The organism is Escherichia sp. KTE31 (assembly GCF_000407925.1).
GTDB classification, from domain to species: Bacteria; Pseudomonadota; Gammaproteobacteria; order Enterobacterales; family Enterobacteriaceae; genus Escherichia; species Escherichia ruysiae.
On record NZ_KE136722.1, the window covers coordinates 740,446 to 798,116 of the forward strand.

Annotated in this window: 50 protein-coding genes (2 of these 50 only partly in view); 20 read left to right on the forward strand and 30 right to left on the reverse strand. The window is 50.9% G+C overall.

All coding sequences use genetic code 11. The features are described 5' to 3' along the window. A protein-coding gene (gene secA, locus WES_RS17350) for a preprotein translocase subunit SecA (RefSeq protein WP_000905811.1) crosses the window boundary here: on the forward strand, positions 1 to 2,579 show its 3' portion. 127 nt of this gene lie to the left of the window's left edge; the window shows 2,579 of its 2,706 coding nt (coding positions 128-2,706); its start codon lies off the left edge, out of view; its stop codon occupies positions 2,577 to 2,579. A 59-nt stretch (positions 2,580 to 2,638) separates the two neighbouring features. Then, positions 2,639 to 3,028, forward strand: coding sequence for an 8-oxo-dGTP diphosphatase MutT (mutT, locus tag WES_RS17345; protein WP_000736052.1), 390 nt, complete (start codon positions 2,639 to 2,641; stop codon positions 3,026 to 3,028). Positions 3,029 to 3,126: 98 nt separating this feature from the next. Here mutT and yacG read toward each other — a convergent pair whose 3' ends face one another. The 3 genes from yacG to coaE are packed head-to-tail and all read right to left on the reverse strand — an operon-like array spanning position 3,127 to position 4,697. Continuing rightward, positions 3,127 to 3,324, reverse strand: a complete 198-nt coding sequence (gene yacG, locus WES_RS17340; protein ID WP_000005033.1) for a DNA gyrase inhibitor YacG — start codon at positions 3,322 to 3,324, stop codon at positions 3,127 to 3,129. Between the two features lie 9 nt (positions 3,325 to 3,333). Beyond that, positions 3,334 to 4,077 (reverse strand): cell division protein ZapD, encoded by a 744-nt coding sequence (gene zapD, locus WES_RS17335; RefSeq protein ID WP_001194741.1) that lies wholly within the window; start codon positions 4,075 to 4,077, stop codon positions 3,334 to 3,336. Next, a complete protein-coding gene (gene coaE / locus WES_RS17330) occupies positions 4,077 to 4,697 on the reverse strand; it encodes a dephospho-CoA kinase (RefSeq protein ID WP_016159380.1) in 621 nt (206 codons plus the stop codon). The genes zapD and coaE overlap by 1 nt, the downstream gene beginning before the upstream one ends. A 224-nt stretch (positions 4,698 to 4,921) precedes the next feature. Between coaE and guaC the strand changes: the two genes are divergently transcribed. Beyond that, complete coding sequence (gene guaC / locus WES_RS17325; protein ID WP_001217350.1) at positions 4,922 to 5,965, forward strand: GMP reductase; 1,044 nt, start codon at positions 4,922 to 4,924, stop codon at positions 5,963 to 5,965. A 34-nt stretch (positions 5,966 to 5,999) separates the two neighbouring features. Here the strand turns inward: guaC and hofC are convergent, their stop codons facing one another. The 4 genes from hofC to nadC all read right to left on the reverse strand — a co-directional run bounded on the left by hofC (position 6,000) and on the right by nadC (position 10,123). Next, positions 6,000 to 7,202 (reverse strand): protein transport protein HofC, encoded by a 1,203-nt coding sequence (gene hofC / locus WES_RS17320; protein ID WP_016159379.1) that lies wholly within the window; start codon positions 7,200 to 7,202, stop codon positions 6,000 to 6,002. Continuing rightward, the gene (gene gspE, locus WES_RS17315; protein ID WP_001027404.1) at positions 7,192 to 8,577 is read right to left on the reverse strand and encodes a type II secretion system protein GspE; all 1,386 of its coding nucleotides are present in this window, start codon (positions 8,575 to 8,577) and stop codon (positions 7,192 to 7,194) included. The genes hofC and gspE overlap by 11 nt, the downstream gene beginning before the upstream one ends. Positions 8,578 to 8,586: 9 nt before the next feature. Continuing rightward, a complete protein-coding gene (ppdD, locus tag WES_RS17310; protein WP_000360898.1) occupies positions 8,587 to 9,027 on the reverse strand; it encodes a prepilin peptidase-dependent pilin in 441 nt (146 codons plus the stop codon). A gap of 202 nt (positions 9,028 to 9,229) precedes the next feature. Continuing rightward, entirely contained in the window at positions 9,230 to 10,123 is an 894-nt protein-coding gene (nadC, locus tag WES_RS17305) for a carboxylating nicotinate-nucleotide diphosphorylase (RefSeq protein WP_001135151.1), read from the reverse strand. Positions 10,124 to 10,210: 87 nt separating this feature from the next. Here nadC and ampD point away from each other — a divergent pair, with 87 nt between their 5' ends. Together ampD and ampE are read left to right on the forward strand one after the other, a co-directional pair. After that, positions 10,211 to 10,762 (forward strand): 1,6-anhydro-N-acetylmuramyl-L-alanine amidase AmpD, encoded by a 552-nt coding sequence (gene ampD, locus WES_RS17300; RefSeq protein WP_016159378.1) that lies wholly within the window; start codon positions 10,211 to 10,213, stop codon positions 10,760 to 10,762. Continuing rightward, positions 10,759 to 11,613, forward strand: coding sequence for a beta-lactamase regulator AmpE (gene ampE, locus WES_RS17295; RefSeq protein WP_000171989.1), 855 nt, complete (start codon positions 10,759 to 10,761; stop codon positions 11,611 to 11,613). The genes ampD and ampE overlap by 4 nt, the downstream gene beginning before the upstream one ends. Positions 11,614 to 11,655: 42 nt before the next feature. Here ampE and aroP read toward each other — a convergent pair whose 3' ends face one another. Further along, entirely contained in the window at positions 11,656 to 13,029 is a 1,374-nt protein-coding gene (aroP, locus tag WES_RS17290) for an aromatic amino acid transporter AroP (protein ID WP_077630333.1), read from the reverse strand. A 540-nt stretch (positions 13,030 to 13,569) separates the two neighbouring features. Between aroP and pdhR the strand changes: the two genes are divergently transcribed. The 4 genes from pdhR (at position 13,570) to lpdA (ending at position 20,704) form a co-directional block, all read left to right on the forward strand. Further along, positions 13,570 to 14,334, forward strand: coding sequence for a pyruvate dehydrogenase complex transcriptional repressor PdhR (gene pdhR, locus WES_RS17285; RefSeq protein ID WP_000331776.1), 765 nt, complete (start codon positions 13,570 to 13,572; stop codon positions 14,332 to 14,334). Positions 14,335 to 14,494: 160 nt separating this feature from the next. After that, positions 14,495 to 17,158 carry a pyruvate dehydrogenase (acetyl-transferring), homodimeric type gene (aceE, locus tag WES_RS17280; protein ID WP_000003836.1) on the forward strand — a complete coding sequence of 888 codons (2,664 nt, stop codon included), beginning with the start codon at positions 14,495 to 14,497 and terminating at the stop codon, positions 17,156 to 17,158. A gap of 14 nt (positions 17,159 to 17,172) precedes the next feature. Continuing rightward, a complete protein-coding gene (gene aceF, locus WES_RS17275; RefSeq protein ID WP_016159377.1) occupies positions 17,173 to 19,071 on the forward strand; it encodes a pyruvate dehydrogenase complex dihydrolipoyllysine-residue acetyltransferase in 1,899 nt (632 codons plus the stop codon). A 208-nt stretch (positions 19,072 to 19,279) separates the two neighbouring features. Beyond that, positions 19,280 to 20,704: a dihydrolipoyl dehydrogenase gene (gene lpdA, locus WES_RS17270; protein ID WP_000102484.1), complete on the forward strand. Its 1,425-nt coding sequence runs from the start codon at positions 19,280 to 19,282 to the stop codon at positions 20,702 to 20,704. A 242-nt stretch (positions 20,705 to 20,946) separates the two neighbouring features. Here lpdA and WES_RS17265 read toward each other — a convergent pair whose 3' ends face one another. Further along, positions 20,947 to 22,755, reverse strand: coding sequence for a DUF3300 domain-containing protein (locus WES_RS17265; protein WP_016235148.1), 1,809 nt, complete (start codon positions 22,753 to 22,755; stop codon positions 20,947 to 20,949). A gap of 354 nt (positions 22,756 to 23,109) precedes the next feature. Here WES_RS17265 and acnB point away from each other — a divergent pair, with 354 nt between their 5' ends. After that, positions 23,110 to 25,707, forward strand: coding sequence for a bifunctional aconitate hydratase 2/2-methylisocitrate dehydratase (gene acnB, locus WES_RS17260; protein ID WP_010350028.1), 2,598 nt, complete (start codon positions 23,110 to 23,112; stop codon positions 25,705 to 25,707). Between the two features lie 175 nt (positions 25,708 to 25,882). Next, positions 25,883 to 26,245 (forward strand): protein YacL, encoded by a 363-nt coding sequence (yacL, locus tag WES_RS17255; RefSeq protein WP_010350025.1) that lies wholly within the window; start codon positions 25,883 to 25,885, stop codon positions 26,243 to 26,245. Positions 26,246 to 26,282: 37 nt separating this feature from the next. Here yacL and speD read toward each other — a convergent pair whose 3' ends face one another. The 3 genes from speD to WES_RS17240 all read right to left on the reverse strand — a co-directional run bounded on the left by speD (position 26,283) and on the right by WES_RS17240 (position 28,412). Further along, positions 26,283 to 27,077 carry an adenosylmethionine decarboxylase gene (speD, locus tag WES_RS17250; RefSeq protein WP_000734283.1) on the reverse strand — a complete coding sequence of 265 codons (795 nt, stop codon included), beginning with the start codon at positions 27,075 to 27,077 and terminating at the stop codon, positions 26,283 to 26,285. Positions 27,078 to 27,092: 15 nt separating this feature from the next. After that, positions 27,093 to 27,959, reverse strand: a complete 867-nt coding sequence (gene speE, locus WES_RS17245) for a polyamine aminopropyltransferase (protein ID WP_016159375.1) — start codon at positions 27,957 to 27,959, stop codon at positions 27,093 to 27,095. A 105-nt stretch (positions 27,960 to 28,064) separates the two neighbouring features. Continuing rightward, complete coding sequence (locus WES_RS17240; protein WP_000846617.1) at positions 28,065 to 28,412, reverse strand: YacC family pilotin-like protein; 348 nt, start codon at positions 28,410 to 28,412, stop codon at positions 28,065 to 28,067. A 164-nt stretch (positions 28,413 to 28,576) separates the two neighbouring features. Here WES_RS17240 and cueO point away from each other — a divergent pair, with 164 nt between their 5' ends. Beyond that, complete coding sequence (cueO, locus tag WES_RS17235; protein WP_016159374.1) at positions 28,577 to 30,127, forward strand: multicopper oxidase CueO; 1,551 nt, start codon at positions 28,577 to 28,579, stop codon at positions 30,125 to 30,127. Between the two features lie 181 nt (positions 30,128 to 30,308). Here the strand turns inward: cueO and gcd are convergent, their stop codons facing one another. Further along, the gene (gene gcd, locus WES_RS17230) at positions 30,309 to 32,699 is read right to left on the reverse strand and encodes a quinoprotein glucose dehydrogenase (RefSeq protein WP_016159373.1); all 2,391 of its coding nucleotides are present in this window, start codon (positions 32,697 to 32,699) and stop codon (positions 30,309 to 30,311) included. Between the two features lie 205 nt (positions 32,700 to 32,904). On the opposite strand from gcd, the gene hpt reads away from it, so the two are divergent. Continuing rightward, positions 32,905 to 33,441, forward strand: a complete 537-nt coding sequence (gene hpt / locus WES_RS17225; RefSeq protein WP_000683335.1) for a hypoxanthine phosphoribosyltransferase — start codon at positions 32,905 to 32,907, stop codon at positions 33,439 to 33,441. A 40-nt stretch (positions 33,442 to 33,481) separates the two neighbouring features. On the opposite strand, the gene can is transcribed toward hpt, so the two are convergent. After that, positions 33,482 to 34,144 (reverse strand): carbonate dehydratase, encoded by a 663-nt coding sequence (gene can, locus WES_RS17220; protein WP_000651596.1) that lies wholly within the window; start codon positions 34,142 to 34,144, stop codon positions 33,482 to 33,484. A gap of 108 nt (positions 34,145 to 34,252) precedes the next feature. Between can and WES_RS17215 the strand changes: the two genes are divergently transcribed. The 4 genes from WES_RS17215 (at position 34,253) to WES_RS17200 (ending at position 37,774) form a co-directional block, all read left to right on the forward strand. Then, positions 34,253 to 35,179: an ABC transporter ATP-binding protein gene (locus WES_RS17215; protein WP_000150637.1), complete on the forward strand. Its 927-nt coding sequence runs from the start codon at positions 34,253 to 34,255 to the stop codon at positions 35,177 to 35,179. Continuing rightward, positions 35,176 to 35,946 (forward strand): ABC transporter permease, encoded by a 771-nt coding sequence (locus tag WES_RS17210; protein WP_000972201.1) that lies wholly within the window; start codon positions 35,176 to 35,178, stop codon positions 35,944 to 35,946. Before WES_RS17215 ends, WES_RS17210 begins: the two co-directional genes overlap by 4 nt. 104 nt (positions 35,947 to 36,050) lie before the next feature. Then, positions 36,051 to 36,491, forward strand: a complete 441-nt coding sequence (locus tag WES_RS17205) for a PTS sugar transporter subunit IIA (protein ID WP_000901973.1) — start codon at positions 36,051 to 36,053, stop codon at positions 36,489 to 36,491. A gap of 56 nt (positions 36,492 to 36,547) precedes the next feature. After that, positions 36,548 to 37,774 carry a polysaccharide deacetylase family protein gene (locus tag WES_RS17200; protein ID WP_016159372.1) on the forward strand — a complete coding sequence of 409 codons (1,227 nt, stop codon included), beginning with the start codon at positions 36,548 to 36,550 and terminating at the stop codon, positions 37,772 to 37,774. Positions 37,775 to 37,777: 3 nt separating this feature from the next. Here WES_RS17200 and panD read toward each other — a convergent pair whose 3' ends face one another. Then, positions 37,778 to 38,158: an aspartate 1-decarboxylase gene (gene panD / locus WES_RS17195; RefSeq protein WP_000621515.1), complete on the reverse strand. Its 381-nt coding sequence runs from the start codon at positions 38,156 to 38,158 to the stop codon at positions 37,778 to 37,780. A 273-nt stretch (positions 38,159 to 38,431) separates the two neighbouring features. Between panD and WES_RS17190 the strand changes: the two genes are divergently transcribed. Then, entirely contained in the window at positions 38,432 to 39,364 is a 933-nt protein-coding gene (locus WES_RS17190; RefSeq protein ID WP_016159371.1) for an Rpn family recombination-promoting nuclease/putative transposase, read from the forward strand. A gap of 94 nt (positions 39,365 to 39,458) precedes the next feature. Here the strand turns inward: WES_RS17190 and panC are convergent, their stop codons facing one another. From panC to thpR, 15 genes are all read right to left on the reverse strand, one after another. Next, positions 39,459 to 40,310 carry a pantoate--beta-alanine ligase gene (gene panC, locus WES_RS17185; protein WP_000905367.1) on the reverse strand — a complete coding sequence of 284 codons (852 nt, stop codon included), beginning with the start codon at positions 40,308 to 40,310 and terminating at the stop codon, positions 39,459 to 39,461. Positions 40,311 to 40,321: 11 nt separating this feature from the next. After that, positions 40,322 to 41,113 carry a 3-methyl-2-oxobutanoate hydroxymethyltransferase gene (gene panB / locus WES_RS17180; protein ID WP_000805483.1) on the reverse strand — a complete coding sequence of 264 codons (792 nt, stop codon included), beginning with the start codon at positions 41,111 to 41,113 and terminating at the stop codon, positions 40,322 to 40,324. Positions 41,114 to 41,227: 114 nt separating this feature from the next. Continuing rightward, positions 41,228 to 42,466, reverse strand: a complete 1,239-nt coding sequence (locus tag WES_RS17175) for a fimbrial-like adhesin (RefSeq protein WP_016159370.1) — start codon at positions 42,464 to 42,466, stop codon at positions 41,228 to 41,230. Between the two features lie 46 nt (positions 42,467 to 42,512). Continuing rightward, the gene (locus WES_RS17170; RefSeq protein WP_000553774.1) at positions 42,513 to 43,109 is read right to left on the reverse strand and encodes a fimbrial-like protein; all 597 of its coding nucleotides are present in this window, start codon (positions 43,107 to 43,109) and stop codon (positions 42,513 to 42,515) included. Positions 43,110 to 43,135: 26 nt separating this feature from the next. Further along, complete coding sequence (gene yadL / locus WES_RS17165; protein WP_105285311.1) at positions 43,136 to 43,744, reverse strand: fimbrial-like protein YadL; 609 nt, start codon at positions 43,742 to 43,744, stop codon at positions 43,136 to 43,138. Between the two features lie 11 nt (positions 43,745 to 43,755). Beyond that, positions 43,756 to 44,331: a fimbrial protein gene (locus WES_RS17160; protein ID WP_016159368.1), complete on the reverse strand. Its 576-nt coding sequence runs from the start codon at positions 44,329 to 44,331 to the stop codon at positions 43,756 to 43,758. A 15-nt stretch (positions 44,332 to 44,346) separates the two neighbouring features. After that, positions 44,347 to 46,944 carry an outer membrane usher protein gene (locus WES_RS17155; RefSeq protein ID WP_016159367.1) on the reverse strand — a complete coding sequence of 866 codons (2,598 nt, stop codon included), beginning with the start codon at positions 46,942 to 46,944 and terminating at the stop codon, positions 44,347 to 44,349. 34 nt (positions 46,945 to 46,978) lie between these two features. After that, on the reverse strand, positions 46,979 to 47,719 hold the full coding sequence (locus WES_RS17150; protein WP_000479610.1) for a fimbrial chaperone: 741 nt from the start codon (positions 47,717 to 47,719) through the stop codon (positions 46,979 to 46,981). A gap of 109 nt (positions 47,720 to 47,828) precedes the next feature. Further along, on the reverse strand, positions 47,829 to 48,413 hold the full coding sequence (locus tag WES_RS17145; RefSeq protein ID WP_010358095.1) for a fimbrial protein: 585 nt from the start codon (positions 48,411 to 48,413) through the stop codon (positions 47,829 to 47,831). Positions 48,414 to 48,766: 353 nt separating this feature from the next. Then, a complete protein-coding gene (folK, locus tag WES_RS17140; RefSeq protein ID WP_016159366.1) occupies positions 48,767 to 49,246 on the reverse strand; it encodes a 2-amino-4-hydroxy-6-hydroxymethyldihydropteridine diphosphokinase in 480 nt (159 codons plus the stop codon). Then, complete coding sequence (gene pcnB / locus WES_RS17135) at positions 49,243 to 50,640, reverse strand: polynucleotide adenylyltransferase PcnB (protein ID WP_206748363.1); 1,398 nt, start codon at positions 50,638 to 50,640, stop codon at positions 49,243 to 49,245. The genes folK and pcnB overlap by 4 nt, the downstream gene beginning before the upstream one ends. Before the next feature lie 59 nt (positions 50,641 to 50,699). Then, positions 50,700 to 51,596: a tRNA glutamyl-Q(34) synthetase GluQRS gene (gluQRS, locus tag WES_RS17130; protein WP_032147816.1), complete on the reverse strand. Its 897-nt coding sequence runs from the start codon at positions 51,594 to 51,596 to the stop codon at positions 50,700 to 50,702. A gap of 66 nt (positions 51,597 to 51,662) precedes the next feature. Next, the gene (gene dksA, locus WES_RS17125) at positions 51,663 to 52,118 is read right to left on the reverse strand and encodes an RNA polymerase-binding protein DksA (RefSeq protein WP_001155227.1); all 456 of its coding nucleotides are present in this window, start codon (positions 52,116 to 52,118) and stop codon (positions 51,663 to 51,665) included. 177 nt (positions 52,119 to 52,295) lie between these two features. Continuing rightward, on the reverse strand, positions 52,296 to 53,000 hold the full coding sequence (sfsA, locus tag WES_RS17120; RefSeq protein WP_000672746.1) for a DNA/RNA nuclease SfsA: 705 nt from the start codon (positions 52,998 to 53,000) through the stop codon (positions 52,296 to 52,298). A gap of 14 nt (positions 53,001 to 53,014) precedes the next feature. After that, positions 53,015 to 53,545 (reverse strand): RNA 2',3'-cyclic phosphodiesterase, encoded by a 531-nt coding sequence (thpR, locus tag WES_RS17115; protein WP_001294671.1) that lies wholly within the window; start codon positions 53,543 to 53,545, stop codon positions 53,015 to 53,017. Positions 53,546 to 53,618: 73 nt separating this feature from the next. Here thpR and hrpB point away from each other — a divergent pair, with 73 nt between their 5' ends. Together hrpB and mrcB are read left to right on the forward strand one after the other, a co-directional pair. Beyond that, positions 53,619 to 56,048: an ATP-dependent helicase HrpB gene (hrpB, locus tag WES_RS17110; protein WP_016159365.1), complete on the forward strand. Its 2,430-nt coding sequence runs from the start codon at positions 53,619 to 53,621 to the stop codon at positions 56,046 to 56,048. Positions 56,049 to 56,180: 132 nt separating this feature from the next. Next, positions 56,181 to 57,671, forward strand: the 5' portion of a protein-coding gene (mrcB, locus tag WES_RS17105; protein ID WP_000918199.1) for a bifunctional glycosyl transferase/transpeptidase. It continues 1,014 nt past the right edge of the window; the window shows 1,491 of its 2,505 coding nt (coding positions 1-1,491); the start codon lies at positions 56,181 to 56,183; its stop codon lies beyond the right edge, outside the window.

Consider the following 57,671-nt stretch of genomic DNA (forward strand, 5'->3'; position numbering starts at 1 on the left):
TGAAGGGAAAAACCGCAGAGTTTCGCGCGCGCCTGGAAAAAGGCGAAGTGCTGGAAAATCTGATCCCGGAAGCCTTCGCAGTCGTGCGTGAAGCAAGTAAGCGCGTCTTTGGTATGCGTCACTTCGATGTACAGTTGCTCGGCGGTATGGTTCTTAATGAACGTTGCATCGCGGAAATGCGTACTGGTGAAGGTAAAACCCTGACCGCAACGCTGCCTGCTTACCTGAACGCATTAACCGGTAAAGGTGTGCACGTTGTTACCGTCAACGACTATCTGGCGCAACGTGACGCTGAAAACAACCGTCCGCTGTTTGAATTCCTCGGCCTGACTGTCGGCGTCAACCTGCCGGGAATGCCTGCGCCGGCAAAGCGTGAAGCCTATGCGGCTGACATCACTTACGGTACGAACAACGAATACGGCTTCGACTACCTGCGCGACAACATGGCATTCAGCCCTGAAGAACGTGTACAGCGTAAACTGCACTATGCGCTGGTGGACGAAGTGGACTCCATCCTGATCGATGAAGCACGTACGCCGCTGATCATTTCCGGCCCGGCTGAAGACAGCTCGGAAATGTATAAGCGAGTGAACAAAATCATTCCGCACCTGATCCGTCAGGAAAAAGAAGACTCCGAAACCTTCCAGGGCGAAGGCCACTTCTCGGTTGATGAAAAATCTCGCCAGGTGAACCTGACCGAACGTGGTCTGGTGCTGATTGAAGAACTGCTGGTGAAAGAAGGCATCATGGCGGAAGGTGAGTCACTGTACTCTCCGGCCAACATCATGCTGATGCACCACGTAACGGCGGCGCTGCGCGCTCATGCACTGTTTACCCGTGACGTCGATTACATCGTTAAAGATGGCGAAGTTATCATCGTTGACGAACACACCGGTCGTACCATGCAGGGACGTCGCTGGTCCGATGGCCTGCACCAGGCCGTTGAAGCCAAAGAAGGTGTGCAGATCCAGAACGAAAACCAGACGCTGGCTTCTATCACCTTCCAGAACTACTTCCGTCTGTATGAAAAACTGGCGGGGATGACCGGTACTGCTGATACCGAAGCATTCGAATTCAGCTCCATCTACAAGCTGGATACCGTCGTTGTTCCGACCAACCGTCCAATGATTCGTAAAGATCTGCCGGACCTGGTCTACATGACTGAAGCGGAAAAAATTCAGGCGATCATTGAAGATATCAAAGAACGTACCGCGAAAGGCCAGCCGGTGCTGGTGGGTACTATTTCCATTGAAAAATCGGAGCTGGTGTCAAACGAGCTGACTAAAGCCGGTATCAAACATAACGTCCTGAACGCCAAATTCCACGCCAACGAGGCGGCGATTGTTGCTCAGGCAGGTTATCCGGCAGCGGTGACTATCGCGACCAACATGGCGGGTCGTGGTACTGACATTGTGCTCGGTGGTAGCTGGCAGGCAGAAGTTGCCGCGCTGGAAAACCCGACCGCAGAGCAAATTGAAAAAATCAAAGCCGACTGGCAGGTGCGTCACGACGCAGTACTGGCGGCAGGTGGTCTGCATATCATCGGCACCGAACGTCACGAATCTCGTCGTATCGATAACCAGCTGCGCGGTCGTTCTGGTCGTCAGGGGGATGCCGGTTCTTCCCGTTTCTACCTGTCGATGGAAGATGCGCTGATGCGTATTTTCGCCTCTGATCGCGTTTCCGGCATGATGCGTAAACTCGGGATGAAACCAGGCGAAGCCATTGAGCACCCGTGGGTGACCAAAGCGATTGCTAACGCCCAGCGTAAAGTTGAAAGCCGTAACTTCGATATTCGTAAGCAACTGCTGGAATATGATGACGTGGCTAACGACCAGCGTCGCGCCATTTACTCCCAGCGTAACGAACTGCTGGATGTCAGCGATGTGAGCGAAACCATCAACAGCATTCGTGAAGATGTGTTCAAAGCGACCATCGATGCCTACATTCCGCCACAGTCACTGGAAGAAATGTGGGATATTCCGGGTCTGCAGGAACGTCTGAAAAACGATTTCGACCTCGATTTGCCGATTGCCGAGTGGCTGGACAAAGAGCCTGAACTGCATGAAGAGACGCTGCGTGAACGTATTCTGACGCAATCCATTGAAGTGTATCAGCGTAAAGAAGAAGTGGTTGGCGCTGAGATGATGCGTCACTTCGAGAAAGGCGTGATGTTGCAAACGCTCGACTCCCTGTGGAAAGAGCACCTGGCGGCGATGGATTATCTGCGTCAGGGTATCCACCTGCGTGGCTATGCGCAGAAAGATCCGAAGCAGGAATACAAACGTGAATCGTTCTCCATGTTTGCAGCGATGCTGGAATCGCTGAAATATGAAGTTATCAGCACGCTGAGCAAAGTCCAGGTGCGTATGCCGGAAGAAGTTGAAGAGCTGGAACAACAGCGTCGTATGGAAGCCGAGCGTTTAGCGCAAATGCAGCAGCTGAGCCATCAGGATGACGACTCTGCAGCCGCAGCTGCGCTGGCGGCGCAAACTGGCGAGCGCAAAGTAGGACGTAACGATCCTTGCCCGTGCGGTTCTGGTAAAAAATATAAGCAGTGCCATGGTCGCCTGCAATAAAAGCTAACAGTTGACATAAAAGGCGCAGGATTCTGCGCCTTTTTTATAGGTTTAAGACAATGAAAAAGCTGCAAATTGCGGTGGGTATCATTCGCAATAAAAACAACGAAATTTTTATTACTCGTCGTGCCGCAGATGCGCACATGGCGAATAAGCTGGAGTTTCCTGGCGGTAAAATTGAAATGGGCGAAACACCGGAACAAGCGGTGGTGCGTGAACTTCAGGAAGAAGTCGGGATTACCCCACAACATTTTTCGCTATTTGAAAAACTGGAATATGAATTCCCGGACAGGCATATCACTCTGTGGTTCTGGCTGGTCGAAGGTTGGGAAGGGGAGCCGTGGGGTAAAGAAGGGCAACCCGGTGAGTGGATGTCGCTAGTCGGTCTTAATGCCGATGATTTTCCTCCAGCCAATGAACCGGTAATTGCGAAGCTTAAGCGTCTGTAGGTCGGATAAGGCGTCACGCCGCATCCGACATTTGCACAAGATGCCTGATGCGACGCTGGCGCGTCTTATCAGGCCTACGTGCGGCATCAGACAAAATGTTACTGCTTTGGCTCTTCGCTCCAGTCATCACTCTCAGAAAGATCGCCGCTGCTGGGGATTCGTTTTTCTTCAGCAGCCCATTCTCCGAGGTCGATCAACTGACAACGTTTGCAACAAAATGGCCGAAACGGGCTGATTTCACCCCACACCACAGTTTTCCCGCAGGTTGGGCAATTCACCGTAATAGTTTCTGACATCGTAACTCCTTAGCAGCAAGCCAGTTCAAAATCCAGGCGCTCTGGCACCAGACCATTTTCACTGTCCAGCGGCATAAAACGAATCGCAAAACGGCTTTTATGACCGGAAATTTGCGGATAAAGCTGTGAATCAAGCGCCAGATTCAGCCGCAGCAGATCAGCGTCTTCGCCATTATCCTGATAAAAACCGTTCAGGCTGGTTTGTTTACGAAAAGGAGCCGACTGGCGAATCAGATCCAGCACCATGGTAAGTGCCTGGGTGAGCGGGTCCAGGCTGGCAATCCAGGTTTCTACCTGGCTGTCACGCTGTGACTGTGGTAAATGTAGCCAAATATGCAAAGTGGGCAAATCAAAGCTACAACAGCCGCCAGGTATGCTCAGACGCTGACGCACTAAGGCAATCAGCCTGTCTTCACGCAGAAATTGCCCGATACGCGGCGCAGAAATCAACACGCTACCCGCTGCTTTTAACTGCTGAATTAATGCTTCAATACGGCTCTGATCAACGCCTGGCACGCCAATCCAGGTCTGGAGTTTACGTTGCTGGCGGTCAAGCTCTTTCAATAGCTCAGTGCGCACTTCTCCGCGCTCGAAAACATCCAGCAATTCACTGACATTACGGAAGAAATGCAGAGCGCCAGCGTAGTCAACGATGGGTAAATTTACGGTGAGTTGTTGAATTAAAAACTCAATGCGCAGCCATGTACGCATTTTTTCATTTAGTGGATGTTCAAAAAGGACCTGGGTCTGCATTACGGTTTTTCCTGTGAGACAAACTGCGACGCAAGCTGCAAATAGTGTGCGTGCAGGCGGGCAACATCCGATGCAATAGCATCCGGTGCGCCGTTATTATCAATGACGTCATCTGCCACGGCAAGACGGGCTTCGCGCGTTGCCTGGGCAGCAAGAATTTGTTCGACATGCTCGCGAGTAACATCATCGCGCTGCATGGTACGCTTAAGTTGCGTTTCTGGGCTGACATCCACCACCAGCACACGATTCGCTTTTTTATACAGTGAGTTTTCTACCAGCAATGGCACAACCCACAGTATATAGGGGGAAGTTGCCTGCTGGATCTGACGTTGCGTCTCCTGCTGAATCAGCGGATGCATCAGGGCGTTAAGCCAGTTTTTCTCTTCCGGGTTGGCGAAGATCCGCTCGCGCAAGACCCGGCGCTGCAATGAGCCATCAGCAGCAATCATGTCAGCGCCAAAGTGTTCAGCAATGGCACGTAGCGCAGGTGCACCTGGTTCAACCACCTGACGCGCAATAATATCGGCATCAATGACGTTAATTCCGAGGTCTGCAAACGCATTTGCAACGGTACTCTTGCCACTGCCAATGCCTCCCGTTAAGGCAACTATATACCTCATAATTTATATTCCCGGGAATTCATCATGATTATCAAAATGTTAAAAATGAGCGTACAAAAGCGAAATTGATGGAACATTCGCTCATTATTTACCAGGTAAATTTATGGGATTGTAGCGTAAAAAAAGACAATTTCGCAGTCTTGCGCCACATCGATTAGTGCGTATGATAGCGTCACTGGAGTTGCGCTCTTATCCTTATAGCCATTAACCCCAGGAATCCGCACATGCGTATTGAAGAAGATCTGAAGTTAGGTTTTAAAGACGTCCTCATCCGTCCTAAACGTTCTACTCTTAAAAGTCGTTCCGATGTTGAACTGGAGCGTCAATTCACCTTCAAACATTCAGGTCAGAGCTGGTCCGGCGTGCCGATTATCGCCGCGAATATGGACACCGTAGGCACTTTTTCCATGGCCTCTGCGCTGGCTTCTTTTGATATTCTTACCGCTGTGCATAAACACTATTCTGTCGAAGAGTGGCAAGCGTTTATCAACAATTCTTCCGGTGATGTGCTGAAACATGTGATGGTTTCTACCGGCACGTCTGATGCGGATTTCGAAAAAACCAAACAAATTCTCGACCTGAACCCGGCATTAAACTTCGTTTGTATTGACGTGGCGAATGGTTATTCCGAACACTTCGTGCAGTTCGTTGCGAAAGCGCGTGAAGCGTGGCCGACCAAAACCATTTGTGCTGGCAACGTAGTGACTGGTGAAATGTGTGAGGAGCTTATCCTCTCCGGTGCCGATATCGTTAAAGTTGGCATTGGCCCAGGTTCTGTCTGTACAACTCGCGTCAAAACAGGCGTCGGTTATCCGCAACTTTCTGCGGTAATCGAATGTGCCGATGCCGCGCACGGTCTGGGCGGGATGATCGTCAGCGATGGTGGCTGCACCACACCGGGCGATGTCGCGAAAGCCTTTGGCGGCGGTGCTGATTTCGTGATGCTCGGCGGTATGCTGGCAGGCCACGAAGAGAGTGGTGGTCGCATTGTAGAAGAGAACGGCGAGAAATTTATGCTGTTCTACGGCATGAGCTCCGAGTCTGCGATGAAACGCCACGTTGGCGGCGTTGCAGAATATCGCGCTGCAGAAGGTAAAACCGTTAAGCTGCCGCTGCGTGGTCCGGTTGAAAATACCGCGCGTGATATTTTAGGCGGTCTGCGTTCAGCTTGTACATACGTTGGGGCTTCACGCCTGAAAGAGCTGACCAAGCGCACCACGTTTATCCGTGTGCAGGAACAAGAAAACCGTATCTTCAATAACCTGTAATCTCCCAATGCTGGCGTGGATCACCACGCCAGCGTTATCCCATCCCACTCATCGCATCGCCTAAATGGAAAATTGGCAGGTACATTGCCACCACTAGCGTACCGATAATTCCTCCTGTAATGACCAGCAACGCCGGTTCCAGTAAGGCTGCAAGATTATCTGCCAGCGCCAGCGTGTTATCCCGATGATGGTGGGCGAGATTCTCCAGCATGAGATCCAGCGAGCCGGATGCCTCTCCTGTTCTCACTAATTGCAAACAGAGTGGGCTAAACTCACCGGCATTTTTTAGCGCCAGCCAGATGGGCTGACCGTTACTGATATCGTGCTGGATTTGTGTCAGAAGTTGCGCCCAGTACGGGCAGCGCATTGTTTCTCTGACGCTCTCAACCCCTTGTAAAAAAGTAATTCCTGCACTTTGTGTCAGCGCCAGAATCGTAAAAATCTGCGTGAGTTTTTGTCCCCGCATCAGGGAACCCATAATCGGGATGCGTAACAGCAATTTCTGCCGCGCGATAAGCCAGGTAGGGCGGCGCATCAGCAACTTATTGGCTATCGCCAGCAGAAAGCCGAACAACACCAGCAACCAGCCCCATTCACTACTAAAGTCTGCCAGCGTCATGATCCCCTGTGTTAGCGCCGGTAGTGGGGTGTTAAAGGTCTTATAGATAGCGGCAAACTCCGGCAGAACAAAATGCAGCATTGCCATAACCACCATGATTGCCATCGCTAAAATGATGATGGGATAACGCAACGCTGATTTCACTTTGTCGGTCAACTGACGTTGGGCTTTTTGCTGGCGCGCCAGTTCAAAGCAGCATTCATCCAGCCTACCGGTCAGTTCACCCGTGCGGATCATCGCCTGATAGAGCGGTGGGAAAACCTCTGACCAGGGTAATAAGGCATTGGAAAAGGCAACGCCCTGTTCGAGATCGTGCGCCAGCGATTGCAGCAATACTTGCCATTGCTTACTGGGATGCTGTTCCGCCAGCAGCGCCAGCCCTTCAGAAAGGGTTAAGCCGGCTTTGAGTAGCGTCGCCAGTTGATGAATGACTTCCGCGCTTTTATCTCCTCGCCACTGTGCAGGATTGATGGCGATTCGCTTCAGACGCAGTGGGGTAACCGTCTGTTGCTGTAGCGCAAAAATCAACAAAGTACGGCTTTCTGCCCATAGCATCCCATCTTGCATATTGCCGTCGCCAGTTATGCCATGCCAGCGCCAGAGTTGCTTACTCGCCATGCGGCATCCCCAATACGCGGATTAACTCTTCAAAGGTGGTTAAGCCTTGCTCCACGGCCAGGCAGCCGTTTTCAAAAAGCGTGCGCATTCCCGCCTGTCGGGCGTGCGTTTCCAGCGATTCAACGTCGGTATTAGCGGAAATAAGCTGACGTATGACCGGTGTTATAGGCAGAACTTCAAACAAGGCCGTGCGACCATAAAAACCGTGGTAGCAGTGTCTACAACCGGGTGCTTGCCAGCGGGGCAGCGGCGATGTCCATACATTGTCGGGAATATGGATGGGTTCCCCTTGCTGCAGGCGACAATGCGGGCAAAGTTTGCGTACCAGCCGCTGGGCTATCACCAGCGTGAGCGCCGATGAAAGCATCCAGCGAGCAACGCCCATTTGCTGTAAACGCACCAGCGTTTCGCAGGTGGAATTAGTGTGTAGCGTGGACAATACCAGATGACCCGTTTGCGCGGCTTTAATGGCGATTTCTGCCGTTTCGCCATCGCGGATCTCTCCGATCATGATGACATCGGGGTCCTGGCGTAATAACGCGCGCAAAACGCCCTGAAAGGTAAGACCGGCACGTGGATGGATTTGCGTCTGGTTTAGCCCGGCGATGGGGATCTCAACCGGATCTTCGACGCTACAAATATTAATATCAGCGGTATTCAGCGTTTGCAGGGCGCTATAAAGCGTGACGGTTTTTCCGCTTCCGGTTGGCCCTGTTACCAGCACCAGTCCTTGTGGTTGCTGTAGGGCATGAGCAAAGTCCGCCAGTTGTAACGGCTGCATTCCCAGCGTGTTGACATCCAGCGCCTGGTTTACCTGCTGTAACAACCGTAATACCACCTTTTCACCGCCCCGACATGGCAAGGTTGCAATACGAAATGAGACGGCGTTCCCTGCCAGTTCGACAGTGAATTGCCCGTCCTGCGGCAGGCGATGTTCCGCAATATCCAGGCTTCCCAGCACTTTTAATCTGGCGGTTAATGCGGCTCCGGCATCCCGTGGAACATCTGGTAAAGGATGCAGCACGCCGTCGATACGCAAGCGGATACGGTAGGCGCTGTTCGCTGGTTCGATATGAATATCAGACGCGCGTTGTTCCAGCGCAGATTGTAACGTTTGGGTCAGCAACTCTGCCTTGAGCTGATGTTTCTCCTGAACGGTTACGGGCAACGTTTGTTGTGAGCGGCTGGCATGGCCTTCCATTTGCTGGCGCGTCCAGCAGGTGATCTCAATGCGTTTAGTGGTGGCAAAATGTAAGGCATCGAGGAATTCATGCGAAGGCGCATCGACTACCGCAACATGAACCACCTCTTCACTGGCATCCAGCAAGACTCCCTGATAACGCAGACACAGGGCGGTGAGCTGTGAAATATTCATTGCCGCTCCTTAGTTTGCGTCATCAAAGCGGAAGACATCTTCGCAGGCTTGCTGCAATGCGCTGTCACTTTGAATATTGCAGTTGCGCGTCCAGCCGGTGACGCCGTTTGCGTTATCCCAACCCGGTGTCATGATGACGTTTAAACCATTAAGACTTTCTTGCCCGGTCAGAGACACCACGCCCTTCGCCACGCTCATGGCAGAGACATAGCGAGTGGTGGTGGGCGAGGGGATACCATTGCTACCGCCGTCACAGGTGTCTAATCCACCATGTTCCAGCGCGCACAATTCTACGGCAGTACGGTAAGGCACAAAGGTTTGTAGCATGTCGGTGAGTGCTGCTTTGCGCAGGTAGTTCTGATAAGCGGGAATGCCGATGGCGCTTAAAATGGCAATGATGCCAATAACCACCATCAGTTCGATAAGTGTAAAACCGCGTTGCTTGTCCATCTGTTTCGCTCCTTGATTTCGTTGGCGCTACTTTGGCAAACGCCATCGGTACAGGCGAGGGGCAAAAAACGAAACGGGAAGGTGGCTTCCGGGGTTTTTTATTACGTTGCAGCGAAAGACAAGAAATTTGCGAGGCGTTACGAAGAAAGTTGGGGAAGGGAAGATTATCCGCCCGCTACGGAGCGGATAAATCTGTCAGGAATTAGCGAAAACGCATTGAGAGATCGAGTGCCTGTACGTGTTTAGTTAGTGCACCGACGGAGATAAAGTCCACGCCCGTTTCGGCAAATTCGCGCAGTGTTTTGTCGGTGACGTTGCCAGACACTTCCAGTAGCGCCTTGCCGTTGGTGCGTTTGACGGCTTCGCGCATCTGCTCTGTTTCGAAGTTATCCAGCATGATGATATCGGCACCTGCTTTCAGGGCTTCATCAAGTTCTTCCAGATTTTCTACTTCGACTTCTACTGGCGCATCAGGGTGCAGCCAGGACGCTTTTTCGACCGCCTGACGCACTGAGCCGGAGGCAATAATATGGTTTTCTTTGATCAGGAAGGCGTCAGAAAGCCCCAGACGGTGATTCGCTCCGCCGCCGCAAAGTACCGCGTATTTCAGAGCCGAACGCAGACCCGGCAAGGTTTTGCGCGTATCCAACAACTGCGTGTTGGTGCCTTCCAGTAATTCGACATAGTGGCGAACCTTACTGGCAACCCCGGAAAGAGTTTGCACAAAATTGAGCGCCGTGCGTTCGCCCGTTAACAGCACGCGGGATGGGCCTTCAAGTTCGAACAAGGGTTGATTGGCGTGGATGATATCGCCATCATCCACATGCCAGATAATGGTGACATCGTCGCCTGCCAGTTGAATAAACACCTCTTCAACCCAGCGTTTGCCGCAAAATACGCCATTTTCGCGGGTGATCACCGTGGCATGAGAGCGAGAATTTTCCGGTAAAAGTTTTGCCGTAATGTCGTTGTTGGCATCAACTGTTCCGCCTAAATCTTCTCGCAGCGCCTGAGCCACCGCGCCGGGGATATCGAGATTAATGCGTTCCAGCAGCTCGTCACGTCGGGTGTCAGGGTTATAGCGGCGAGGCGGCATGTTAAAACTCCAGATAGCTAACGAATCATAAGGTAGAAACATGCTACTCTGAACCGGGTATTAGCACCACATATAAGGAGATCCTGCATGTTGTTAGAACAGGGGTGGCTGGTCGGCGCGCGCCGCGTTCCCTCACCACATTACGATTGCCGCCCGGATGACGAAACCCCCACCCTGCTGGTGGTGCACAATATTAGCCTGCCGCCAGGTGAGTTTGGCGGTCCGTGGATTGATGCATTATTCACCGGAACTATTGATCCGCAGGCACATCCCTTCTTTGCTGAGATCGCCCATTTGCGCGTTTCCGCCCACTGTTTGATTCGCCGTGATGGTGAAATTGTCCAGTATGTTCCTTTCGATAAACGCGCCTGGCACGCGGGGATATCTCAGTATCAAGGTCGCGAACGCTGTAATGATTATTCTATTGGGATTGAGCTGGAAGGCACCGACACGCTGGCTTATACCGATGCTCAGTATCAGCAACTGGCGGCGGTTACGCGGGCGCTGATTCATCGCTATCCAGATATCGCTAATAATATGACGGGGCATTGCGATATTGCGCCGGATCGTAAAACCGATCCTGGTCCTGCATTTGATTGGGCACGGTTTCGTGCGCTGGTCAGCAAGGAGACAACATGACGCTATTCACAACCTTACTGGTGTTAATTTTTGAGCGCCTGTTTAAGTTGGGCGAGCACTGGCAGCTTGATCACCGTCTTGAAGCGTTCTTTCGGCGGGTGAAACATTTTTCGCTGGGGCGCACGTTAGGTATGACCATTATTGCGATGGGGGTGACTTTTTTGCTGTTGCGCGCGTTGCATGGGTTATTGTTCAACGTCCCGACGCTGCTGGTATGGCTGTTGCTTGGTTTACTGTGTATTGGCGCGGGTAAAGTGCGTCTCCACTATCATGCATATCTGGCAGCTGCTTCACGTAACGATAGCCATGCCCGTTCCACAATGGCTGGCGAACTCACTATGATTCACGGCGTCCCAGCAGGCTGCGATGAACGTGAGTTCTTGCGCGAGCTGCAAAATGCACTGCTGTGGATCAATTTCCGTTTTTACCTGGCGCCGCTGTTCTGGTTGATTGTAGGGGGAACCTGGGGGCCAGTTACGCTGATGGGTTATGCGTTTTTGCGTGCATGGCAATACTGGCTGGCGCGTTACCAGACGCCGCATCATCGTTTACAGTCCGGCATTGATGCCGTGCTTCATGTGCTGGATTGGGTGCCGGTTCGCCTTGCGGGCGTGGTATATGCCTTGATCGGTCACGGTGAAAAAGCATTACCTGCCTGGTTTGCTTCGCTGGGTGATTTCCATACTTCGCAATATCAGGTGTTAACGCGTCTGGCGCAGTTCTCTCTGGCGCGTGAACCGCATATCGATAAGGTGGAGACGCCGAAAGCAGCGGTTTCAATGGCGAAGAAAACTTCGTTCGTGGTTGTGGTGGTGATTGCGCTACTGACGATTTACGGAGCGTTGGTGTAAAGATTGTAGCCCTCACCCAGCGCGGGTGAGGGCGTAGAGAGATTAATGCGCTTTTACGGCTTTTGCGGTTTTCTCTTTAAACAGATAGCCGATGCCTAACACGAGCAGCCATACCGGGATCAGGTAAACCGAAATCGCCATTCCCGGCGTCATCAGCATAATCACCAGAACCGCCGCCATAAACAGCAGGCAGATCCAGTTACCCAGCGGATAGAGCAGAGCAGGGAAACGGGTAGCCACACCTTGTGCTTGTTTGGCGCGACGGAATTTCATATGCGCAAGGCTAATCATCGCCCAGTTGATCACTAGTGCAGATACCACCAGCGCCATTAACAGTCCGAATGCGGACTCTGGGGCAAGGTAGTTAATCAGTACGCACAATGCCGTAACCAGCGCAGAGACCAGAATGGTGTTTACCGGTACGCCGCGTTTATCGACGGAAGCGAGCATTTTCGGTGCGTTCCCCTGTTGTGCCAGACCGAACAGCATACGGCTGTTGCAGTAGACGCAACTGTTGTAAACCGAAAGCGCCGCCGTCAACACCACGATATTCAGGGCGTTAGCGACAAAAGTATCGCCCAACTCGTGGAAGATCAGCACAAACGGACTGGTATCGGCGGTAACGCGCGTCCACGGCATCAGGGAGAGCAGAACGGCTAAGGAACCAATGTAGAAAATCAGGATGCGGTAGATAACCTGGTTAGTCGCTTTGGGAATACTTTGCTCCGGGTTATCTGCTTCTGCTGCGGTGATGCCCACCAGTTCCAGACCGCCGAACGAGAACATGATAATCGCCATCATCATCACCAGCCCGGTGAAGCCGTGCGGCAGGAAGCCACCTTGATCCCACAGGTTGCTAACGCTCGCCTGCGGGCCACCGTTGCCGCTGAACAGCAGCCAGCCACCGAAGATGATCATCGCCACCACCGCGATAACTTTGATAATGGCAAACCAGAACTCCATCTCGCCAAACACTTTAACGTTGGTCAGGTTGATGGCATTGATCACCACAAAGAATACGGCGGCCGAAGCCCAGGTGGGGATTTCCGGATACCAGAACTGAATGTATTTGCCGACGGCAGTAAGCTCTGCCATGGCAACTAAAACGTACAGTACCCAGTAGTTCCAGCCAGAGGCGAAACCAGCAAAACTGCCCCAGTATTTATAAGCAAAGTGGCTGAAGGAGCCTGCTACCGGTTCTTCGACCACCATTTCACCTAACTGACGCATGATCAGAAAGGCGATAAAACCGGCAATAGCGTAACCCAGGATAATCCCTGGCCCTGCGGACTGTATTACGGAGGCGCTTCCCAGGAATAGTCCTGTCCCTATCGCGCCACCCAGCGCGATAAGCTGGATATGGCGGTTTTTAAGGCCGCGCTTTAGCTGCTCGCCGTGCTGTTGACCTTCCATCATGAAACCTCGTGCGGTGATTGTTTTTTTGATCTACGCAGTGATGCGTGTGTAAGTTTGCAATTCCGTTTGTTGTATTAATTTGTTTACATCAAAAACGTTTGAATTGTTACAAAGGGACTTCCGTCAGATCAAGAATAATGGTATGCGCCAGTGAATGCACTCGCTTTATGCCAGGTTGAAGATGAGTTGCCTAAAAAGAAATCGTTTGTAAAGGAAAGCCCCGAAACACCCCATCGCAATAAATGAATATAAATTCATTTTAATGGCATTAAAAATCGAAAAATTGGTAAGTGAATCGGTTCAATTTGGATTTTTATAGTTTAATAAACGTTAAAAAAACCATTGCTCACGTAAAGTCTACATTTGTGCATAGTTACAACTTTGAAACGTCATATGTGTCAAGTTGTTAAAATGTGCACAGTTTCATGATTTCAATCAAAACCTGTATGGACATAAGGTGAATACTTTGTTACTTTAGCGTCACAGACATGAAATTGGTAAGACCAATTGACTTCGGCAAGTGGCTTAAGACAGGAACTCATGGCCTACAGCAAAATCCGCCAACCAAAACTCTCCGATGTGATTGAGCAGCAACTGGAGTTTTTGATCCTCGAAGGCACACTTCGTCCGGGCGAAAAACTCCCACCGGAACGCGAACTGGCGAAACAGTTCGACGTCTCCCGTCCCTCCTTGCGTGAGGCGATTCAACGTCTCGAAGCGAAGGGCTTGTTGCTTCGTCGCCAGGGTGGCGGCACTTTTGTCCAGAGCAGCCTCTGGCAAAGTTTCAGCGATCCGCTGGTGGAGCTGCTCTCCGACCATCCTGAATCACAGTATGACTTGCTCGAAACACGCCACGCCCTGGAAGGTATCGCCGCTTATTACGCCGCGCTGCGTAGTACCGATGAAGACAAGGAACGCATCCGTGAACTCCATCACGCCATAGAGCTGGCGCAGCAGTCTGGCGATCTGGACGCGGAATCAAACGCCGTACTCCAGTATCAGATTGCCGTCACCGAAGCGGCCCACAATGTGGTTTTGCTTCATCTGCTAAGGTGTATGGAGCCGATGTTGGCTCAGAATGTCCGTCAGAACTTCGAATTGCTCTATTCGCGTCGCGAGATGCTGCCGCTGGTGAGTAGTCACCGCACCCGCATATTCGAAGCGATTATGGCCGGTAAGCCGGAAGAAGCGCGCGAAGCATCACATCGCCATCTGGCCTTTATCGAAGAAATTTTGCTCGACAGAAGCCGTGAAGAGAGTCGCCGTGAGCGTTCTCTGCGCCGTCTGGAGCAACGAAAGAATTAGTGATTTTTCTGGTGAAAATTAGCCAGAAGATGTTGTAAATCAAGCGCATATAAAAGCGCGGCAACTAAACGTAGAACCTGTCTTATTGAGCTTTCCGGCGAGAGTTCAATGGGACAGGTTCCAGAAAACTCAACGTTATTAGATAGATAAGGAATAACCCATGTCAGAACGTTTCCCAAATGACGTGGATCCGATCGAAACTCGCGACTGGCTCCAGGCGATCGAATCGGTCATCCGTGAAGAAGGTGTTGAGCGTGCTCAGTATCTGATCGACCAACTGCTTGCTGAAGCCCGCAAAGGCGGAGTCAACGTAGCCGCAGGCACCGGCGTCAGCAACTACATCAACACCATCCCCGTTGAAGAACAACCGGAGTATCCGGGTAATCTGGAACTGGAACGCCGTATTCGTTCAGCTATCCGCTGGAACGCCATCATGACGGTTCTGCGTGCATCCAAAAAAGATCTGGAACTGGGCGGCCACATGGCATCCTTCCAGTCTTCCGCAACCATTTATGATGTGTGCTTTAACCACTTCTTCCGTGCACGCAACGAGCAGGATGGCGGCGACCTGGTTTACTTCCAGGGTCACATCTCTCCGGGCGTTTACGCACGTGCTTTCCTGGAAGGTCGTCTGACTCAGGAGCAGCTCGATAACTTCCGTCAGGAAGTTCACGGCAATGGCCTCTCTTCCTATCCGCACCCGAAACTGATGCCGGAATTCTGGCAGTTCCCGACCGTATCTATGGGTCTGGGACCGATTGGTGCTATTTACCAGGCTAAGTTCCTGAAATATCTGGAACACCGTGGCCTGAAAGATACCTCTAAACAAACCGTTTACGCGTTCCTCGGCGACGGTGAAATGGACGAACCGGAATCCAAAGGTGCGATTACCATCGCTACCCGTGAAAAACTGGATAACCTGGTCTTCGTTATCAACTGTAACCTGCAGCGTCTTGACGGCCCGGTCACCGGTAACGGCAAGATCATCAACGAACTGGAAGGCATTTTCGAAGGTGCTGGCTGGAACGTGATCAAAGTGATGTGGGGTAGCCGTTGGGATGAACTGCTGCGTAAAGATACCAGCGGTAAACTGATCCAGCTGATGAACGAAACCGTTGACGGCGACTACCAGACCTTCAAATCGAAAGATGGCGCGTACGTTCGTGAACACTTCTTCGGTAAATATCCTGAAACCGCAGCACTGGTTGCAGACTGGACTGACGAGCAGATCTGGGCACTGAACCGTGGCGGTCACGATCCGAAGAAAATCTACGCTGCATTCAAGAAAGCGCAGGAAACCAAAGGCAAAGCGACTGTAATCCTTGCTCATACCATTAAAGGTTACGGCATGGGAGACGCGGCTGAAGGTAAAAACATCGCGCACCAGGTTAAGAAAATGAACATGGACGGCGTGCGTCACATCCGCGACCGTTTCAATGTGCCGGTGTCTGATGCAGATATCGAAAAACTGCCGTACATCACCTTCCCGGAAGGTTCTGAAGAGCATACCTATCTGCACGCTCAGCGTCAGAAACTGCACGGTTATCTGCCAAGCCGCCAGCCGAACTTCACCGAGAAGCTGGAGCTGCCGAGCCTGCAAGACTTCGGCGCGCTGCTGGAAGAGCAGAGCAAAGAGATCTCTACCACTATCGCTTTCGTTCGTGCCCTGAACGTGATGCTGAAGAACAAGTCGATCAAAGACCGCCTGGTGCCGATCATCGCCGACGAAGCGCGTACTTTCGGTATGGAAGGTCTGTTCCGTCAGATTGGTATCTACAGCCCGAACGGTCAGCAGTACACCCCGCAGGACCGCGAGCAGGTTGCTTACTATAAAGAAGACGAGAAAGGTCAGATTCTGCAGGAAGGGATCAACGAGCTGGGCGCAGGGTGTTCCTGGCTGGCAGCGGCGACCTCTTACAGCACTAACAATCTGCCGATGATTCCGTTCTACATCTATTACTCGATGTTCGGCTTCCAGCGTATCGGCGATCTGTGCTGGGCAGCTGGCGACCAGCAAGCGCGTGGCTTCCTGATCGGCGGTACTTCCGGTCGTACCACCCTGAACGGCGAAGGTCTGCAGCACGAAGATGGTCACAGCCACATTCAGTCGCTGACTATCCCGAACTGTATCTCTTACGACCCGGCTTACGCTTACGAAGTTGCTGTCATCATGCATGACGGTCTGGAGCGTATGTACGGTGAAAAACAAGAGAACGTTTACTACTACATCACTACGCTGAACGAAAACTACCACATGCCGGCAATGCCGGAAGGTGCTGAGGAAGGTATCCGTAAAGGTATCTACAAACTCGAAACCATTGAAGGTAGCAAAGGTAAAGTTCAGCTGCTGGGTTCCGGTTCTATTCTGCGTCACGTCCGTGAAGCAGCACAGATCCTGGCGAAAGATTACGGCGTAGGTTCTGACGTATATAGCGTGACCTCCTTCACCGAACTGGCGCGTGATGGTCAGGATTGTGAACGCTGGAACATGCTGCACCCGCTGGAAACTCCGCGCGTTCCGTACATTGCTCAGGTGATGAACGACGCTCCGGCAGTGGCATCTACCGACTATATGAAACTGTTCGCTGAGCAGGTTCGTACTTACGTACCGGCTGACGACTACCGCGTCCTGGGTACTGATGGCTTCGGTCGTTCCGACAGCCGTGAGAACCTGCGTCACCACTTCGAAGTTGATGCTTCCTATGTAGTGGTTGCGGCGCTGGGCGAACTGGCTAAACGTGGCGAAATCGATAAGAAAGTGGTTGCTGACGCAATCGCCAAATTCAACATCGATGCAGAAAAAGTTAACCCGCGTCTGGCGTAAGAGGTAAAAGAATAATGGCTATCGAAATCAAAGTACCGGACATCGGGGCTGATGAAGTTGAAATCACCGAGATCCTGGTCAAAGTGGGCGACAAAGTTGAAGCCGAACAGTCGCTGATCACCGTAGAAGGCGACAAAGCCTCTATGGAAGTTCCGTCTCCGCAGGCAGGTATTGTTAAAGAGATCAAAGTCTCTGTTGGCGATAAAACCCAGACCGGCGCACTGATTATGATTTTCGATTCCGCCGACGGTGCAGCTGACGCTGCACCTGCTCAGGCAGAAGAGAAGAAAGAAGCAGCTCCGGCAGCAGCACCAGCGGCAGCGGCGGCAAAAGACGTTAACGTTCCGGATATCGGCAGCGACGAAGTCGAAGTGACCGAAATCCTGGTGAAAGTGGGCGATAAAGTTGAAGCTGAACAGTCGCTGATCACCGTAGAAGGCGACAAGGCTTCTATGGAAGTTCCGGCGCCGTTTGCGGGCACCGTGAAAGAGATCAAAGTGAATGTTGGCGACAAAGTGTCCACCGGCTCGCTGATCATGATCTTCGAAGTTGCGGGTGAAGCAGGTGCGGCAGCTCCGGCTCCGGCGGCTAAACAGGAAGCAGCTCCGGCAGCAGCACCAGCGCCAGCGGCTGGCGTGAAAGAAGTTAACGTTCCGGATATCGGCGGTGACGAAGTTGAAGTGACCGAAGTGATGGTGAAAGTGGGCGACAAAGTTGCCGCTGAACAGTCACTGATCACCGTAGAAGGCGACAAAGCCTCTATGGAAGTTCCGGCTCCGTTTGCAGGTGTTGTGAAGGAACTGAAAGTCAACGTTGGCGATAAAGTGAAAACTGGCTCGCTGATTATGATCTTCGAAGTTGAAGGCGCAGCGCCTGCGGCGGCTCCGGCGAAACAGGAAGCGGCAGCGCCGGCTCCGGCAGCAAAAGCTGAAGCTCCGGCAGCAGCACCGGCTGCGAAAGCCGAAGGCAAATCTGAATTTGCTGAAAACGACGCTTACGTTCACGCGACTCCGCTGATCCGTCGTCTGGCACGCGAGTTTGGCGTTAACCTGGCGAAAGTGAAGGGCACAGGCCGTAAAGGTCGTATCCTGCGCGAAGACGTTCAGGCTTACGTGAAAGAAGCTATCAAACGTGCAGAAGCGGCTCCGGCGGCGACTGGCGGCGGTATCCCAGGCATGTTGCCGTGGCCGAAGGTGGACTTCAGCAAGTTTGGTGAAATCGAAGAAGTGGAACTGGGCCGTATCCAGAAAATCTCTGGCGCGAACCTGAGCCGTAACTGGGTGATGATCCCGCATGTTACTCACTTCGACAAAACCGATATCACCGAGCTGGAAGCGTTCCGTAAACAGCAGAACGAAGAAGCAGCGAAACGTAAGCTGGATGTGAAAATCACCCCGGTTGTCTTCATCATGAAAGCCGTTGCTGCGGCACTTGAGCAGATGCCTCGCTTCAACAGTTCTCTGTCGGAAGACGGTCAGCGTCTGACCCTGAAGAAATACATCAACATCGGTGTGGCGGTGGATACCCCGAACGGTCTGGTTGTTCCGGTATTCAAAGACGTCAATAAGAAAGGCATCATCGAGCTGTCTCGCGAGCTGATGACCATTTCCAAGAAAGCGCGTGACGGTAAGCTGACTGCGGGCGAAATGCAGGGCGGTTGCTTCACCATCTCCAGTATCGGCGGCTTGGGTACTACCCACTTCGCGCCGATTGTGAACGCACCGGAAGTGGCTATCCTCGGCGTTTCCAAGTCCGCGATGGAGCCGGTGTGGAATGGTAAAGAGTTCGTGCCGCGTCTGATGCTGCCGATTTCTCTCTCCTTCGACCACCGCGTGATCGACGGTGCTGATGGTGCCCGTTTCATTACCATCATTAACAACACGCTGTCTGATATTCGCCGTCTGGTGATGTAAATAAAAGAGCCGGCCCAACGGCCGGCTTTTTTTCTGGTAATCTCATGAATGTATTGAGATTATTAGCGAATAGACAAATCGGTTGCCGTTTGTTGTTTAAAAATTGTTAACAATTTTGTAAAATACCGACGGATAGAACGACCCGGTGGATAATGGGCGTCATAAAAAAAGCGTCAGACCCGCCGGAGATAAATATATAGAGGTCATGATGAGTACTGAAATCAAAACTCAGGTCGTGGTACTTGGGGCAGGCCCCGCAGGTTACTCTGCTGCCTTCCGTTGCGCTGATTTAGGTCTGGAAACCGTAATCGTAGAACGCTACAACACCCTCGGCGGTGTTTGCCTGAACGTCGGCTGTATCCCTTCTAAAGCACTGCTGCACGTAGCAAAAGTTATCGAAGAAGCCAAAGCTCTGGCTGAACACGGTATCGTCTTCGGTGAACCGAAAACTGATATCGACAAGATTCGTACCTGGAAAGAGAAAGTGATCAATCAGCTGACCGGTGGTCTGGCTGGTATGGCGAAAGGCCGCAAAGTAAAAGTGGTCAACGGTCTGGGTAAATTCACCGGGGCAAACACCCTGGAAGTTGAAGGTGAGAACGGTAAAACCGTGATCAACTTCGACAACGCGATCATCGCAGCGGGTTCTCGCCCGATCCAACTGCCGTTTATTCCGCATGAAGATCCGCGTATCTGGGACTCCACTGACGCGCTGGAACTGAAAGAAGTACCAGAACGCCTGCTGGTTATGGGTGGCGGTATCATCGGTCTGGAAATGGGAACCGTATACCACGCGCTGGGTTCACAGATTGACGTAGTTGAAATGTTCGACCAGGTTATCCCGGCTGCTGACAAAGACATCGTTAAAGTCTTCACTAAGCGTATCAGCAAGAAATTCAACCTGATGCTGGAAACCAAAGTTACTGCCGTTGAAGCGAAAGAAGACGGTATTTATGTGACGATGGAAGGCAAAAAAGCACCGGCTGAACCGCAGCGTTACGACGCCGTGCTGGTAGCGATTGGTCGTGTGCCGAACGGTAAAAACCTCGACGCAGGCAAAGCTGGCGTGGAAGTTGACGACCGTGGCTTCATCCGCGTTGATAAACAACTGCGTACCAACGTACCACACATCTTTGCTATCGGCGATATCGTCGGTCAGCCGATGCTGGCACACAAAGGTGTTCACGAAGGTCACGTTGCTGCTGAAGTTATCGCCGGTAAGAAACACTACTTCGATCCGAAAGTTATCCCGTCTATCGCTTATACCGAACCAGAAGTTGCATGGGTGGGTCTGACCGAGAAAGAAGCGAAAGAGAAAGGCATCAGCTACGAAACCGCCACCTTCCCGTGGGCTGCTTCTGGTCGTGCTATCGCTTCCGACTGCGCAGACGGTATGACCAAGCTGATTTTCGACAAAGAATCTCACCGTGTGATCGGTGGTGCAATTGTCGGTACTAACGGCGGCGAGCTGCTGGGTGAAATCGGTCTGGCAATCGAAATGGGTTGTGACGCGGAAGACATCGCGCTGACCATCCACGCGCACCCGACTCTGCACGAGTCTGTGGGTCTGGCGGCAGAAATATTCGAAGGTAGCATCACCGACCTGCCGAACCCGAAAGCGAAGAAGAAGTAATTTTTCGTGTGCCGGAACATCCGGCAAATTAAGAAGCGGCTATTCTGGCCGCTTCAGATTGTTGACAAAGTGCTCGTTGTCGATGCCGGATGCGGCGTAAACGCCTTATCCGGCCTACAAAATCATGCAAATTCAATACATTGCAGGTGCCGTGTAGGCCCGATAAGCTTGCGCATCGGGCGATTCGATGTTTGTCATCAGTCTTAAGCGGCTAACAACGCCGCTTTTTTTACGCCTGCAATTTACCTTTCCAGTCTTCTTGCTCCACGCTCAGACAACCGTTCACGTACCGCTGACCGTTGCTCGTTATTCAGCCTGGCAATATGGTTACTGTCGTTTAGACGTTGCGGGCGGTTCTCCTGAACTTTCTCCCGAAAAACCTGACGTTGTTCAGGAGATGCCGATTGAATACGCTGGCGGGCGTTATCACGCTGTTGTTGGTTCAATGGGCGCTGCTCTGGTGATGCGGACTGAATACGCTCACGCGCTGCCTCTCTTTGCTGCTGGTTCTGCGGGTTAGTCTGCATTTTCTCGCGTACCGCCTGGCGCTGTTCGGGTGACGCGGACTGAATACGCTGACGCGCCGCCTCTCTTTGCTGCTGGTTCTGCGGGTTAGTTCGCATTTTCTCGCGTACCGCCTGGCGCTGCTCAGGTGACGCGGACTGATAACGCTGACGAGCGGCATCCTTTTGCTGCTGGGTCAGTGGTTGGCGACGGCTGAACTCGCGAAAATCTTCATAATTGCCATAGTGTTCCGCTTCATTAAATCGCTGTGCCGCAGCCTGACGCTGGGTATCGCGTGTAGTCTCAGGTGTGGAGTGTGTTCGTTGCCGAAACTGGCTTGCCGCAGCCTGACGCTGACTGTCGCGCGATGGTGCAGGAAGCGACGTGGCGCTCATGCCGCCACTGACATCGGTTTGATGAAACCGCTTTGCCATATCCCTGTCATGATAAGGTACACCATCTCGATAGTTTGGGTTGTGCCGCCATGCCATATTCTTATCAGTAAGATGCTCACCGGTGATGCGGTTGAAATTGTTGACGTCGATATTGATGTTGTCACCGTTGTGTTGCCAGCCGTTGCCGTCACGATGACCGCCATCGTGATGGTAATCATCATCGTCATGATGATGATGGTCATGATCGTCGTCATCCCAGTCGATGCTGCTGAATAACGCGTATGTAGTGGCGACGCCCATGCTGTAGCCGAAACCGCGCACAAAGCTGTCAACAAACGGTTCTCCCGCAGGCGGCGGTAGGTAAACTGGCGGATACGCGGTATTGGCCCAGTTCCCGTAAACCACGGTCGGGTTGTAGTTGGGAATATAAACCACATCCGGATTGGTTGGTTCGATAGTTATTACGGTTGGTGCAGGCTCTGCAATGACGGGGCTGGCTGTTGAAACGGTATTGGATTGTATGACGGGAGCCGTGACAGCCTGTTTTACCGGTACAGCTTTCTTCGTTGCCGTAATGACTTTCTGTTCGGTTGATGACTTCAGCGATCCGGTTTGTTGCGCCAGTTGACGCAAACGCTGTACCGAGTCCATTACATCCTGCGGCTGCGCCAGAAACGCATCGCCGAGGTTTTGTACCCACTGCGGGTTTTCGCCCATCAATGCCATCAGCTGTGGAAACGCCACCAGTGATTTGACGCTGGCATCCCACGGCTGGTCAGCTACTGCCTGAATAGCAGCGTCACCTTGTTTAAGTGGATTATCGTGCGACCATTGCACTGCTTGCGCAACGTTTGCCGGATAGGTTGATGCCATTAACACTTGTGAAAGCAGAGAATCGGGGTACAGCGCGACAGGCGCGACCCATTGATCAATTTGTGCAGTACTGAAGGTAGATTTGACGACGGCGGGCGTTACTGGCGGCGCGGAAACCGTTGCAGGAAGCGTAGCTGTAGTGACAACAGGCACAGTTTGCGCTTCTACAGGCGTTTCCACAGTGCGGCTTTTTACATACAAAGCACCGGAAGTGGCACAAAGCCCGGCACTGCAAATTAGCGCCAGCACATGGGGTTTAAACGGCAAAGTCATTTTCATAATTCGGATCTCAAGGAAATCGCAATGGTCGGCGAACTGCCACCCGCAGGTGCTGTGAATCCGAGTATAAAGAGGCGGTAGTTTAAATTTTGACTAATCTTGGGGTTCGTTGAGAAAGGTGATTATCACCATGCGAATTAACGAAGTTTTTACGAAGGGAAACAATCTCTAGACTATCCTTAACGATTCAGCCACTTTTTTATGTTGCTTTTTTGTAAACAGATTAACACATCGTCAAAATCCTGCTATTCTGCCCGTTGCGGTACTGGGCATTTACCCTACAAACTGCTGTCTCACAGGAGCGTGAAGAGAATCGCCTGCCGCACTATGACAATGAGAGCGAGGAGAACCGTCGTGCTAGAAGAATACCGTAAGCACGTAGCTGAGCGTGCCGCTGAGGGGATTGCGCCCAAGCCCCTGGATGCAAACCAAATGGCCGCGCTTGTAGAGCTGCTGAAAAACCCGCCTGCGGGCGAAGAAGAATTCCTGTTAGATCTGTTAACCAACCGAGTTCCCCCTGGCGTCGATGAAGCCGCCTATGTAAAAGCTGGTTTCCTTGCTGCTGTCGCGAAAGGCGAAGCCAAATCCCCACTGTTGACTCCAGAAAAAGCCATTGAACTGCTGGGCACCATGCAGGGTGGTTACAACATTCATCCGCTGATCGATGCGCTGGACGATGCCAAACTGGCGCCAATTGCCGCCAAAGCACTGTCTCATACGCTGCTGATGTTCGATAACTTCTATGATGTAGAAGAAAAAGCCAAAGCAGGCAACAAATACGCGAAGCAGGTTATGCAGTCCTGGGCGGATGCCGAATGGTTCCTGAATCGCCCGGCGCTGGCTGAAAAACTGACCGTTACCGTTTTCAAAGTTACCGGCGAAACCAACACTGATGACCTCTCTCCGGCACCGGATGCGTGGTCACGCCCGGATATCCCACTGCACGCGCTGGCGATGCTGAAAAATGCCCGTGAAGGTATTGAGCCAGACCAGCCAGGCGTTGTTGGGCCGATCAAACAGATTGAAGCCCTGCAACAGAAAGGTTTCCCGCTGGCGTACGTCGGTGACGTTGTGGGCACGGGTTCTTCGCGTAAATCCGCCACTAACTCCGTACTGTGGTTTATGGGCGATGATATTCCGCATGTGCCAAACAAACGCGGTGGCGGACTGTGCCTCGGCGGCAAAATTGCGCCAATCTTCTTTAACACGATGGAAGATGCCGGCGCACTGCCAATTGAAGTGGACGTCTCCAACCTGAATATGGGCGACGTAATTGACGTTTACCCGTACAAAGGTGAAGTGCGTAATCACGAAACCAACGAACTGCTGGCGACCTTCGAACTGAAAACCGACGTGCTGATTGATGAAGTGCGTGCGGGTGGTCGTATTCCGCTGATTATCGGTCGCGGTTTGACCACCAAAGCGCGTGAAGCACTTGGTCTGCCGCACAGCGATGTCTTCCGTCAGGCGAAAGATGTGGCGGAAAGCGATCGCGGCTTCTCGCTGGCGCAGAAAATGGTGGGTCGTGCCTGTGGCGTGAAAGGCATTCGTCCGGGCGCTTACTGTGAGCCGAAAATGACTTCGGTCGGTTCTCAGGACACCACCGGCCCAATGACCCGTGATGAACTGAAAGACCTGGCGTGCCTGGGCTTCTCGGCTGACCTGGTGATGCAGTCTTTCTGTCACACAGCGGCTTATCCGAAGCCGGTTGACGTTAACACACACCACACGCTGCCGGACTTCATTATGAACCGTGGCGGTGTGTCGCTGCGTCCGGGTGATGGCGTAATCCACTCCTGGCTGAACCGTATGCTGCTGCCGGATACCGTGGGTACTGGCGGTGACTCTCATACTCGTTTCCCGATTGGTATCTCCTTCCCGGCGGGTTCTGGTCTGGTGGCATTTGCTGCCGCGACTGGCGTTATGCCGCTGGATATGCCGGAATCCGTTCTGGTGCGCTTCAAAGGCAAAATGCAGCCGGGCATTACCCTGCGCGATCTGGTACACGCGATCCCGCTGTATGCGATCAAACAAGGTCTGCTGACCGTTGAGAAAAAAGGTAAGAAAAACATCTTCTCTGGTCGCATTCTGGAAATTGAAGGTCTGCCGGATCTGAAAGTTGAGCAGGCATTTGAGCTGACCGATGCGTCCGCCGAGCGTTCCGCTGCCGGTTGTACCATTAAGCTGAACAAAGAGCCGATTATCGAATACCTGAACTCCAACATCGTTCTGCTGAAGTGGATGATCGCGGAAGGTTACGGCGATCGTCGTACCCTCGAACGTCGTATTCAGGGCATGGAAAAATGGCTGGCGAATCCTGAGCTGCTGGAAGCCGATGCGGATGCGGAATACGCGGCAGTGATCGACATCGATCTGGCTGATATTAAAGAGCCAATCCTCTGTGCACCGAACGATCCGGACGACGCACGTCCGCTGTCTGCGGTACAGGGTGAGAAGATCGACGAAGTGTTTATCGGTTCCTGCATGACCAACATCGGTCACTTCCGTGCCGCCGGTAAACTGCTGGATGCGCATAAAGGACAGTTGCCGACTCGCCTGTGGGTGGCACCGCCAACCCGTATGGACGCCGCGCAGCTGACAGAAGAAGGCTACTACAGCGTCTTCGGTAAGAGCGGCGCGCGTATCGAGATCCCTGGCTGTTCCCTGTGTATGGGTAACCAGGCGCGTGTGGCGGACGGTGCGACGGTGGTTTCCACCTCTACCCGTAACTTCCCGAACCGTCTGGGTACTGGCGCGAACGTCTTCCTGGCTTCTGCGGAGCTGGCCGCTGTCGCGGCACTTCTTGGCAAACTGCCAACGCCGGAGGAGTACCAGACCTACGTTGCGCAGGTAGATAAAACTGCCGTTGATACTTACCGTTATCTGAACTTCAACCAGCTTTCTCAGTACACCGAAAAAGCGGATGGGGTGATTTTCCAGACTGCGGTTTAAAAAGTCAGCGCACGCGCTGCGCATAAACGAGACAATGCCCGGAGAATGTGATTCCCGGGCATTTTTTTATTTCTAAACCATCGCCGTTCCGCTGTTTTTCTCCGGTAAGGCTGCGATAATTACATCAATGGCGCAATGCGATTTCGGCGCATTGCCGGGAGCAGAGGAACACACTATGGATTACGAATTTCTGCGTGATATTACCGGAGTGGTAAAGGTGCGTATGTCCATGGGGCATGAAGTGGTCGGGCACTGGTTTAATGAAGAGGTGAAAGAAAACCTGGCCTTGCTTGATGAAGTGGAAGACGCCGCGCGCACGCTCAAAGGTAGCGAACGTTCCTGGCAGCGGGCAGGGCATGAGTACACGCTATGGATGGACGGCGAAGAGGTGATGATTCGCGCCAATCAACTGGAATTCGCTGGCGATGAAATGGAAGAGGGGATGAACTACTACGACGAAGAAAGCCTGTCGCTGTGCGGCGTTGAGGATTTTCTTCAGGTGGTGGCGGCTTACCGCAATTTCGTGCAACAGAAGTAACTAAATCAGGCGGAGCCTCGGTGCTCCGCCTGAGCCGTTAAATAGCTGGCATATTGCGCCCGTAATAAATCTCGCGCATTTCTTTCCACAGCGCAGCGGTAATTTCTTTGCGCTCGCTGTCGGTCAAATCTTCCGGTTTGGTGTGGAACATGTAGTGCTTAAGGTCGAACTCTTTAAGCAACATCTTGGTATGGAAGATATTTTCCTGATAGACATTTACATCCACCATGTCATACAGCGCCTTCATATCCTCGGACATAAAGTTCTGAATCGAATTAATCTCATGGTCGATAAAGTGCTTCATGCCGTTGATGTCACGGGTAAAACCGCGCACGCGATAATCAATGGTTACGATATCAGACTCAAGCTGGTGGATCAGGTAATTCAGCGCCTTCAGCGGGGAAATCACGCCGCAGGTGGAGACTTCTATGTCGGCGCGGAAGGTACATAAACCGCCTTCAGGATGGCTTTCCGGGTAGGTATGTACGCAAATATGACTTTTATCGAGATGGGCAACCACGGCTTCTGGCAGCGGGCCGGGGTGTTCTGTTTTGTCGATAAGTTTCGGATCAACCGGCTCTTCGCTCACCAGAATAGTGACGCTGGCACCCTGTGGTTCGTAATCCTGGCGGGCGATGTTAAGAATATTGGCTCCGATAATGGAACAGGTTTCTGACAGGATTTCGGTCAGACGGTTGGCATTATAGAGTTCATCGATATAAGCAATATAACCGTCGCGCTCTTCGGCGGTTTTGGCGTAGCAGATATCGTAAATACAAAAACTCAGACTTTTGGTCAGATTATTAAAGCCATGCAGTTTCAGTTTTTTCAATTTCTTATCTTCTCCTTAGGACGGCTGTGAAGCCAGTGCGTCTTGCAGATACTGAGGTAAGGCAAAAGCTGCCGTATGGACTGCCGGGTTGTAATAACGGCATTTCAGGCCAGAAGCGAGAAAACGCGCCTGAATAATTTCGGTAGAGAGATGGCGTAAGGCGTCGTTATCTGTCGCCCATGCAAAGGTCATGATGCCGCCGTAATAGGTCGGGATCGCCGCCTGATAAAAGCCAACGTCGCTGAAGTAATGGCTGAGTTTGCGATGGCTGTCGATGGCCTCTTCCTGCTGTAAAAAGCAGACGCCGTTCTGCGCGACGAAAATACCGCCAGGATTCAGGCAGCGTTTGCAACCTTCATAAAATGCTGAGGTGAACAGGCTTTCGCCGGGACCGATGGGATCGGTACAGTCGGAGATGATCACGTCGAAGGTCTGGCGGGTTTGATTAACGAAATTGACGCCATCGTCGATCACCAGTTTAAAGCGCGGATCGTCGTAGCTACCGGCGTTATGGTTTGGCAGATACTGACGGCAGAACGACACGACACCCGCATCGATTTCCACCATCGTGATTGACTCAACGTTTTTATGTCGGGTTACTTCACGCAGCATGGCACCGTCACCGCCGCCGATGATCAGCACATGTTTCGCGTGACCGTGAGCCAGTAGCGGAACATGGGTCATCATCTCATGATAGATAAACTCGTCGCGCTCGGTGGTTTGTACTACGCCATCCAGCGCCATCACGCGACCAAATGCGGCGTTCTCAAAAATGATCAGATCCTGGTGATCGGTCTTTTCATGATACAGAACGTTATCTACAGCAAAGTACTGCCCAAACTGGTCGTGTAGCGTTTCATGCCACCGTTTTTTTTCGGCCATGGGTTGATACCTCCTTTGTTAACACCCGTAAAAAAAGGGCGCAACATAATAGCTAACATTGACCGCAGATGCACGGTCAATGTTTCTACAAAAAGGTATCAGGGATTATTTGACGTAGGCAAGCAGGCTTAAGGAATCGCGAGCCAGGGCTTTGCACTTTTTAGCGACGGGAATACCAATACCGCTGAGATCGCGGTAGCTGTCTTCACCGAGGGATTTCATGTCGAAGGTGTCGTAATTGCTGAGATCCCACTGGTTTTGCTGGGCGAAAAAGACCAGTGCGCGACGAATTTGCCCGTTAGGTAAGTTCTGGTAACCGCAATCGTTCTTCAGAAAAACAAAAACAGCCGTTAAATCGGCCATATCTTCGGCTTCAGACTCGCTGAGCGCGTAACTGTTTGCGCATACAGCCATCAGGCTGCCGAATAATACTGTTCTGAAAAACGTCTTCATTGCTTCTACCAGGACTTAAAGATGATAAACGTTAGCACACTGCGAGCGAGGCGACGACCATTATTGTGGATTAAATTGTGTCTGTGGCTTGACCTTCCTGTAAGGGGAAGGACTATGCTCAACGTTTGATTTTGTTTCGCCTGCTTAAGAATAAGGAAATAACTATGCAACGTCGTGATTTCTTAAAATATTCCGTCGCGCTGGGCGTGGCTTCGGCCTTGCCGTTGTGGAGCCGCACAGTATTTGCGGCGGATCGTCCAACGTTACCGATCCCTGATTTGCTCACGACCGATGCCCGTAATCGTATTCAGTTAACTATTGGCGCAGGCCAGTCCAGCTTTGCCGGAAAAACGGCGACCACCTGGGGTTACAACGGCAATCTGCTGGGGCCAGCGGTGAAATTACAGCGCGGCAAAGCGGTAACGGTTGATATCTATAACCAACTGGCGGAAGATACGACGTTGCACTGGCACGGGCTGGAAGTGCCGGGGGAAGTGGACGGCGGCCCGCAGGGGATTATTCCGCCTGGTGGTAAACGCACGGTGACGTTGAACGTCGATCAACCTGCCGCTACCTGCTGGTTCCATCCGCATCAACACGGCAAGACCGGGCGACAGGTGGCGATGGGGCTGGCTGGGCTGGTGGTGATTGAAGATGACGAAATCCTGAAATTAATGCTGCCGAAACAGTGGGGTATCGATGATGTCCCGGTGATTGTTCAGGATAAAAAATTTAACGCCGACGGACAGATTGATTATCAACTGGATGTGATGACCGCCGCCGTGGGCTGGTTTGGCGATACGCTGCTGACCAACGGCGCTATCTACCCGCAACATGCTGCTCCGCGTGGCTGGCTGCGTCTGCGTTTGCTCAATGGCTGTAATGCCCGCTCGCTCAATTTCGCCACCAGCGACAATCGCCCGCTGTATGTGATTGCCAGCGACGGTGGTCTGCTGCCTGAACCGGTGAAGGTGAGCGAGCTGCCGGTGCTGATGGGTGAGCGTTTTGAAGTGCTGGTGGAGGTTAACGACAACAAACCGTTTGATCTGGTGACGCTACCGGTCAGCCAGATGGGGATGGCGATTGCGCCGTTTGACAAGCCGCATCCGGTAATGCGTATTCAGCCGATTGCTATTAGTGCTTCAGGTGCCTTACCTGACGCGTTAAGTAGCCTGCCTGTTTTACCTTCGCTGGACGGATTAACGGTACGCAAACTGCAACTCTCTATGGATCCGATGCTCGATATGATGGGAATGCAGATGCTAATGGAGAAATATGGCGATCAGGCGATGACCGGGATGGATCACAGCCAGATGATGGGGCATATGGGGCACGGCAATATGAATCATATGAACCACGGCGGGAAGTTCGATTTCCACCATGCCAATAAAATCAACGGTCAGACGTTTGATATGAACAAGCCGATGTTTGCGGCGGCGAAAGGGCAGTACGAGCGTTGGGTTATTTCTGGCGTGGGTGACATGATGCTGCATCCGTTCCATATCCACGGTACGCAGTTCCGTATCTTGTCAGAAAATGGCAAACCGCCAGCGACGCATCGCGCAGGCTGGAAAGATACCGTTAAGGTGGAAGGTAATGTCAGCGAAGTGCTGGTGAAGTTTAATCATGATGCACCGAAAGAACACGCTTATATGGCGCACTGCCATCTGCTGGAGCATGAAGATACGGGGATGATGTTAGGGTTTACGGTGTAAAAATACTGTATTCGGGAAGATGCCCGGATCTCTCCGGGCATTAAACTGATGACAAACGCAAAACTGCCTGATGCGCTACGCTTATCAGGCCTACGTACCATACGATTTTGTAGGCCGAATAAGGCGTTTACGCCGCATCCGGCATGAACAAAGCGCACTTTGTCAGTAATCTGAGCGAATCTTACTTCACATCATCCGGCAGCGCATAAGCCACAATATAGTCGCCCATCTTCGTACCAAATGAACCGTGACCGCCTGCGGAGATCACCACATACTGCTTACCATTCACTTCATAGGTCATCGGTGTTGCCTGACCGCCCGCTGGTAGACGACCCTGCCACAGTTTTTCACCGTTGCTCATGTTGTAAGCGCGCAGGTAGTTATCTGCCGTAGCGGCAATAAACAGCACGTTACCCGCTGTGGAGATTGGTCCACCAAGCATCGGCATACCCATGTTGAACGGCACCGGAACCGGCATCGGGAACGGCATACTGTCCTGCGGCGTACCAATACGTTTCTTCCACACCACTTCGTTGGTTTTCAGATCCAGCGCCGAAATATAACCCCATGCTGGCTGTTTACACGGCAGACCAAACGGTGAAAGGAACGGATTGAGCGTGACGCCATACGGCACGCCGTACTGCGGCTGAATACCGGACTCCGTACCCGTGCCTTTGGCATCTTTCGGCTGTTCCATTGGGTTGCCAGGGCCGCGCGGGATCAGTTTCGAAACAAACGGCAGCGCCATTGGGTTGGCAATTGCCACTTCACGATTCGGATCAACGGAAATCCCGCCCCATTCGAACATCCCCAGGTTACCCGGGAATACCAGCGTACCCTGTTCAGATGGTGGGGTGAAAATGCCTTCATAGCGCATCTGGTGGAACATCACGCGGCACACCAGTTGGTCAAACATGGTGGCGCCCCACATATCCGCGCCGCTCAAATCTTTCGTCGGACGGAAGCTCAGTTCAGAGAACGGTTGGGTCGGGGTAACGTAATCGCCTTTCGCTGCGCCTTGTGGCACTGGTTTTTCCGGGGCAGGAACCACCAGTTCGCCGTTACGACGATCGAGCACAAAAATGTTGCCGGTTTTCGCAGGAGCATAAATAACCGGCACCTTCTGACCATTAACGGTGATATCCGCCAGCGTCGGCTGTGCCGGAAGATCCATATCCCACAGGTCATGGTGAACGGTCTGATAACTCCACGCCAGTTTCCCGGTAGTGGCATTCAGCGCCAGAATCGAGCTGGCATAACGTTCTTGTTCCGGTGTGCGGTTACCGCCCCAGATATCTGGCGTGGTCACGCCCATCGGCAAATACACCAGATCCAGCTTCGCGTCATAGGCCGCAGGTGCCCAGGAGTTTGGCGAGTTAAAAGTAAAGGTGTGTTCGTCAGAGGGGATCGCGTTCGGATCTTTCGCGCCCGGATCAAAGGCCCACAGCAGCTTCCCGGTGTTGACATCAAAACCACGGATCACGCCAGACGTTTCGCGGGTTGAGAAGTTGTCGGTGACTGAACCGGCCATTACGATGATTTTATCGGTGATAATCGGCGGCGAAGTCGGCTCATACAGACCCGGCTTCGTGTCCGGCATATTGCTTTGCAGGTTGAGCACGCCTTTATCGGCGAAGGTTTCGCACAGCTTGCCGTTTTCAGCATTAATCGCAATCAGGCGGCCATCATTCACCGGAAGAATGATACGACGCGGGCAATCCGCCATCACTTCCGGCGAAGCGGTTTCAGCTTTGGCTTCATGATAAGAGACGCCACGGCAGGTTACGTGCTGGAAAGACTCGTTGGTTTTCAGCTCAGGATCGTAGTGCCATTTCTCTTTGCCGCTGGCGGCATCGAGAGCAAACAGGCGCTGGTGAGCGGTACACAGGTAAAGCGTGTCGCCCACTTTAATTGGCGTCACTTCATTGGTGATTTCGCCCGGATCGTTCGGCTGTTTCACATCACCCGTGCGAAATACCCAGGCTTCTTTCAGGTTGTGGACGTTATCGGCGTTAATTTGTTTCAGAGGCGAAAAGCGTTGGCCTTCCTGATTGCGGCCATAGGCAGGCCAGTCCTGATCGGCAACGGGGGAGATGGCTTCTGCTGGTGTGGCATCGGCGCTTAAGGTGCCATTGATTTCCTGCGGATCGTTAAATCCCGCCCAGGTGAGAATTCCGCCGCTAATCAGCAACGCCACTACCAGCGCGGCAACTGCGCCACTGGAAGGAATGACCAGTCGATGCCAGACAAACGGCAGGATCAGCCAGATGCCGAAGAAGACCAGAATATCGCTGCGCGGGGTCAACGCCCAGAAATCAAAACCGACTTCCCAGACGCCCCAAATCATGGTGCCGAGCAGCAGAGCCGCGTACAGCCAAAGCGCGGCGCGTTTACTGCGCCACAGCATCCAGGCGACGCCGAGCATCACAAGGCCTGCAATAGGATAGTACCAGGAGCCGCCAATCGCGACCAGCCAGCCTCCGCCAATGAGAAGATACAGCCCGCAAAGAGCTGCAAAAAGGGCTGTTAGCGTGACGAGTAATCGTCGCGAGCCGGTATTGTTAATTGCCATAAAGAAACACCATTTCAATTCATTAATATTTTAGTAGCAATTAATTATAGGTTTTAACATGTGTGATCGTCATCACAATTTGAGCTTTATTAACAGATTCCGCCAATGAATAGTTTTACTGGTATACTGCGTGTCTTGCGCTTTGCTGCGGTGCCGAAGCCAGCCCGTGCGAAGTGATTTGTTTTTAAATCATATGGTTAGAGATATGAAACATACTGTAGAAGTAATGATCCCCGAAGCGGAGATTAAAGCGCGTATCGCCGAACTGGGTCGTCAGATTACTGAGCGTTACAAAGACAGCGGCAGCGATATGGTGCTGGTAGGCCTGCTGCGTGGCTCATTTATGTTTATGGCGGACCTGTGCCGTGAAGTTCAGGTATCTCATGAAGTCGACTTTATGACCGCCTCCAGCTACGGTAGCGGCATGTCCACCACCCGTGATGTGAAAATCCTCAAAGATCTGGATGAAGATATCCGTGGCAAGGACGTGCTGATTGTTGAAGATATCATCGACTCGGGTAATACACTGTCGAAAGTGCGTGAAATCTTAAGCCTGCGCGAACCGAAGTCGCTGGCGATTTGTACGCTGCTGGATAAACCGTCCCGCCGTGAAGTGAACGTCCCGGTAGAATTTATCGGTTTCTCGATCCCGGATGAGTTTGTGGTGGGTTACGGTATTGATTACGCACAGCGTTACCGCCATCTGCCGTATATCGGCAAAGTGATTCTGCTGGACGAGTAAGTGCGGATTTGCCGGATGTGTTGCATCCGGCATAGCGAATTTATTTGTGGTTGATGTGCTTCAGCTTGAGGTTGGAAATCCCGTGGCGGTAACGTTGCTCCAGGGTTTCGCGGTTGGTGGCTGTGACATCCAGGTCACGCAGTAAGCCGTCGTGAATGCCGTAAGCCCAGCCGTGAATGGTGACTTTCTGCCCGCGTTTCCACGCTGATTGCATAATGGTGGAGTGACCCAGGTTATATACCTGTTCCATTACGTTCAGTTCGCACAGGGTATCCAGACGACGTTCCGGCGGCATTTCGCCGAGCAATGAGCTATGTTTGAACCAGATATCGCGGATATGCAGCAGCCAGTTGTTGATAAGCCCCAGTTCCGGGTTTTCAACTGCAGCTTGCACACCGCCGCAACCATAGTGGCCACAGATAATAATGTGTTCAACTTCGAGAACATCCACTGCATACTGAACCACGGAGAGGCAGTTTAGATCGGTGTGAATGACCAGGTTAGCAACATTACGGTGAACAAAGAGTTCGCCCGGCTCAAGACCGGTTAAACGTTCTGCAGGAACGCGACTGTCGGAACATCCAATCCATAGAAAGCGCGGTTTTTGCGCTTGTGCCAGTTTCTCAAAAAACCCGGGATCCTCTTCCACCAGCATTTTTGACCATAGTGCATTATTGCTGATGAGTGTATCTATGTCTTTCATGGAGGTTAACGACCTGTAACCAAATAATTACGTTTGGCTAATATAGGGCAACTCCGGGACGATTTAAACCACAGATAAAGTGTAAGAACGTAAGGTAAGTAAAAATTTATGACCATTGCACTGGAACTTCAACAGCTTAAAAAAACCTATCCAGGCGGCGTTCAGGCGCTTCGTGGAATAGATTTGCAGGTCGAGGCGGGTGATTTTTATGCGCTTCTGGGGCCGAATGGGGCCGGGAAATCGACCACTATCGGTATTATCAGCTCGCTGGTAAATAAGACCTCCGGGCGCGTCAGCGTATTTGGTTACGATCTTGAAAAAGATGTCGTCAACGCCAAACGCCAGTTGGGGCTGGTGCCGCAGGAATTTAACTTCAACCCGTTTGAAACCGTACAGCAAATAGTGGTGAATCAGGCGGGGTACTACGGCGTAGAGCGCAAAGAAGCGTACATCCGCAGCGAAAAGTATCTTAAACAGCTCGATCTATGGGGAAAGCGTAACGAACGTGCGCGTATGTTATCTGGTGGGATGAAGCGCCGTTTAATGATCGCCCGTGCGTTAATGCATGAACCTAAACTGCTGATTCTTGACGAACCAACTGCAGGTGTGGATATCGAACTTCGCCGCTCAATGTGGGGCTTTTTGAAGGATTTAAACGACAAAGGCACCACCATCATTCTCACCACGCACTACCTGGAAGAAGCAGAAATGCTGTGCCGCAATATCGGCATTATTCAGCACGGTGAACTGGTGGAGAATACCTCGATGAAGGCGCTGCTGGCGAAGCTGAAATCGGAAACCTTTATTCTCGATCTGGCGCCGAAAAGCCCGTTGCCGAAACTCGATGGCTATCAGTATCGACTGGTAGATACCGCCACGCTTGAAGTTGAAGTGCTGCGTGAGCAGGGGATCAACAGTGTGTTTACGCAGTTAAGCGAGCAGGGCATTCAGGTATTAAGTATGCGTAACAAAGCCAACCGTCTGGAAGAGCTGTTTGTTTCACTGGTTAATGAAAAACAAGGAGATCGCGCATGATGCATCTTTACTGGGTGGCGTTAAAAAGCATCTGGGCGAAAGAAATTCATCGCTTTATGCGTATCTGGGTGCAGACGCTGGTGCCGCCGGTCATCACCATGACCCTTTACTTTATTATCTTCGGCAACCTGATTGGTTCTCGCATTGGTGATATGCATGGCTTCAGCTATATGCAGTTCATCGTACCGGGGCTGATCATGATGTCGGTGATCACCAACGCCTACGCCAACGTTGCATCATCATTTTTTGGTGCCAAGTTCCAGCGTAATATTGAAGAGCTGCTGGTAGCGCCGGTTCCGACTCACGTCATTATTGCCGGATATGTCGGCGGTGGCGTGGCGCGTGGTCTGTTTGTTGGCATTCTGGTGACGGCGATCTCGCTGTTCTTTGTGCCGTTTCAGGTGCATTCGTGGGTATTCGTTGCTTTAACGCTGGTGCTCACAGCTGTGTTGTTCTCCCTTGCGGGTTTGCTGAACGGTGTGTTTGCCAAAACATTCGATGACATCAGCCTGGTGCCAACCTTTGTGTTAACGCCACTCACGTATTTGGGCGGGGTCTTTTACTCTCTGACTTTGCTGCCGCCGTTCTGGCAGGGGCTGTCACACCTGAACCCAATCGTTTATATGATCAGTGGTTTCCGCTACGGCTTCCTCGGCATTAATGATGTGCCGCTGGTCACTACTTTTGGCGTACTGGTTGTTTTTATTATTGCGTTTTATCTGATCTGCTGGTCGCTGATCCAGCGTGGGCGCGGCTTGCGTAGCTAAGTCTATCTCCTCTCCTCCGGATGCGGGGGAGGGGAGTTTTGACGGCTATCACCCTTTATCAACAATGGTCAGGGTAGACTGATTTTCGGCTAAGGAGGAAAGCGATGTTAGGTTGGGTTATTACCTGTCACGACGATAGGGCGCAAGAGATACTGGATGCGCTGGAAAAAAAACATGGCGCACTTATCCAGTGCCGGGCAGTGAATTTCTGGCGCGGGTTAAGTTCAAATATGCTTAGCCGCATGATGTGCGATGCTCTGCATGAAACTGATTCTGGCGATGGGGTGATTTTTTTAACCGATATAGCAGGCGCTGCACCTTATCGCGTTGCGTCGTTATTAAGCCACAAGCATTCTCGTTGCGAAGTCATTTCTGGGGTGACGTTACCGTTAATTGAGCAGATGCTCCCCTGTCGGGAGACAATGTCCAGTGCGGCATTTCGAGAGCATATCGTGGCATCAGGAGCACCAGAAGTCAGTAGCCTCTGGCATCAGCAACAAAAGAATCCCCCTTTTGTCCTCAAGCACAATTGGTTCGAGTATTAAATCGCATTCTGATTTTGCTACACTAACGGCGTTGTTTCTCGCCTGGTAGTTTCCTCATGATTAAAAAGATAATTATCCTGATGCTGCTGGTTTCATCAGCTGTCAGCGCAGCACTTCCCACGCGTTATATGCAAACCACTCAGGATGCGACTATCTGGGGAAAAATTGGCGACAACACGGTAACTGTCGGTAACATTCGTGCCGGGCAGATTATTTCGGTCATCCCAACCGCAGCCGATTATTATGAATTCAATTTTGGTTTTGGTAGGGGGTATATTGATAAAGGTCATCTTGAGCCTGTACAAGGGCGGCAAAAAGTTGAAGATGGTCTGGGCGATCTGAATAAACCACTGAGCAACCAAAATCTTATTACCTGGAAAGATACGCCGGTATATAACGCGCCCGATGCAGGCAGTGCGCCATTTGGCGTGCTGGCCGATAACTTGCGTTATCCCATTATCAATAAATTGAAAGATCGCCTGAATCAAACCTGGTATCAAATTCGTATTGGCGAACGTCTGGCCTATATCAGTGCGCTGGATGCGCAGCAGGATAATGGTATTCCTGTATTGACCTACCATCATATTTTACGCGATGAAGAGAATACCCGTTTTCGCCATACTTCGACCACGACCTCGGTACGTGCATTCAATAACCAGATGACCTGGTTGCGCGACAGGGGATATACCACGTTGACCTTGTATCAACTGGAAGAATATCTGCGTAATTCGATGAATCTACCCGCTCGCGCGGTTGTGCTGACGTTTGATGATGGTTTGAAGTCGGTGAGTCGTTATGCATATCCCATTCTGAAAGGATACGGTATGAAGGCGACGGCATTTATTATTACCTCGCGTATTAAACGCCATCCACAAAAATGGAATCCACAGTCATTACAGTTTATGAGTATTTCTGAACTGCATGATGTCAGCGATGTTTTTGATTTCCAGTCACATACCCATTTTTTACATCGGGTTGATGGTTATCGCCGACCCATATTACTTAGCCGCAGTGAGCATAATATTTTGTTTGATTTTGAACGTTCACGTCGGGCGCTGACGCAATTTAATCCGCATGTATTGTATCTTTCTTATCCGTTTGGCGGATTTAATGACAAAGCGGTTAAAGCGGCAAATGATGCCGGATTTCATCTGGCGGTGACGACCATGAAAGGTAAAGTTAAACCGGGGGATAATCCCTTGTTGCTAAAACGACTTTATATCTTAAGAACGGATTCGCTGGAGACGATGTCGCGGCTGGTGAGTAACCAGCCGCAGGGATAACAATCAAGCAACCTGTACCGGAATCGCTTTCGCGGTACGTTTCATTTCATTGTCGCCTTCAAAATAGGCGACGTTGGGGCGCCAGGTGCGAGCTTCTTCATCTGGCATGGTAACGAAGCTGGCGATGATGACAATATCGCCGACGCTGGCACAGTGGGCCGCCGCGCCGTTGACAGAAATAATTCTCGAACCGCGCTCTGCCGCGATGGCGTAGGTGGAGAAACGCTTGCCGTTGGTGACATTCCAGATATCAATGGCTTCGTTTTCGAGAATACCGGCTGCGTCAAGAAAATCCTGGTCAATGGCGCAAGAACCTTCATAGTGCAGGTCCGCATGAGTCACTTTCACGCGGTGGAGTTTGCCCTGCAGCATCGTGCGAATCATAACTTCTACCTTTCTACCCTGTCGTTAACGAAGCAGGCGGAGCCTGCTTTGAGAAAATTCTCACGCAGTATTGCCCGATTTTTGTTTAGTGTCTACTCATCTGACGGCATTTGCATCAGTAGTTTGCGTACCGCGCCGAAGCCCGCCATGCAACGCCTGTAACCGATTGAAATTTCTCTGAACGCTGCTCGGTAAACAACAAAGAGGCGGCTGACGACTGCGTGCCTTGACTGGATACTGCCTTCACGCAAGACAACACGGAAGGCAGGTAAGATGGACGCACCAAGTACCACGCCGCATGACGCGGTGTTTAAACAATTTTTAATGCATGCGGATACCGCTCGCGACTTCCTCGACATACACCTGCCTGAGGAATTGCGTGAGATCTGCGATCTCAACACGCTGCATCTGGAGTCGGGAAGTTTCATCGAAGAGAGCCTGAAAGGGCACAGCACCGACGTGCTCTATTCCGTGCAAATGCTGGGTAATCCCGGCTATATGTATGTCGTGATTGAGCATCAAAGCAAGCCGGACAAAAAAATGGCCTTTCGTATGATGCGCTACTCTATTGCCGCCATGCACCGACATCTGGAGGCTGACCACGATAAGCTGCCGCTGGTGGTGCCGATTCTGTTTTATCAGGGCGAGGCCACACCTTACCCGCTCTCAATGTGCTGGTTTGATATGTTTTACTCACCGGAACTGGCGCGACGCGTCTACAACAACCCTTTCCCGCTGGTGGATATCACCATCACGCCGGATGACGAAATCATGCAGCACCGGCGGATTGCGATCCTCGAACTGCTGCAAAAACATATTCGCCAGCGCGACTTAATGTTATTGCTGGAGCAACTGGTCACGCTGATTGACGAAGGGTACACTAGCGGAAGTCAGTTAGTTGCCATGCAAAACTATATGCTGCAACGCGGTCATACTGAACAAGCGGATTTGTTTTACGGTGTGGTGAGAGACAGGGAATCGGGAGGGGAGTCTATGATGACGTTGGCGCAGTGGTTTGAAGAGAAGGGCATTGAGAAGGGCATTGAGAAGGGGATACAGCTGGGAAGACAGGAAGGGAGACAGGAGGCAAGACAAGAGGAAAGGCAGGAATTCGCCAAGCGTCTTTTGAGTAAAGGGATGTCTCGAGACGATGTTGCAGAAATGGCAAATTTACCTTTTGCTGAGGTTGATAAGCTGATTAACTAAGTTGCCTGCGATATGAATAATTGCTTACAGACGTCATCGCCATGACGTGGGCAAATGAATAACTGGCGCCATCAGCCGTAGCGCCAGTTAAATATTACGCCAGCTCGACCATTTTGTTGTCGATCAGGCGAGCGTCGCCAAGCCAGGCGGCTACCAGAATCACGGCGCGTTTACTGTTTTCAGTGACTTCCAGCAACGTGTCAGCATCACGAATCTGAATATCATCGGCGCGGAAACCTTTTTCATTCAGTTCTTGCCCTGCAATAGCAATAATCTCATCAAGATCCCGCTCTCCAGCCTGCAATTTGTCTGCAATCGAACATAAAACCTTGTACAGACCTGGCGCAATTTTGCGTTGTTCTGCCGTCAGATAACCGTTACGAGAACTGAGCGCCAGACCGTCTTTGGCGCGCATAATTGGCACACCGACAATCTCAATATCAAAGCCCATATCGGCAACCATTTTGCGGATCAGCGCCAGTTGCTGAAAATCTTTTTCACCGAAGCAGGCGATGTCCGGCTGGACCAGGTTGAACAGTTTGCTGACGATGGTCGAAACGCCGCGAAAATGTCCCGGACGGCTAGCGCCTTCCAGCATGGTGGACAGCCCCGGAACGTCAACATAGGTGTGGGTTTCTGTACCGTTCGGGTAGATCTCTTTTACTGATGGAGCGAAAACCAGATCCACTTTACGTTTGTTTAGCTTCTCGCAGTCTTCCTGCAAGGTGCGTGGATAGCGAGCCAGGTCTTCCGGGCGGTCGAATTGCATCGGGTTAACGAAAATACTGACGACGACCACATCGGCGCGGGCTTTGGCTTCATCGACCAGCTTCATATGGCCATCGTGCAGGTTACCCATGGTAGGCACCAGCGCCACGCGCTTGCCTTCCATACGCAGGCGGCGAATTTGCTGGCGCAGCAGCGGAAGGGTTTCGATAATTAACACAACGTGACTCCTTAATGGAAACTGTGTTCTTCGCCCGGGTAAACGCCGGACTCCACTTCAGCCATATACTGCCGCACAGCCGCGCGGATGTCGCCCGCTTCGGCAAGGAAATTTTTGGCGAATTTAGGGATGTGACCACCGGTTATGCCGAATGCGTCGTGCATCACGAGGATTTGTCCGTCGGTTACATTCCCCGCGCCAATACCGATAACCGGAATCGCCAGCGCCTCGGTAATACGTTTTGCCAGCTCAACCGGCACGCATTCCAGCACCAGCAATTGTGCGCCTGCGGCTTCTAACGCTAATGCGTCATTGAGTAAACGGTCGCCTGCATCGCCGCGCCCTTGCACTTTATAACCGCCGAAAATATTCACCGACTGCGGCGTTAAGCCCAAATGCCCACACACCGGAACGGCACGTTCGGTCAGCATTTGAACTGTTTCTACCAGCCAGGCACCGCCTTCGATTTTGACCATATTCGCACCCGCGCGCATGACAGTTGCGGCGTTTTCAAATGCTTGTTCAGGAGTGGCATAAGCCATAAATGGCAGGTCAGCCAGCAGCAGACAGTTTGGCGCACCGCGACGAACGGCGGCTGTGTGGTAGGCGATATCTTCCACAGTGACGGGGAGGGTAGAGTCATGCCCCTGAACCGTCATTCCAAGGGAATCACCCACCAGCATGACGTTAATTCCTTCATCGGCAAACAATTTTGCAAAGCTATAGTCGTAAGCAGTGATGGTGGCGAAGCGTTTTTTGTCCTGTTTACATTTTTGCAGCAGGGAAATGGTAGTCGGTTTCATAACGTGTCCTGATGGCTAATGTCAGATCTGTTGGCATTCTATCAGGCGGAGAAGGGGGGGCAATCGTTTTAGTGGGGCACATCGTCAGTTGCCTGGCGATGTGCCTTATGTGAATCAAGGGTAGGTGATCTGGAAAGTACTGGTCGCTTTAAATTCCCCTGGGGTAATCTGGTTACTTCCATCCTGCTTTAATGTTGCCTGGAAATGAAGGGGCTGGGAAGTTCCCCGATCCTTTTCAGGGTAAATACCGCCACTACTGTCAGTTTCAGATTCATAGTCTTTGTAAACTGAACTGCTGTTATTCGGTTCGAGAATAACTTTTTGCGAATGTACAGAATTAGGTAAGCCTTCAATAAGAACGCCAACGCCCGTAGCACTATCTGAACTTGTTAATGTATTACCCAGCAACTGTCGATTTGAAATCCCAACTTTTGTCGATGTCATTTTTGCTTCAATGTTGCGTATGCGAATACAGTTTTGCAGAGAAATATCAAAGGGGACTGGCGACGCTGAATTTGAAGATATTTGTCCCGCAGTGTACTCCCCTAAATTAACCGTTGAACCACTGACGGTGGGGCCGGTAAGTACGGAAGTAAAACAGGTGGGCAACGTAATATGTAAATTTACCAGGTTAAAGTCGATGTAGATATAATCACTGCTGATATATTGTCCAGCACCATAGGATTTAAAACTATATAAATAATTTGAAGTGGTCTTTAATCCAACTTGCTGATTGGCCGTTGGGTTAAATGTTTGGTCAGTATAAAAATCAATAGTGAGATCCTGGACTATCCCGCCAATAGACCAGTATGTTCCTTCTTTATTGGCATAGTCATTGCAATATCTCCGGAGAGTAGAGTTGGTGATAGTGAAGCGGAAAACGTATGCGGTTTGGTCACCAATGTAAACTTCATTTATATTGGTTGTAGTATTCCAGGCAGACCAGACTCTTGATATTTTTAGTGTGTAATAGAGACCTGGAACGGTAGTTTCAAATAACTTGTGCCCACCATAACTTTTACCGGAATCAACCATCTTATGCTCAATTGTCATAGGTTCGCCACTAGCACGACCACTGGTATTACAATAAATTAAACCATCACCATCAGTCCCTGCGGAGTCTACTTCAGCAAACTTAAGAGTTACCCCCGTAGGGCCGAGTTGGGTTGGCTTATAAAACACAAGATTGTTAGCACCCGCCGAATAACGAAATGTCGCCCGACCTCCAGATGAAGGACCACTCATCTTGGTGATCGATTCGTTACCAGCAATAATACTGGTGTTGTTAGCCTTTGCTGTAACACTCAAAATCAGCACGCATATAAACGTTAAAAAATGAAACATTGCTTTCATAATCACTCCATTGAACATAAAATTATCTTATCCAATATCAGCGTATTTATTCATAATAAATATCAATTAAGACATTACTGGTGACTTGTCCGGATGTTATAGGCACGGAAGTATTGATTTTTTGCATTCGCGCATAAAATTTCCAGGTGGAATTATTCATTGCCGATGTCATTACTGGATAGAATGATCGAGAAGTTCCTGTACTACTTAGAACATTGAATTTATTTGCCGGATCCTGGATGGAAAAAATGACTACGCCGACATTAGTCGCCCCTGCCGCATTATCGTTAGCAAAAATTTGTTGGGAGCCTGCTGCCATCACGCCATTGAGTGCTCTGAAGTCTATATGCAACTGACTGAGAACATCTCCTGTTTCCTGAAATGCGCAGTCTGTAACAGTAACTGTAAATTCTTTTCCCCCAGGTTGATAATCTTCTGGGGATGTATTATCGGAAAAGTATCCCACACCGACGACCCCCAGATCGATATTACCCAGATTACTGACTCCGCTTTGACAGGTACTATTTTTTACATTTGCCGTCATGTCAATATCCATGCCGGCAATAGCGGGAGAGGCCGTGGACAATATTAAAGACAAAAACAAACCTGTTTTTTTCATCATATTACGTTGGGTGGGATGCATGGTGAGTTCCTGAATATGATGGCCTGTTAGTTGTAGGTTACAGTGAATGTTGCCGGAGCAGAAAAGGTTCCGGCGGTGACATTACTGACAGTTTTGTCTTTATCCACTACCAGGCGGGCGCTCATTGGGTAATCCACAACATTGTTGCCCGTTGCAGTTGCGATCGTGACTTCTTTATTTGCAGGTGCAACGCAACTAAATTGTGCCGCATTGCCTACAGCGGGAGTAGTCGTACTCCAGACTTCTACGGCAACGGCGCTTGCTTTACCTGTGCCGGTAGAACCATTGGCAAAACCGGGACCATCGTTATTTATTCCTTCACAAGTTGCGCGTTTAGTCAGATTAATCTGGGCTTTTTTCCCAGGAATACCTGCACAGTCTTTAAACTGTAATTTAAACGTTTTAATCTTGGATTTGGCATTGATTTCAGAAATATAAACATCACCAAATTCCACAACAGATATGGGTTGATTGCTATCATTGAGCAGCTTTGCGTCGCAGGTCCCCATCTCTACAGTAGTAACAACGGTCAGTCCAAGGCTATCTGTAGCCGCATATAAAGGATTAGTGAACTGAAATACCGCCAGAGCTAAACCAATGGATAATCCAGAACGTAATTTTTTATTTATCATTATTGTCATCCTTATTATTCATAGATGAAATTGAATGTCGCTTTTGCGCGAAAGTTTCCTGGAACGCCTTGTCCTGCCGATGTCTCGCGTAGCGCAACGGTCATTGCAAGACCACTGGTATTGATTTCTGTTAAACTCCAGCGAATTTTTTCTGCGCTGTTTGGTTTCAGAAATGTTGAATCATCTGCACTCTGCCTTTTTATTCCCATACCTATATAATCGGTTGTTGAGGAGGAATCCGATGCAAGTGGGATAATCAGTTTTGGAGAGGTGCCGGACTGATTACCTGACAGGGTAGTGTCGATCCAACTGATTCCGCTGCTACACCCACTGGCAACTAATTTAAAGTCTGCCTGGGCTTCTGTTGCTGCATTAACAATTTTATCCAGCCCCATATTGGGCATTCTTAATGTGTAATTATCGTTTCCATCATTTGTGACGCTAGAGCCATTTAATGCAGTCAGAGTGATATTACAGGTTGTTGCTTTAACTGTTGCCGTAAAATCAACATTAATATCTTCAGCGAACGCTGATGGTGATAATAGCAATCCCATCAGTATCACTAATTTATGCGGTATCATTTTTATCATTTGCATCCCTTATGGTTACTGAATTTGACAACTAATCCCATTGATAATAAGCGTTTGTGCTATTTTTTCTGGCTCTGCATTTTGTTGATAATGGGCAAGACAACTGACAGGTTTACCCTCTTCGAGCCATTTAACCTGGATATTTCCCTGTTGTTCGATACCACGAACAAAAGCCTGACCACCTTGACCAACGTTGCCAATAACATTGCCCCGTTCGTCATATATATCTGCCGCAAAAGGAATGTTTTGACCATCACTGCGTTTAATGTTCAAAATGGCAGATTGTCCCTGTACCGTTTCAAAACCGGCGAAGATCACTGACCCCTGACGTGGTACGGCAACTGTACTGGTGCTTTTCAATTCAACATCATTTTCAATGTCTGTAATATCCAGAGCAATGCGGTTTTCATGATAAGGAGAAAGCGCACTGGTAACGCCATAGCCCCAGCGATCGACCGTACTATTACCGTAATTTATGCGAGCGCCTTTTGCTCCAGGGGCCTGAACAACTGCCAGTGTGTCTGAGTCGCTGAAACTGTCATTACTGAATGTCAGACCACCGCGATGTAGTACAAAACCACCGTCAGTATTGAGAGAAAATTGACGACTGTTATCGCTACTTGCGGAAACTGAACCAGCCAACGTACCCCAGGGGGATTCATAACTGGCATAGCCTCCGATATAGCTCAAATTATTACTGGATTTATTCATCGTATAGCCAGTATTCACGCTGTAACTGACACGATTGTTTTCACTAAAACCACTGCTGCTGACATTGAGTTGGTTGTTGCCTTTAAAGTCACTATTTAACTGAGTATCAATAGTCTGAAAGCCAGAATCGCGGTGTTCTGTACCCAGAAGCTTTTCAATAGGAATGGTGAAACTGAGATAAACACTGTCTTCGTCTTCACCCTGTTGAGACCATGAACGCTGTGCACTGATGCTATAACTGCCCCAGGATGCACTATTACTGTAACCTATTGAGTAATTGCTCCGACTTTGCCCGGAAACCCAGTAGTCAGACCAACTTCCGGAAAGATAAAACGAACCGTAATCTTCTTTTTCATATTTCAGAGGCTGGTTAATACTTACCGTAACCTGATTTTTCATGCGTGAGTAATTGCGCATGGATTGCGGTTCAAGATCTTGTTCTGGATGCTTTACCTCATCAATCAGAGTCAGAGCATCATTGAGGCCAAGGTAGTTTTGTGTTGAGTAACGATAAGCTGCGATATTGAATGAAGTGCGTGTATCTTCGAACAATTTATTCCATGAAAGACGATAACTTTGCCCCTGATATGTTTTATCGTCCGGGATGCGGACATTGGAGTGAGTTACATCGACAGAAAATGCGCCAAGGCTGGTATTAAGGCCAAGCCCCAGTAATCCTGCAGTGTAGTTATTATCGGTAAGTTGAATACCTGTATAACCCGTCAGGTAGTTGTTTAAACCATAGTAATAGCTGGCCTGGAATAAGTTAGGCTCATCTTGGATATCATCTTTTAATACCTGACCACCGCTGATATCCCACCGACCAACGCCTGGACGTAACATTTGTACTACCGATGAAAATGGCTGTGAAAAAGTGCGTTTGCTTCCATCGGATTCTTCAATTGTGATGATCAGATCGCTGCCATAGCCTGATGGACTGAGATCATCAATGGTAAATGCGCCAGGCGGTACAGTCGTTTCATAGATCTTATAACCGCCCTGAGTAACGGTAACTTTTGCGTTAGTGTTGGCGACGCCATGAATAATCGGGGCAAAGCTGGCCAACGCCGGAGGTAACATTCTACTGTCGCTATAAAAGCGAATACCGCGAATACTGACCGAATCAAATGTTTCACCAGTGGTATATGATTCGCCAATAATTAGTTGTGAGCGTAATGAAGCGAGATCGCGTTGTAGATACCGATTCTGAAAATCATAATCGCCATTAGAATTGGTCATCCAGCTGTAGTTACCTGAGGCGCGCAAGCGCCATGCTCCTAAATTTACGCCACCGTTAAATGCGGTATAAATGCTGTCATTTTTCCTGTCAGGACTTTCACTGTGATAACCGTTGATGTTGTAAGACAGCATGGCGGCGTTAATACCGTCTTCCCACAATGAAGGATCAACATAGTTTTGATAATTCTTCATTACCCATGCCTGGGGAACATCAATATCCAGACGTTGATCGTTCACATCATAACGGACAGATGCCTGTGGAATCATTGCCGCAATGTTGAGGCAATCGCCCAGTTCTTCATCACGCTCAAGCAAGACGATTGTTTCGCTTATCGCCTCTGGTGGCGTAATGTGAAACTGATACAAATTCTTCAGCGTGATACAGGCCAGTGCATTTTTCTTCCCTTCAACAACAATAAAAGGGATGCTCTGATTTGTAACTGGTTGATTATTAACGTAAATGCTTGCGTCATAAATACCCGGTAGCGTGGGGTTGCCCTCACTGTATCGACTAAGGTCAATATTGGAAGTATTCTGCCCCATCAGGAAGGTTGGGTCGTATTCAACTTGTTCTGCGCTTAGGCAACTGGAGCTATAAAGCAGCGCGCAAAACGTAGCGATCTGCGTGAGGTTGTGATGAATTATCGTTGTTTTATAGGGCACGTTCTGCTTCCTGCTACGTTATATCTTTGCCAAATTACAGCCTGGCTTCGCCTTCAATTGCGCCACCAAAATCGTTAATGGCGTAGAAATGCACTTTTGCTGAGGCGGTTTTGCCGCTGATACCATTTATCTTGATGACATCGTCACTGAATGGCGCAACCATCTTCATATCAAGCGGATAGCGTTTGCCATTGGCTTCCAAATCGCCACTACTAAAAGAGACGTGATAAGGTGTTGGATTAGAAACGCGTAATGCCGTTTGGCCTCCAGCAGCAGCCCAGGACCATTTCAGGGCTAGCGGAGCTTCAGAAGGATTCCCACTTAAACCTTCCGGGCGATAAAAAAGTTTGATTCGGGTGCGAAATGCCAACTGGAGCAGGCTTTGATCAGCCACTTTTTCGGCGTCAGGTTTTGGCGGAACTTCCAGCACGTTAAACCAGAACACACTTTCTTTGTCTTTTGGCAGAGGAGTGCTGGCGGTATACATCAGTTTGATGGTTTGACCCCGTTTTGCATCAATACGGGATACGGGGGGAGTTGCAGTAAATGGCACGGAAATAGAACCTGGCTCGGCATTATCATCACCCGTGTCTAACCAACTCTGAACAAGTAAAGGATTATTGCCTTTATTTTCCAGACGAACATTTACGCTTTTTTGATCACTTTTATAAATGACACGCGTACCAGAAATTACAATATCCGCTAACGCTGGTGCGCTAAAAGCCATACAAGCCGCGATACAAAATGCTGCTGTATGTTTGGTATTTAAAAACATAAACCATCCCTGACAGAGTTAATAGGAACAAGGGAATAAACATCAGGAGTCTTTCTCACGGATGTTATTCCCTATATAAATTCAATCAATTCATTTGATTGATGAATAATTACCGGTAAGTTACGGTATATGCTGTATTGGTTCTTACAAAACCAGCGGTCGCAGCCGTGCTTGCATCTTCACGAACGTAAGAGGCTTTGAAATCAAACGTTGCAGATTTTGATGTGGCATCCAGCGGTTTTGAATAGATATCGCCTGTGTTATTGATTTTAACTTGTTTAATAGTAGAACCATCAATGTTGTGCAGAGCGATATTCACACCAACAGACGGGGTGTTGATGGACATATCGTTATTCAGCGTACCTTTGCTGTTACCAAAGAAAACGGTGCCAAACGTCATATCAGCGGTAGTGCCAGGTGCTGGGTTAGCTTTGCTGCAGTCAACAGTGATGCTAAAAGGTTTAGCTTTGGCACCAACGGTTGTTTCCAGTACGCCGTCATCGATATCGGCAACGGTAGCGGTTTGCAGCAGGATCAGACCATCATTATTGCCGCCATCAACACGCGTTTCACAGGTATTATCTACTACCAGACCGCTGATGTTTAACTGACCACCATCTAAAGCAGCTGAAGCAGAACCTGCAACCATTGCCAGCACCAGGCCGGACAGGGCAAAACCTAATTTTTTAGACATAAAAATCCTTGAATAATATTCCATAAGCAGATGACTTATCTTGTAACACCGGCGTCAATACATAACGAATGTGCAACAAATAAGTTTGTTAATGATAGATGCCTGAACTTACCAAATGTTACAACCATTCATCATTAAGCCGCATATTGTGCATATCTAATATTATAAATCCACTTAATTAGATTTTAAGTAAAACTAAATTTTAAAATGGTGAAGGATGGTGTATGGAAGGTGGGAGTATTCAGAGATATTAATATCCAATAAAGGATAACTCTTATTATCTTAATCGAATTGATTTGGCAATTGAGGTGGGGGTATTTTCAGAAAAAATTTATATTCAGTGCAAAAATGAATTACCATTTATTTAATTTACTGAAGCCTTTTGTTTTTAAAAGACCAACTAAATTGTCCCCATCAGGAAACACCACGTCAGGCGCAATCTCAAACAACGGCCACAGCATAAAGCCACGATTTTTCATATCGTAGTGTGGAACGGTAAGGCGTTCGGTATTTATCACTTCATTACCAAACAGCATGATATCGAGATCCAGCGTGCGCGGTCCCCAACGTTCGGCTTTACGGACGCGACCTTGCTGCAATTCAATACGCTGTGTGTGATTGAGTAACTCTTCGGGCGTGAGAGTGGTTTCAAGTGCCACGGCAGCATTCAGATAATCAGGTTGATCTTGCGGCCCCAGCGGTGGGGTGCGGTAAAACGAAGAAACGGCAAGAATGCGGCTTTCAGGGATATCGCCTAAGGCTTTCACGGCAGCATTGACCTGCTCCAGCGGAGAGGCCAGATTGCTGCCTATGGCAATATATGCCACTGTCATGCGGTGCCCTCACGACGAGGTGCGCGTTTGCGTGGGCGACGAGTACGACGACGAGCTGACGGTTCTTCATCCAGTTCGTTAAGCATCCCTTTTTGGTCTGGCGGCGCGGAAACCTGGAACTCACCCCACCATTTCACCAGACGTTGCAGTTCAGCGTTACGCTCAACTTCAGCTCGCAAGGCCAACAGGTCGTAAGCCGCACGGAACTTAGGATGCTCCAGCAGTTTCCATGCACGTTTACCCTGACGACGGGACATACGCAACTGCAACTGCCAGATATCGCGGGTTAAAGTCGTCAGACGTTTCGGGATTGCCAGTGAACGGCAGGCTTCGTCCAGCACATCGTTCATCGCCAGCGCGAAAGCGTCGTGATAGGTCAGGCCGCTTTCCTGGGCGATCTTCTGTGCTGTTTCCAGCAGTGGATACCAGAACATGGCGGCAAACAGGAACGCCGGGTTCACACGCATATCGTTATGGATACGCGTATCGGTATTCTTCAGTACCTGCTCAATGATCCGCTCCATCGGGCTGTCGCCATTTTCCGTGAAGTAGCGGGTAATGGTCGGGAACAGCGGCTGGAACAGATGATATTCACACAACAGCTTATAGGTTTCGTAACCGTAGCCCGCTTGTAGCAGCTTAAGAGACTCTTCAAACAGGCGCGCCGGAGGGATATCGTTCAGCAGGGTAGCGAGGCGAGGGATCGGTTCTGCGGTTTCCGGGCTGATGCGCATACCCAGTTTTGCCGCAAAACGTACCGCGCGCAGCATACGTACCGGATCTTCACGGTAGCGCGTTTCCGGGTTACCAATCAGACGGATAACGCCGTCTTTCAGATCTTTCATGCCGCCAACGTAATCACGAACGGTAAAATCTGCGACGCTGTAATACAGGCTGTTGATAGTGAAATCGCGGCGCTGGGCGTCTTCTTCGATGGAGCCGAAAATGTTGTCGCGCAGCAACATGCCATTTTGCCCGCGTTGGGAGGTCGTGCGGTCGCTGACGTTACCTTCGTGGTGTCCACGGAAGGTTGCGACTTCGATAATCTCCGGGCCAAACATCACATGAGCAAGACGGAAACGGCGACCCACCAGGCGGCAGTTACGGAATAGTTTACGCACCTGCTCAGGCGTGGCGTTGGTGGTCACGTCAAAATCTTTCGGCTTTTTGCCAAGTAACAGGTCGCGCACGCCGCCGCCAACCAGCCAGGCTTCGTATCCCGCTTTATTGAGCCTGTACATTACCTTCAGGGCATTTTCACTGATATCTTTGCGGGAGATAGCATGTTGCTCACGCGGGATCACCGTCACCTGGGGACGGGCGGCAGCCTGTTCAGCTTCGCTTTCCTCGCGGCTTAGCACCTTGCGGCAAAAATTAGCGACTCGGGTAAAAATAGTACACCTCGGTAGTGTCAAACATCATTCAGGACAAAAAAATAGCGGCTAATCATAGCTCAGCATGACGCATTTGAGAATGTTGAATTTACAATTGCCGACTCAGGTACGGCGGTCAGCGTCCAGTTTTTGACGGCTGACTGAAGGATTTGCTCGACGCTGAAATCCTGCCAGTGTGTTTCTGCCTGCTGACCCAGAAATTGAAGCGCGGCGATTAACACCGGGCGAGGATCGCCTTTCGGCAACGCAGGCGCATGATTCTGCTTGGAAAGTTTAGCGCCTTGTGCGTTAAGCGCCAGCGGCAAATGAATGTAATCTGGCACCTGCCAGCCAAAAAGCTGGTACAGCGAGATTTGTCGCACCGTCGGTTCAATCAAATCTGCGCCACGGACAATTTCTGTCACGCCCTGGAAGTGATCGTCAACCACCACTGCCAGGTTATAGGCGAACAAACCGTCACGGCGATGAATAATAAAATCTTCCCGCGCCAGTTTTTCGTCAGCGTGAATAATACCGCGCAGCTGATCGGTAAACTGGGTGACCGGATGCTGCTGGCGGATGCGTACTGCTGCGTTTTCTGGGGAATGATGTAATTCACGGCAATGACCGTCGTAAATACCGCCAATGCTGTGAATACGCGCACGCGTACAGGTGCAGTAATAACTTAGCCCTTGCTCACGTAACCAGGCGAGTGCTTCGCGATAGGCGTCATGACGTTGCGATTGCCAGAGAACATCGCCGTCCCAGTACAGACCGTAATGTTCCAGCTGGCGCAGGATTGTCTCTGCGGCACCGGGAACTTCACGAGGCGGGTCGATATCTTCAATGCGTACCAGCCAGCGACCTTGCCGGGCGCGTGCCTGTAGATAGCTACCAAGCGCGGCAATCAGAGAGCCAAAATGAAGCTCGCCGGAAGGAGAGGGGGCGAAGCGACCAATATAGTGTGTGTCTGTCATCTCGTTGAACAAAAAATAAGGCGGGAGCATTTCCCGCCTGTGGTAAACGTGATGGAACGGCTGTAATTAGCCAGCCATCTGTTTTTCGCGAATTTCAGCCAGCGTTTTGCAGTCGATGCACAGATCGGCTGTCGGGCGCGCTTCCAGACGACGAATACCAATTTCAACACCGCAGGATTCGCAGTAGCCGAAATCTTCGTCTTCCACTTTTTTCAGCGTCTTCTCGATCTTTTTGATCAGCTTACGCTCGCGATCGCGGTTACGCAGTTCGAGGCTGAACTCTTCTTCCTGGGCTGCACGGTCTACCGGGTCCGGGAAGTTGGCTGCTTCATCCTGCATATGTGTAACGGTGCGATCGACTTCATCCCTGAGTTGATTACGCCATGCTTCCAGAATACGACGGAAGTGCGCCAGCTGGGCTTCATTCATATACTCTTCGCCCGGCTTCTCCTGATATGGTTCCACCCCAGCGATGGCGAGAATACTCAGGGACGATGTTTTACGGTTTTGCCCTTCTTGCATGTTGCTTCTCCTTAACACGCACTATCGATCCCCATGTTCGGGGGAAAAATGAGGCCGCTATAAATAGCAGATGCTTTTCCGGATAGCAATTATCTAAACGTAACACTTGACAACTGTGTGAGGAAAAGCGTATTTGCGCACGCGACCAGAATGTAAATTAACCAGTTACTTACTTTACTACAATGTAACCGGCAGTGATTTTTTAAGAGCCATGCCTTCAGCAGAAAGTTCCGCTTTATAAGCCAGAATTTCTACCCCCTTCTGTTGAGCCTCTGACAATAGTTGCGCGTATTTCTCATCGATGTGGCGCGCGGGTGAAAACCGTGTAATGGCTGAATGCAGCACGGCAAAAAAAATCACTGCACGCTGACCTTCAGCTGCTACGCTCATCAACTCCCGAAGATGTTTCTGACCTCGTTCAGTGACTGCATCGGGAAAGTATCCCTGTTCATTTTCCGCTAACGTAACCGATTTCACTTCAATATAGCAGTCAGGTCGAAACCTCGCCTGTAACATGAAGTCAATACGACTGCGCTCGGCGCCGTATTTTACTTCGCTTTTCAGCGAGCTATAGCCTGACAGTTCCGAAATATCCCCATTGAGGATAGCCTCTTTCGTCAACCTGTTTGCCCAAAGTGTATTGACGCAAATAAATGCACCGCTTTGGCTTTGGGTCAATTCCCAGGTGTGTGGATATTTCCGTTTTGTGTTGTCGGAAGTGGAATACCAGACGGTATCGCCAGGCGTTGCACAACCGGTCATCGCACCTGTATTAGGGCAGTGTAGCGTTAATTCGCGGCCATCGGGTGTGATCACATCGGCTAAAAAGCGTTTATAACGCTGAACCAGCGTGGCGCGTTGTAGAGGGGGTGAAAATTTCATTGTGACAACCCTTGTTATTGCGTCAGTGTCCAGCGTTTTAGCGGCGTGTAGCGTGTGCGCCCACGGGCAAACGAGGAGGCGTAGAGGGTAAACTCTGTCACCGCATATGACCAGTTAAAACCAGGCGGCGGGATTGTCACCGCCTCGCTGGCGTCGCGCAATAAGGTGATATGCGGATGAAACGGTCGATTGCTTTGAAAACAACCACTGCGAGCGGCCTGCGAACGGAGCATATTTGCTAACTGGATTAAGCCGCGCGGTGGCTGGCGCATCCCTAACCACACCACGCGCGAACGCAGCCACTGACCGGCGTCATCAAGCGTCAGAGTGAAGCCCGGTTGACGAATCCGTCCGGCTAAAAGAGAAAGCGCCTTCTCTTTCTCTGCGCTCACTTCGCCTAAAAACGCCAGCGTCAGATGCAAATTTTCGGCAGCAACCGGACGTCCCGCTTCTGGCGGGAATTGTGCGGCGCGCCAGTGGATAATCTGTTCGCGAATTTCTGCGGGTAAGTCGATGGCAAAGAACAGCCGTTGCGGTTCAGACATGTGAGGCACTCGGTTATGAATTACCGCGATGCTACAATGTGGCGCGAAGAATGTTAACCCTCAGGAGCGTTTTGTGTCGTCGTTGCCCGTTGCTGCCGTCTTACCTGAATTACTTGCTGCTCTCGATACCGCACCGCAGGTGTTATTAAGCGCGCCGACCGGGGCCGGGAAATCAACCTGGCTGCCGCTACAACTGCTGGCGCATCCAGGCATTAACGGAAAAATTATCCTGCTGGAGCCACGGCGTCTGGCGGCACGTAACGTTGCGCAACGACTGGCGGAGCTGCTTAACGAAAAGCCTGGTGACACGGTTGGCTACCGGATGCGTGCGCAAAATTGCGTGGGGCCGAATACCCGACTGGAAGTCGTTACTGAAGGTGTACTGACGCGCATGATCCAACGCGACCCAGAACTGAGCGGCGTCGGTATGGTGATCCTCGATGAATTTCATGAACGTAGCTTGCAGGCTGATCTGGCGTTGGCGCTATTGCTGGACGTGCAACAAGGGCTGCGCGATGAATTAAAGCTGCTGATTATGTCGGCTACGCTGGATAATGACCGCTTACAGCAGATGCTGCCAGAAGCGCCGGTTGTTGTTTCTGAAGGACGTTCTTATCCGGTTGAACGCCGCTATTTGCCGCTGCCTGCTCATCAACGCTTTGACGAGGCCGTTGCGGTTGCTACCGCTGAATTGCTGCGTCAGGAAAGCGGATCATTACTGCTATTTTTACCCGGCGTCGGAGAAATTCAGCGCGTTCAGGAACAACTGGCTTCGCGCATCGGCAGTGATGTGCTGCTCTGCCCGCTGTATGGTACGTTGTCGCTGAACGATCAGCGAAAAGCGATCCTCCCCGCACCACAAGGAATGCGCAAAGTGGTGCTGGCGACCAATATTGCTGAAACCAGTTTAACTATTGAAGGTATTCGCCTGGTGGTAGACAGCGCCCAGGAGCGTGTAGCGCGCTTTGATCCGCGCACGGGGCTTACGCGACTGATTACTCAACGCGTTAGTCAGGCATCAATGACGCAACGCGCCGGGCGTGCCGGGCGTCTGGAGCCGGGGATCTGTCTGCATTTAATCGCCAAAGAGCAAGCAGAACGCGCTGCCGCGCAAAGTGAACCGGAGATTTTACAAAGCGATCTCTCCGGTTTGCTGATGGAGTTATTGCAATGGGGATGCAGCGATCCAGCTCAGATGAGCTGGCTGGATCAACCGCCAGCGGTGAATCTACAGGCGGCGAAACGTCTGTTACAAATGCTGGGGGCGCTGGACGGTGATCGGCTAAGCTCGAAAGGGCAGAACATGGCGACGCTGGGTAACGACCCGCGTTTAGCGGCAATGCTGGTGAGTGCGAATAGCGACGACGAAGCCGCTACCGCCGCAAAAATTGCCGCCATTCTCGAAGAGCCGCCACGGATGGGGAATAGCGATCTGGGTGTGGTGTTTTCGCGCAATCAACCGGCCTGGCAGCAACGCAGTCAGCAACTGTTAAAACGCTTAAATGTGCGTGGTGGCGAGGCAGACAGTTCGCTTATCGCGCCGCTTCTCGCCAGGGCGTTTGCCGATCGTATTGCTCGCCGCCGTGGGCAAGAGGGGCGCTATCAACTGGCGAACGGCATGGGAGCGATGCTGGACACCGATGATGCCTTAAGCCGCCATGAATGGCTGGTAGCGCCGTTATTATTGCAGGGCAGCTCCTCGCCGGATGCGCGAATTTTACTGGCGCTACCGGTCGATATTGATGAGTTAGTACAACGCTGCCCGCAGCTGCTATATCAATCTGACACCGTTGAATGGGACGATGTTCAAGGTACGTTGAAAGCCTGGCGTCGGCTGCAGATTGGTCAGCTCACAGTAAAAGTACAGCCGCTGGCGAAACCGTCGGAAGATGAATTACATCATGCAATGCTCAACGGTATTCGCGATAAAGGTCTAAGCGTACTTAACTGGACGCCGGAAGCGGAACAGCTACGTTTGCGTTTGCTGTGTGCTGCGAAGTGGCTACCGGAATATGACTGGCCAGCGGTTGATGAGGCAAATTTGCTGGCGACGCTGGAAACGTGGCTGCTGCCACATATGACCGGAGTGCATTCACTGCGAGGTCTGAAATCACTCGATATTTATCAGGCGCTGCGCGGATTACTTGATTGGGGAATGCAGCAACGGCTGGATAGTGAACTTCCTGCGCATTACACTGTGCCGACGGGAAGCCGGATCGCCATTCGTTATCATGAAGATAACCCCCCTGTGCTGGCGGTGAGAATGCAGGAGATGTTTGGCGAAGCCACCAATCCGACGATTGCCCAGGGGCGCGTGCCGTTGGTGCTGGAGCTGCTTTCACCCGCCCAAAGGCCGCTGCAAATCACGCGTGATTTAAGCGCCTTCTGGCAAGGCGCGTATCGCGAAGTGCAAAAAGAGATGAAGGGGCGTTATCCCAAACATGTCTGGCCGGACGACCCCGCCAACACCGCGCCGACGCGCCGGACGAAAAAGTATTCGTGAGGTTGGTTTTCTCCCTCTCCCTTAAGGGAGAGGGAACCGATCGAGCACAAAATTTGAGAGATATCTTCTTCTGTCTTGCAACGGAAGAACAGAAAATCGGGCTTTTGCGCCTGAATATTGCGGAGAAAAAGTATGGCCGGGAATGACCGCGAGCCAATTGGACGCAAAGGGAAACCGACGCGTCCGGTCAAACAAAAGGTAAGCCGTCGTCGTTATGAAGATGACGATGATTATGATGACTATGAGGATGAAGAACCGATGCCGCGCAAAGGTAAAGGCAAAGGGCGTAAGCCTCGTGGTAAACGCGGCTGGCTCTGGCTGCTACTGAAACTGGGCATCGTATTTGCGGTGTTAATCGCCGTTTATGGGGTTTATCTCGATCAAAAAATTCGCAGCCGTATTGATGGCAAGGTCTGGCAATTGCCAGCGGCAGTTTATGGTCGGATGGTAAACCTTGAGCCAGACATGACCATCAGCAAGAACGAGATGGTGAAACTGCTGGAGGCAACCCAGTATCGTCAGGTGTCGAAGATGACCCGTCCTGGCGAATTTACCGTGCAGGCTAACAGCATTGAGATGATCCGCCGTCCGTTTGATTTCCCGGATAGTAAAGAAGGGCAGGTGCGTGCGCGTCTGACCTTTGATGGCGATCATCTGGCGACCATCGTCAATATGGATAACAACCGTCAGTTCGGTTTCTTCCGCCTTGATCCGCGACTGATAACGATGATCTCTTCGCCAAACGGCGAGCAACGTCTGTTTGTGCCGCGCAGTGGCTTCCCGGATCTGCTGGTGGATACCTTGCTGGCGACGGAAGACCGGCATTTCTACGAGCATGACGGTATCAGCCTCTACTCCATCGGACGTGCGGTTCTGGCGAACCTGACTGCCGGACGCACGGTGCAGGGGGCGAGTACGCTGACGCAACAGTTGGTGAAAAACTTGTTCCTTTCCAGTGAGCGTTCTTACTGGCGTAAAGCGAACGAAGCTTACATGGCGCTGATCATGGATGCGCGTTACAGCAAAGATCGTATTCTTGAGCTGTATATGAACGAGGTGTATCTCGGTCAGAGCGGTGACAACGAAATCCGTGGTTTCCCGCTGGCGAGCCTGTATTACTTTGGGCGTCCGGTGGAAGAGTTGAGCCTTGATCAGCAGGCGCTGCTAGTTGGTATGGTGAAAGGTGCGTCAATTTACAACCCGTGGCGTAACCCGAAACTGGCACTGGAGCGGCGTAATCTGGTGCTACGATTGCTGCAACAACAGCAGATTATTGATCAAGAACTCTACGACATGTTGAGCGCGCGTCCGTTGGGTGTACAGCCGCGCGGTGGGGTAATCTCTCCACAGCCTGCTTTTATGCAACTGGTACGTCAGGAGCTACAGGCGAAACTGGGCGATAAAGTGAAAGATCTCTCCGGCGTGAAGATCTTCACTACCTTTGACTCGGTAGCTCAGGACGCGGCAGAAAAAGCCGCCGTGGAAGGCATTCCGGCACTGAAGAAACAGCGTAAGTTGAGCGATCTGGAAACGGCGATTGTGGTTGTCGACCGCTTTAGCGGTGAAGTTCGTGCGATGGTCGGTGGTTCGGAACCGCAATTTGCGGGCTATAACCGTGCGATG

Bases quoted from the DNA above. Each gene is read 5' to 3' on its own strand.
- WES_RS17170 (WP_000553774.1), bottom strand. From the start codon at position 43,109: ATGCATCCCACCCAACGTAATATGATGAAAAAAACAGGTTTGTTTTTG.
- zapD (WP_001194741.1), bottom strand. From the start codon at position 4,077: ATGCAGACCCAGGTCCTTTTTGAACATCCACTAAATGAAAAAATGCGT.
- WES_RS17200 (WP_016159372.1), top strand. From the start codon at position 36,548: ATGATTAAAAAGATAATTATCCTGATGCTGCTGGTTTCATCAGCTGTC.
- hpt (WP_000683335.1), top strand. From the start codon at position 32,905: ATGAAACATACTGTAGAAGTAATGATCCCCGAAGCGGAGATTAAAGCG.
- aceF (WP_016159377.1), top strand. From the start codon at position 17,173: ATGGCTATCGAAATCAAAGTACCGGACATCGGGGCTGATGAAGTTGAA.
- WES_RS17265 (WP_016235148.1), bottom strand. From the start codon at position 22,755: ATGAAAATGACTTTGCCGTTTAAACCCCATGTGCTGGCGCTAATTTGC.
- thpR (WP_001294671.1), bottom strand. From the start codon at position 53,545: ATGTCTGAACCGCAACGGCTGTTCTTTGCCATCGACTTACCCGCAGAA.
- ampD (WP_016159378.1), top strand. From the start codon at position 10,211: ATGTTGTTAGAACAGGGGTGGCTGGTCGGCGCGCGCCGCGTTCCCTCA.
- cueO (WP_016159374.1), top strand. From the start codon at position 28,577: ATGCAACGTCGTGATTTCTTAAAATATTCCGTCGCGCTGGGCGTGGCT.
- WES_RS17210 (WP_000972201.1), top strand. From the start codon at position 35,176: ATGATGCATCTTTACTGGGTGGCGTTAAAAAGCATCTGGGCGAAAGAA.
- guaC (WP_001217350.1), top strand. From the start codon at position 4,922: ATGCGTATTGAAGAAGATCTGAAGTTAGGTTTTAAAGACGTCCTCATC.
- WES_RS17190 (WP_016159371.1), top strand. From the start codon at position 38,432: ATGGACGCACCAAGTACCACGCCGCATGACGCGGTGTTTAAACAATTT.
- ppdD (WP_000360898.1), bottom strand. From the start codon at position 9,027: ATGGACAAGCAACGCGGTTTTACACTTATCGAACTGATGGTGGTTATT.
- gluQRS (WP_032147816.1), bottom strand. From the start codon at position 51,596: ATGACAGACACACACTATATTGGTCGCTTCGCCCCCTCTCCTTCCGGC.
- coaE (WP_016159380.1), bottom strand. From the start codon at position 4,697: ATGAGGTATATAGTTGCCTTAACGGGAGGCATTGGCAGTGGCAAGAGT.
- WES_RS17145 (WP_010358095.1), bottom strand. From the start codon at position 48,413: ATGTCTAAAAAATTAGGTTTTGCCCTGTCCGGCCTGGTGCTGGCAATG.
- gcd (WP_016159373.1), bottom strand. From the start codon at position 32,699: ATGGCAATTAACAATACCGGCTCGCGACGATTACTCGTCACGCTAACA.
- nadC (WP_001135151.1), bottom strand. From the start codon at position 10,123: ATGCCGCCTCGCCGCTATAACCCTGACACCCGACGTGACGAGCTGCTG.
- mutT (WP_000736052.1), top strand. From the start codon at position 2,639: ATGAAAAAGCTGCAAATTGCGGTGGGTATCATTCGCAATAAAAACAAC.
- gspE (WP_001027404.1), bottom strand. From the start codon at position 8,577: ATGAATATTTCACAGCTCACCGCCCTGTGTCTGCGTTATCAGGGAGTC.
- ampE (WP_000171989.1), top strand. From the start codon at position 10,759: ATGACGCTATTCACAACCTTACTGGTGTTAATTTTTGAGCGCCTGTTT.
- sfsA (WP_000672746.1), bottom strand. From the start codon at position 53,000: ATGAAATTTTCACCCCCTCTACAACGCGCCACGCTGGTTCAGCGTTAT.
- WES_RS17175 (WP_016159370.1), bottom strand. From the start codon at position 42,466: ATGAAAGCAATGTTTCATTTTTTAACGTTTATATGCGTGCTGATTTTG.
- dksA (WP_001155227.1), bottom strand. From the start codon at position 52,118: ATGCAAGAAGGGCAAAACCGTAAAACATCGTCCCTGAGTATTCTCGCC.
- WES_RS17150 (WP_000479610.1), bottom strand. From the start codon at position 47,719: ATGTTTTTAAATACCAAACATACAGCAGCATTTTGTATCGCGGCTTGT.
- hofC (WP_016159379.1), bottom strand. From the start codon at position 7,202: ATGGCGAGTAAGCAACTCTGGCGCTGGCATGGCATAACTGGCGACGGC.
- speE (WP_016159375.1), bottom strand. From the start codon at position 27,959: ATGGCCGAAAAAAAACGGTGGCATGAAACGCTACACGACCAGTTTGGG.
- folK (WP_016159366.1), bottom strand. From the start codon at position 49,246: ATGACAGTGGCATATATTGCCATAGGCAGCAATCTGGCCTCTCCGCTG.
- yacL (WP_010350025.1), top strand. From the start codon at position 25,883: ATGGATTACGAATTTCTGCGTGATATTACCGGAGTGGTAAAGGTGCGT.
- can (WP_000651596.1), bottom strand. From the start codon at position 34,144: ATGAAAGACATAGATACACTCATCAGCAATAATGCACTATGGTCAAAA.
- pdhR (WP_000331776.1), top strand. From the start codon at position 13,570: ATGGCCTACAGCAAAATCCGCCAACCAAAACTCTCCGATGTGATTGAG.
- WES_RS17215 (WP_000150637.1), top strand. From the start codon at position 34,253: ATGACCATTGCACTGGAACTTCAACAGCTTAAAAAAACCTATCCAGGC.
- yacG (WP_000005033.1), bottom strand. From the start codon at position 3,324: ATGTCAGAAACTATTACGGTGAATTGCCCAACCTGCGGGAAAACTGTG.
- WES_RS17205 (WP_000901973.1), top strand. From the start codon at position 36,051: ATGTTAGGTTGGGTTATTACCTGTCACGACGATAGGGCGCAAGAGATA.
- panB (WP_000805483.1), bottom strand. From the start codon at position 41,113: ATGAAACCGACTACCATTTCCCTGCTGCAAAAATGTAAACAGGACAAA.
- WES_RS17240 (WP_000846617.1), bottom strand. From the start codon at position 28,412: ATGAAGACGTTTTTCAGAACAGTATTATTCGGCAGCCTGATGGCTGTA.
- lpdA (WP_000102484.1), top strand. From the start codon at position 19,280: ATGAGTACTGAAATCAAAACTCAGGTCGTGGTACTTGGGGCAGGCCCC.
- aceE (WP_000003836.1), top strand. From the start codon at position 14,495: ATGTCAGAACGTTTCCCAAATGACGTGGATCCGATCGAAACTCGCGAC.
- panD (WP_000621515.1), bottom strand. From the start codon at position 38,158: ATGATTCGCACGATGCTGCAGGGCAAACTCCACCGCGTGAAAGTGACT.
- WES_RS17160 (WP_016159368.1), bottom strand. From the start codon at position 44,331: ATGATAAAAATGATACCGCATAAATTAGTGATACTGATGGGATTGCTA.
- aroP (WP_077630333.1), bottom strand. From the start codon at position 13,029: ATGATGGAAGGTCAACAGCACGGCGAGCAGCTAAAGCGCGGCCTTAAA.